Below are 57,671 nucleotides of genomic sequence, written 5' to 3'. Positions count from 1 at the left end.
TTCGATGTGATCAATCAGTGCCTGCTGGCGCACGGTCATACCGGTTACGGTGAGGACCTGCCCTTCGGTCAGCGCCTGCGTGACGTGCTGGGCTTGCAGATCGGCGATGGCACCGCACAGATCATGAAGAACATCATCACCCGCGAAACCCTGAAAAAATGACGCTCCGCCGCTGTGGTGTGCGGGGCTGGCAAACTTGACCGGATACCGGAGCAACGGGGATCTATGAAACATGATGAACGAGACGGAGTAGCGAACAGGTTGTTTTTCCGTCTGTTCCAGACGGGGAACACTCTGCAGCGTCAGGTTCAGAACGAAATGGGCATTAGTACCGTGCAATGGGCGGTGCTCGGAGCGCTGTCACGTCAGGGATATGAGCAGGGCATTTCATTCAACAAGTTGACAGAATATCTCGTGGTTAGTCGTCAGAGCCTGGACGGCGTACTCAAGCGCATGGAGCGTGACAAGCATGTGCTGCGCATACCCCATCCGGACGACGGGCGGGCCCGTCTGGTAGTCATGACCAAGCAGGGTCGTGAGTACTGGGAGCAGCTACAGGAGAAAATCTATGAATTCTATGCGCAAGGCTTGAAAAGCCTGCCCTTCGACGATGCCGTGAGCCTGTTGCATTACCTGAATCGGGTTCAAACAGACCTGGCGGATGTCTCCCTTGAACGCATCGGGCCAGAGGTCGAACAGCTTATAAAACAAGAATGATTTTGCAAATGGGATCGCATTAAATCCCCTGCTGACCGGCCTTTGTTGCCGGTCTTTTTTTTGCGCTGAATTAAATTAAAGTAATGATCTTGACATAATGCGGAGTGAGACTTTAACGTCTGGTTGTGTCCAGAAAAAACCGATACCGCGCTGGCACGTAGGTTGTCAGCGTTTCCCGATTTTTCTGTCGCTCTCCACACAATAATAAAAGGTAAACATCATGTTTGTGCTGTCGCACCTGAAGCGAGCTATTTCTGTCTTTGCATTCGTTGCTACGATTCTGAATTCGACTGGCGCCTATGCCGAGTTAGTCGACGACAGCACGCTCAAATTGCAGCTCCGCAACTTCTATATGAACCGCGATTTCAGGGACAACCCGAGCGGTCAAAGCAAGGCCGAGGATTGGGGGCAGGGGTTCATGCTGCGCCTGAACTCGGGGTTCACCGAGGGCACTGTGGGTTTTGGTGTGGATGCGCTGGGCTTGGTGGGCATCAAGCTGGATTCGGGGGATGGCACCAGCGGCACGGGTGCCTTGCAGCGCAACTCGGCAGGGCAACCCTCCGACAATTTCAGCTCACTGGGTCTGACTGCCAAGGCCCGCGTCTCGCAGTCGCTGGTTACCCTGGGTACGCATGAACCCCTGTTGCCGATTGCCTACCGCAATGACACCCGATTATTGCCGCAGACCTTCGAAGGCGCTCAGCTGGCGTTCAACGAAATTGATGATCTGAGCGTGCTCGCCGGTCAGTTTCGCAGCACCCGTTTGCGTGATTCATCCAGCCGTGAAGATATGGTGATGTTTGCTGACGGCTCAAGCGGCGGCGTGGCGAGCAACCGTTTCAACTACGCCGGGGCGACCTGGCAGCCGAGCCCGACACTTACCGGCACCTGGTTCTACGCCAGGATGCAAGACAACTACAGTCAGCACTACGCCAACATTCTGCATGACTGGAAACTGACCGAGAATCTTACCCTGCGCTCGGATATCCGCTACTTCGACAGCAGTGATCAGGGCGGTACCAATGTCGACAACCAGAACCTGGCGGGTATGTTCACTTTGCTTCGCGGGGGGCATGCGCTAGGCCTGGCCTGGCAGGAACAGGATGGCGACACCGGCATGCCGTTCATTTCGGGCGGTACCGATCCCTGGGCGCTGAACACCGTAACCTACCAGCACTTTCTACGGGCCGAGGAAGATTCCTGGCAAGTACGGTATAGCTACGATTTTGCCGCAGCGGGCATTCCCGGCCTCAAGCTGATGGCGCGCTATGTCAGGGGTGATAACTTCGAGATTGGCGGTCTTGATGCGAAGGAATGGGAGCGTGACGTGGACATCGGGTACACCGTACAGACCGGTCATTTCAAAGGCGTTAGCCTCTTATGGCGCAACGTAGCCTACCGTGGCAGTCACACTACCGACATCGATGAGAACCGGGTTATCCTCGGATACACGTTCAATATCTGGTAGCGATATCGCGCGGACGCCGTCGCGATGGCGTCCGCGTGACGCGCCGAGCTGGCGTAGGTCATATACCCAGTCTTTTCTTCAAACGGGCGAAATTGCCCCGGTCCATTCCCAGCTCCCGTGCAGCTCGCGCCTGATTATTATCGTGACGCGCCAATGCATTTCGAATCACTTCGACCTGGAACCGGTCGGTTGCCTGGCGCAGCGTCAGGTCCGGCTCAATGGCCGCTGTGGTTGAGCCGGACACGGCGGATGGTGACTGAGCGAGTGCAAGCGAGCCGGGGGCGCCGAGATCCAGCAAATCGGCCGTTATGCTCAACAGGCGGCGGGTGTCGCCTGCCTGCGCCTGAACCTTGAGCACCGCACGGCTGATCACGTGCTCCAGCTCGCGTACGTTGCCCGGCCAGGGGTAGGCGAGCAGGGCATCCCTTGCCGACGGGTCGAGCCGTAGGCCACGTAAACCAATGCGTCGCCTGTTCTGTTCGAGAAAGTGCCCTGCTAGCAGCAACACATCCTTCTGCCTGCTGCGCAAACTGGGGACTTCGATCGGGTACACGCTGAGCCGGTGATAGAGGTCGGCGCGGAAACGTCCTTCCGCTACTTCTCTGTGCAAATCCCGGTTGGTCGCTGCAACGATACGCACGTCCGCTTGCAGGTGACTGTCGCTACCGACGCGTTGAATCTCACCGCTCTGCAAGGCGCGCAGCAATTTTGGCTGAACTGTAAGCGGCAGTTCGCCGATCTCGTCGAGGAACAGCGTGCCGCCGTGCGCCAGCTCGAACTTGCCCACCCGGTTTTGCACTGCCCCGGAGAACGCCCCCTTGGTATGCCCGAAGAGTTCGCTCTCAACCAGGTTCTCCGGTAATGCAGCGCAGTTCACGTAGATCAGTGGTGCTTGCGTGCGGGTGGAAAGGGCATGCAGACGTCGGGCAACCAGTTCCTTGCCAACGCCGGTTTCGCCGGTAATCAGCACAGCGAGATCTGATTGGGCAACCATCTCGATTTCCTGCTCAAGCTGTTGCATCGCCTTGCTGCGGCCAATCAGCTCCTGCGGGCTGTGTTCCGACACCAGCGCCTGGGTCATCAGCTGATGACGTTCGGCACGCGTCTGAAGCTGGTTTGTGAGCTCGGCGACATGCACTACTGCTTCTGCCAAGCGTGCGATGAACCGCAGTGTGCTGGGCTCTATTGCATCAAACGCGTCCGGGCTCAGGGCATCGAGGGTCAGTACGCCCCAGGGCGCATGATCCAGACATAGCGCAACGCCCAGGCAGTCATGGACATGTAGATCGCCTGTTACTTCGCTCAGGAGTCCGTCATAGGGGTCGGGCAAACCTGAGTCGGACGGAAAGCGGACCGGCTCATGACTGAGCAGAATCTTTGCCAGCCGTGGGTGGGAGTCGACCATGAAATGACGGCCAAGGGTGTCGGTGCTCAGCCCGTCGACTGCCTGGGGAACAAGCGCGGCCCCGCGCAGTTGCAGCAAAGCTACGGCGTTGCAGGGCAGCGCTTGCCGAATAGCTTCGAGAAATCGCTGAAACCGTCGGGCGGGCGGGTGATGCTGCGCAAGATCGGCAATCACCTGCAGCAACGGGTATGGGATATCTGTTGTCATAAGGACACGCCCGTAGTCTTTTCAACTTGGATGATGCGTTGTTCTATGGACAACACGGCGTGCGAGCCGTGCAAATCTGCGTGGTTTTAGCTGGCACGGTAAGTGCTTTCATCCTTCTCTTTGGACGCAAGAGTCCTGAGCAGCTGCCGCGTCGGCAGGCCGACTGTCAGCGGCACAAGCCGAGCGCTACGGCTCTAACGCTCTTTGGACGCAAGAGTCCTGAGCAGCTGCCGCGTCGGCAGGCCGACTGTCAGCGGCACAAGCCGAGCGCTACGGCTCTAACGCTCTTACAACTAATCAGCCTAGAGAGAGACCATGCTGTCACAACACAGTAAAGACATCATCGCAGCCACCCTCCCGGCGGTGCAGGAGCACGCCAGTACCATCACATCGGTCTTTTATCCGCTCATGTTCGAGCGTTACCCGTCGGTCAAGGACTATTTCAATGAAGCGCACCAGCGTCAGGGCACTCAGCCCCAGGCACTGGCCAATGCCGTAGTCGCTTACGCAGCCAACCTCGACCGTCTGGAAGCACTTGGCGATGCGGTATCGCTGATCGTGCAAAAGCACGTATCGCTGAATATCCAGCCGGACCACTATCCTATCGTCGGCGAGTGTCTATTGGCCGCAATCAAGGAAGTTCTGGGCGAAGCTGCCACCGATGAAGTCTTGCAGGCCTGGGGTGAAGCCTATGGACAGTTGGCAGAGATTTTCATAGTTGCCGAAGAGCAGCGCTATCAGCAGAACGAGCACAAGGCCGGGGGCTGGCGTGGTGAACGCAGCTTCACCGTTGAGCGCAAGGAGAAGGAAAGTGAAGTCATCACTTCGTTCTACCTGGTTCCGACGGATGACGGCCCGCTGATGGAATTCATCCCCGGGCAGTTCACCTGTGTGATCGTGGACGTGAACGGGCGAAGCCTGCGTCGTAACTATTCACTTTCTGATCGGCCCGGTGTTGGCCATTACCGTATCAGCGTCAAGCGCGAAGCCGACGGGCATGTGTCCAACTATCTGCACGAACACATACAGGTTGGCGACACCATCAGGCTGACTGCACCGAGCGGCGACTTCGTACTCAACCAGCAGAAACGGCCGCTGGTACTGCTGACGGGCGGGGTCGGCATCACGCCAGCAGTCAGCATGCTGCAGCCGGCGCTCGAGAGTGGTCGGGAAGTCCATTTCCTGCATGGCGCGCTGAACAGTCGCCATCATGCGTTTCGCGATCATGTAGATGCGCTGGCCGCGCAGCACGACAACCTCAATGTGCACTATGTCTACAGCGATCCGTTGCCGGATGACCAGGCGCACGCTACGGGGTTCTTTGACCTCGACAAGCTAAGCAAGATGCTGCCCAGCGACCCGGATATGGATGTTTATTTCCTCGGGCCCAAGCCGTTCATGCAAACCTGTCGCAAGCTGCTGAACGAATTGGGTGTGCCGGCGGAGAACCAGCGTTATGAGTTCTTTGGCCCGCTGGAGGAGCTGTCTGCCTGAGTGCCTTGAACGCTCAGCTGGCGTCAGTCCGGTCATGAATGCCCGGACTGATGCTCAGCGCTTTATTCTGGCGGCTGTCTCACTTCCACAACCAGCAGGCGAAACCCTCCGCAATAACTCGGAAGAGAGACGACCTGGCCTGGCTCGCTACAGAGCAGTACCGAGCCGACCGGAGAAAATATCGAGATGCGGCCGCCCCCGGCATCACTCTCACCATGGCCTGTCAGCTCCACTTCGAGAAAGCTGTCATTTTCCATATCCAGCAGTTTGAGCTGGCTGCCAATCTGAGCTTTGCGCTGCAAACTACCGGGACGGTCATGATCAAGCTGATCCAGTTTGCCAATGACCATGGCCAGCTCTCTCGGACCAATCATCGACCAGCGAATGCTGTGATTGAATGACGACTGTGGCGATGGGGAAGCGTACTTATGCAACGTCATGTGAACTCCTGGACGCAACAATACCGCGGCTGAAGATGCCGCTTTCAAAACGTTGAGATTAACCGCCGGGTACGGCTGACCGCCCCGGCTCAGGCCAGAAAGGTGAAGGGTGCTTTGTAGGTGATCTGATGACTGTTTCGCATTGGCACTCCGTGGTGCAGATGACGCAGGACGCAACCATAAGCCATTGCAGAATAAATGCAACCACAGTCCGGCAGGCGGTGCAGAAGGAGCGTGCAGCTTTATGGGTCCTGCCCAACGCTGGCCTGTACGTGGCTGTCAGTCGGTTTCGCAAATACCCTTTCGAATAAGGGAATCAGACGATTCCCGCCCCGCTCATTCAGATGGTCGTCGTCATAATAAAGTGGCAGACCGTTTTCATCGCCATAACAGGCGATCTCATCGCAGAGAAAGGGGGTGGGATCAAGGACCTGGGCGTTACATTTTTCGACTGCCTGCCCCAGGGTGTCCAGAGCAAACTGATGCCTTTGCAGATAATCCTGAGTCGTGATGCTTACTCGCGTGGGCTTGCCTAGCTGAGCGGCCCTGCCCATTGTTTTTGGCACGTCCAGTATCAACTCGGGAATAGGGCCCAGAATGAACACGTCCCTGGTTTTGCTGAACTCACATACGGTTTGAACGAAGCTCTCCTTCATTTCGTTTCTATAGGTTTCGTCCCGGGCCGTTCGAAGTTCTGACAGGTATTTACTGGGCGGCTGAATACCGGGGCCAGGCCCTTCGTTCTGCCCGAAAAGCAGGCCTGAGAGCCTGTTTACGATAATCAGCGGGACGTGCGGCTCAATATCAGCGTTCAGCAATAACGCCTGTTCGATAAACGCCTCGCAGGGAAAGTCGGGATCGTTAGCCTTCTTCAGTCCCCGTATCGTCTGGCAGGTGTTGAGCGTCCAGTCCAGTACGTGCAGCTGCTCGGAGGGCAGAGCCTTCTCGACCGAGCGAACGACGGAAGCGGCATGGCTGTCGCCGATGACAATGGCTCCGAGCGTGTCCCCTCCGTAGGTACAGCCGGGGACGTTTCGTCCGTCTACGGCATGGCATTCTTCCATGCGCGGATTCCTGTTCTCGGCTTCGGCGAATATGCCTTCGACCTCGGCAGATAGCCGACCAGGCACGCCGTTCTGCAAATAGATACCGACGCCCGGCGCGGCTGCGAGCGCTGCCGCGCATGCCAGTACGCTTGTGGTCGCCGTCACGGGCATCTTCAACCGTGACCGTGTGGGACCTTCCACCAACCTGAATGACAGCCAGCCCAACAAGAACGTGAGGATCAGACTGCAGAGGATGGCGATGGTATCGCCCTGTAAACCTAGATAAACGAGCGCGACAGCAAGGGGCCAATGCCACAGATACAGGGAATAGGACCAATCGCCTATCCGCTGAATCACTACGTGGCCGGATAGCAACGCCTTTTGTCGTGCGGCGACCAGCACCATCGCGGTCCCTAGTACAGGTAGCAATGCTTTCTAGCCTGGCCAGACCGTAGTGGAATCAAATGCCGCAATCGACAGCACGATGAAGCCGAAGCCCGCACCGTATAGCCATTGGCGGGCCCGCTCAGCGAGCGACAGCCGGTCCGCCAAAAGAAAGACCAGTCCTCCCGCCAGCATTTCCCAGGCGCGGGTGGGAAGCAGGTAGAAGGCCGCGCCTGGGTGGGTGTCGGAAATGAAGACGGATAGCGCCAGCGAAAGGATAACAAGCGCCAATGCCGCGAGGGTGGCTGCCTTTCTGCCAGGAGCAAGCTTCCAGACCAGCATAAGGACAAGTGGCAATATCAGGTAGAACTGCCACTCAACTGACAGCGACCAGGTATGTAGAAACCATTTTTCATGCGAGGCGGTGTCGAAGTACCCCGCTTCAGCCCAGAACTTGAAGTTGGATAGAAACCCCACTGCGGAGGTTGAATGAACCCCGAGGGATCGGTATTCGATAGCTGGCAGGAAAAACCAGCCAATAGCGAGGAGCGCTAAACACAGAACCAGCAAAGCTGGAATAATCCTGACGCCCCTGGCCAGATAAAAACCTATCAACGAAAAGGAATTGCTGGTCTCTGAGCGGGGCTCTTCCAGCCCGCGGATGATGATTCCGGTCATCAGAAAACCCGAAATCACGAAGAAGATATCAACCCCTACGAAGCCGCCAGCAAATCCGGGCACGTGGAAGTGAAACAGTATGACCGAGACGACCGCCCATGCGCGCAGACCGTTGATGTCATCCCTGAATGTTCTGGTCGGCTTCATATGTCCGCCCCGGTTTCCCTGATATAAAAGCGATGCTACCTGAGGCGGCTTGCTAGAACCGTGACGTAGTTCTGCGAAAAGGCGAGAGAGAACGCGTGTAGGGGTTTAGAGGTTTACGCCGTGCAGGGGAGTGCCAATAGCAACGCAATGCAGCGTCTGCGGGAAATTAAATGCGGCGTCAGGGATATTGAATCGAACAATGCGGGAATGGAGCGGGTGAAGGGAATCGAACCCTCGTCGTAAGCTTGGGAAGCTTCTGCTCTACCATTGAGCTACACCCGCGTGCTGCGCATTCTATGCAGTTGTTGGGGGCTCGGCAAATACCTTTGGCAGTTATTTTCGGGTAGGCCCTGTTGCGCCAGGTCAATCGGTTCGCTTGATCTGGCGGATGATGAATCGACTTTCGGGAATGGCCGGCATGCGAGACATGTCAATGGATAGATCCTGAGGCACGACTTCATAGCTCATACCCTTCGTCAGCAGCCTGGTTGCGGACTTCATTAGTTCTATAGTCATCCATTCCCCTGCGCAGCGATGCCCGGATAAGAACTCGCCGCCCCCCTGGGGTAGAAAGTTGTGAGGGCTCTCGTCCCACTGCTCGAAACGTTCAGGTAGAAAACGCGTGGGTTGATCCCAGCTGCGCGGATCATGGTTGGTGCCGTAGATATCCAGAACGACCCAGCTGCCTTTGCTGAAATGCTCACCGTGCCAGTCAAAAGCCTGGGTGGCGTTGCCGGCTATGATCGGGAAAAAAGGATAGAACCGCCGCACCTCCTGGACAAAGGGCTTCAGCCAGCGCTCTTCATCCTGCAGCAGTTTATCGCGGTACTCAGGATGGCGATGTAACGCCAGCGCTATGAAGGTCACATAGCGAGCGACGGCGACTGTGGGTCTGAGCAGGTTGAGCAATTCGACGGCGGCGACCTTTGTGCTCAGTAATTCGCCATTGGACGCTCGATGCCGGGCAAGGATTTCGATAGGTCTATCAGGCTCTTCGGAGGAGGGCACCGCGCGTACCTGATCGATCAGATCCCGTGCCCAGCGTTCGGTGCGGGCGCGCAGCGCCAGACCTTTCCAGTTGCGCGGGCCAATTGCCCCGGCTCCCTCGATCATCGCGGACAGCTCACGGGTTCTATCGCGAACCTCAGCGTCCGGCAACGCTATACCTGCCCATTCGCACACTGCGCGGCAGATTATCTCTTCGGATTCATGATGCAGAGTAATGCCGGGACGTTGCGCCCATACTGACAAACGGTCGCGCCAGTAGCGCTCAAACAGCGAAACAATCTCACCGAGGCTATCCGGGCCCATCAATGACATGAACATCTTCTTGCGATGCTCATGCGCTGCGCCGTCCAAGGTCATCACGCTGCCGGTGTCCTGCAGCGACATCAGCGTCATCGGCGGCATAGCCATCTTGCGGGTGAAGCGTCCCGGCTCGTAGAACATGCGGGCTGCATCTTCACCCATGACGCAGGTGACCGGTCGGAGCATGATGCGCGTGTGGAAGGCATCGGTATTGTGTTGGGCGCAGCGTCTCGAGATAAAGCGGTAACCGTCCTTCAGTAGCGCCAGAGAAACGTCAAAGGTGTCGTCGCGTGGAATGGATTGCATCAGATACCCCTGTCAGCGCCGTCGATAGGGATATGGAAAGGGTGCCGGTTCAAAAGTTCGAGGCCGATACCTTAACGGGCCGAGGCTATCTGCATCAGGCGCTGGTAGCTGTCGTGTCGCAGCGTCTGGTCATAAATTGCGCTGGCCACAATCAGCTCATCAACCTGCGTGCGCTCCAGCAGCTCGTCCAATTGCTGCCCAACGGTTGCTTCGTCACCCACCAAGGTGCCAGCCAGCGTAGAAAGAACGCTGTGTTTTTCGTGCGGTTGCCAGAGGGCTTCCATGTCTTCAACCGGTGGCGGCAAAGGACCGGGGCGACCACGTATCAGGTTCAGAAAGGACTGCTGATGAGAGGTCGAAAGCCTATGCGCCTGCTCCTTGCTGGAGGCAACATAGGCATTGATGCCCAGCATCAAGTGAGGTTTGTCGAGAGTTTCCGACGGCTCGAAATGTTGGCGGTAGGTGCGAAACGCGGCGTGCATGTAGTCGGGTGAGAATTGTCCGGCGAAGGCGAACGGTAAACCCAGTTGTGCTGCCAGCTGCGCGCTGAAAGTGCTGGAGCCCAGCAGCCAGATTGGAACCTTGAGCCCTGCGCCCGGTACTGCTCGCAGGCGCTGGCCCGGCTCGGGTTCGGCGAACAGCTGGCGTAGCTGATCGAGTAATTCGGGAAAGTCACTGCCGTCTCCACGGCCACGTCGCAGCGCCTGGGCGGCTACCTGGTCGCTGCCCGGCGCGCGCCCCAGCCCGAGATCGATCCTGCCGGGGTAGAGTGACTCAAGGGTGCCAAACTGTTCGGCGATCTGCAGCGGAGCGTGGTTAGGCAACATGATGCCGCCGGATCCAATGCGTATGCGCTCGGTACCGGCTGCCAGATAACCCATGACCACTGAGGTGGCAGCACTGGCAATACCCGTCATGTTGTGGTGTTCGGCCACCCAGAAACGGTTATAGCCTTGCTGTTCTGCATATCTGGCCAACGCCAGGCTGTTGTGAAGCGCTTGCCTTGGTCCAGAACCTTCGGGAACAGGACACAGATCCAGGATCGACAACGGCACGACGGGGGAAGGCATACGCTACTCCTGCATTTCAGTGGCGCCGAGCATAGGACTGCCGGACGCTGCCATCAATGCTTGGATCCCTCTGCGGCTCAAGGTTCCGGCGCGCTAGACCAGCTCCACCTCGGTGATCAATACGCCGGCGGGCATCCCGATATAGGCGCCCTGTGCATAGTCGATTCCCAATGCCTGAACCTGCTCCAGCACTTCAGGGCTGTGCACGTATTCCGCCACGGTGTGAACGCCCATTTCCCTGGCCGACTGAACGATGCCTCGGGTGAGGGTCAGCGCATCTTCGCTGTCGTCGAGACGGCTGATCAGGCTGCCGTCAATTTTTATCAGATCGATATTCAGACGCAGCAGGTGTTCAAAGTTGGAGTAGCCCGTGCCGAAATCATCGATCGCGATGCGTGCACCCATGGCTTTCACCTTGTCGATGAACTCCCGAACCTGGCTGTAGTTTTCGATCCCCTGGGATTCCAGAATCTCAAAAATGACCCGGTTAGCCAGTTCGTTCCCGTCCAGTTGTTCGAGGATGAACGAGGTGAGCTCAGCGTCGAGCAGATCCTCACAGCACAGGTTGACCGAAAAATCGTATCGGCAGTTGGCGAAACGCTGGAAGCACTGTTCGATCATTGCCCGGGTGATGAATCGGTACAGGCGAATCTTCTTGGCAATCGGCAGGAATTGTTCAGGGCTGACCGCGTGCCCGTTGAGGTCAATCATCCGCGCGAGGCATTCAAATTTGTCGATGCGCCCGCTGCGGACATCGAGGATCGGCTGAAAGAACGGAACGATGCGGCCTTCGTCGAGAGCGTTCTTCAGGCGATTGGCCCAGATCAGGTTCTGCTCATAGCCTTCACGTACCCGGTTAGCCGGATCATAAACGAAGTGGCTGACGCGGCTGAGACGGGCCAGTTTGAGCGCCATGCTTGCAGAGGGCAGCAACTGTTCGCCGTTCATCCGTGAATTGTCAGGCTGTACCGTGCTGGCCGCGCCGATAGTAGCGTTCAGGGGGATATCATGGCCTTGCCAGGTGATATCCATCAGCGTGATGAACTTGGCCACCTCTTCCAGACGTGGCGGCAGCGAGGCGGGGGCGTGGTGCCCGGGGATAACGATCGCCATCTCATCCCCAGGCATGCTGTACAGCTGACAATTGCGCCAGGCGGCCCGGCTCGTCATGAAACGTTGCAAAGCTTCAGCCAGTTTGATGATGACGTGGTCGCCGCACTCGTGGCCGTAAAAATCATTGACCTGCTTGAACGCATCCAGATTGAGTAGCAGCAGGGCGGCTGAGTCGGTCTTGCGCAGGTCCTCAAGCAACTTTTCCCGGTTCGGCATCCTGGTCAGTGAGTCGGTATACAGATTGCTCAGCTGGCGCAGCGTGCCGGCGATGATATAGAGCACCAGCCCGGCGAGTATCAGGAAAATAATGCCGATGATCGCTGCGATACGCAGATTGCGCTCGCGCATGGGTGTCATGGCGGCATCTATTTCTGCCTTGGGCACGCCGATACCGAACACCATACCCGCGACGGTCTCCGAAAAGAACAGTGCGTAGGGTTCATCGTTCACCGTCAGCGTCATGCGCTGCATCGGAGAGGCGATCAAGGGGCTGGAAAGAATATCCGGCGGCTGGATCTTGTTGGTTTGCTTGTGTAGTTCGCTGCGTGAAATGGCGTCCATCAGCTGTTGTGCGCGGCGTACATCATCGGCGCGGGACAGGCTGGACAGGTTGCGATTGTCGGAGTCGATCAGGAAGGAGAAGGTGCCGGGTGTGACTTCCACGCGGCTGACCATGCGGATGATCTCATCTGCTCGCCAGTCGGTGGATGCCAGGCCAATGACCTGCTGCTGTTCATCGCGTATCGGCGTGCTGAGGCTGACTACAACCTTGTCCGTGCTTGAGTGGTAATAGGCGGGGCTCCAGTAGAATCGAGTTCCCATATCCCAGATACGCTCATTGGGAGGCTCGATCTGCGCATACCAGTCGCGCTCGGCATAGTTGATATCATCGCTTACCACTTCCAGCTGATCCCCGACCTTAAAACCGTAAACGGCGAAAGGCCCCGGCTGGTAGGCGTCAGGAGCAAACCAGATTCCGCCACCGCTCACGCCCTCGACATCATTCAGCGTCTGCGCCAGGGCTTCTTCCAATTCCTGCTTGTTATGCCGGCCGGTCAGGGATTGCTGTTTGCCGAAAAGCTGCCCCATGCGCGCCAGCTCGCGGGTGTTCTGCTCCATCAACCGGTGATGTGCATTGATACGGTCCAGATTGGCATGGAAGGTGTCAGCGATCTGATGCTGGCGCAGTTGCGACATGGTTTTCTGGGCAAAGTCCAGGTTGAGGCTGGACATGAGCCACATGCCGATGATGAAAAGGCCGACCAAAAGCCCGAGAACTATCATGATGGACCGTTTGACCGGAGTCATTCCTTCGACTCTCACGAACGTCTGCCTCGCATGTCCGACTGGACTCGTTGTTGCCCGAGCTGGAGTTGCTCGGGTGTCAGGGATCTGGCGATCCGCTCAAGGTGGGACCGCGCGCGGGTTTCGCCATTGAGCAGGGCTTTGCTGAGCCAGACGTACGCTTCAAGCGCTTCCTGGCCGTCAGGGGTACCCTGGGCGTAGCTCAGACCGAGTGTGTACTGTGCCTCGGCAGATTGTTGGGCAGCGGCTCGCTTGAGCCACTCTCTGGATTTGCTGGCATTGGGTTGTGCACCGGAGCTGTACTGCTCGGCCAGGGCCAGCTGGGCTGCCAGATGGTTCTGCGCTGCAGCTTGCTCAAGGTGTTGTAGTGCCCTGGCCTGGTCAGGTTCCGTGCCCTTGCCTTGTAGGTAAGCCTGGCCGGCGCGGAAACGCGCTTCGGCCAGGCCCTGGCTTGCGGCCTGTTCAACCAGCTCAAGCGCGCGCGCCTCGTCGCGTACCGCGCCTTCACCCTTGGTATAAAGATCAGCCAGCAATAGCTGGCCGGGACCATACCCCTGCTCGGCGGACAACTTTGACCAATGAACAGCAGCATCGGCTTCATTACTGATACGTGCCAGCGAGGCGATATGATGCTGCGACTTGGCATCGCCGGCACGGGCAGCCGACAGGCAGGCGCCGTGCGCCTCCTGATAGTTACGGATGGCGAACAGCAGGTAGCAGTTATTGGCGTGTTTGCGGCTATCCTTGTCGAGCGTAGAGCCGGGTTTGGATGTTGACGCGGGCTTTGCGGCGGGCGCTGCGGTGGTGGCTGGTGCAGGTGCTGGCGCGGGCTGAGTGGCAGCTGCCACCTGCGGCCTGGATGCAGCGGATTCAGCCCCGGCCTGTTTGCGTTCCGTTTCAGATGTGGCAGATGGCGGTGCTTCGGCGGCGCGCGCTACCGTTTCAGTGGTGCTTGTAGAGGCTGTACGTGTTTCGGCAATAGGGGCGCGCGCAGCGGCCGAATTGTCGGATGCCCCGGCGGGTTGCTCGGTGGCCTTGCTGACCTGCATGCCGGCCTCGTTGACGGGCGGCTTGGCTGCGGCTCGACTGCTCGAACCGTCCCTGGCGTCAGGCTGTTTTGCTTCCGGCTGCGGATCCGTCACTTTGGATATTGCCGAAACGAGACCGACCATAAAAGGCGGGAACGGGCTATAGGACTGGGCCGGACTGTACTTGGCGAGGGCTTTATTTACGCGCCGCTCGAACGCGTTGACCTGGGCGTAGCAGGAGTGGCTGTATAGCTCCTTCAGCTGGGCCAGGTTTTCGACAGTAGGAGCCATATCGGCGTAGCGTTCACCGACCTCGTCACAACGCTTGTCCCGTTCCCTGGCGACGCGTTGGCGGTGCGGAATATATCGAAGATCAATAGGACGTTCCGCCAGATAATCCGTAAGCGGATCGATCCTTGGCTGAGCCAGCAGTTTGTCTACTTCCTGCGTACGAGCCTCTTCCGAGGCGTTCATTCCATCGATGAAGTCCGTCAGGTTCTGTTTCTGTTCTGCAATAACTTCGGCCGGCTTGGACAACGGTGTCTGTTGCCCGGGCGTGGTTACGCAGCCTGCAACGCTCAGCGTCACGCAGGCGAGTACTGTTTTGGGTATTAAGCGCATCTACTTTCTCTATTCCAGTCGGCGTATGCCGTTTTGGTCGCTACCTTGCCGAGAATGTGATTTTGATGTCATGAGCCAACATTATCACTGCTAGGACGCGGTTTTAGTCGGTTGGTTCATATTCCGTAAGCTCGACACTGTTCTCAACTGGAACGCTTCTTGCGTAAGGGTCTGTCACACCCTTTTCAGCGTCAATTAATTGTTCAGGAAGCGCTAGCGCATGGCAGTGGATCGTTCCCAGATGATGAGCAACATGCGAACCGGATTGGCTGGGCTGCGCCATGGCAGCCTCGGCGTGCCAATCCTGTTGCTGGTCATGCTCGGCATGATGATGCTGCCGGTGCCGCCGTTTCTTCTGGACGTGTTTTTTACCTTCAACATCGCGCTGTCGCTGGTGGTGTTGCTGGTCTGCGCCTATGCGCTTCGCCCGTTGGACTTTGCCGTCTTCCCGACCATTCTGCTGGTCTCCACGCTTTTGCGCCTGGCGCTGAACGTAGCCTCGACCCGGGTTGTACTTCTCTACGGACACGAAGGTGGAGATGCAGCGGGCAAGGTGATTCAGGCCTTCGGCGAAGTAGTGATCGGTGGTAACTATGTGGTTGGTCTGGTGGTTTTCGCCATCCTGATGATTATCAACTTCGTGGTCGTCACCAAAGGCGCTGGTCGCATTTCGGAGGTGAGCGCACGCTTTACCCTGGATGCCATGCCGGGCAAGCAAATGGCCATCGATGCGGACTTGAATGCCGGCATCATCGATCAGGAGCAGGCCAAGCTACGCCGCAGTGAAGTAGCCCAGGAAGCTGACTTCTACGGCTCGATGGATGGTGCCAGCAAATTTGTCCGTGGCGACGCCGTAGCCGGTTTGATGATTCTGTTCATCAACGTCATCGGCGGGTTGGCCATCGGCATGGCCCAGCACGGATTGTCGTTCGCTGACGCTGGGCGCATCTACGTGCTTCTGACCATCGGTGATGGCCTGGTTGCGCAGATTCCTTCGCTGTTGCTGTCCACTGCCGCGGCAATCATGGTGACCCGCGTTTCGACTTCAGAGGACATGGGCGCGCAGGTGCAGCGTCAAATGTTTGCCTCGCCCAAGGCGCTGGGGATTGCCGCAGCGATTCTGGTGCTCATGGGCTTGATCCCAGGCATGCCGCATGTGTCCTTTCTGAGTCTGGGCGCGCTGGCTGCTGCCGGTGCGTACTGGATTGCGCAGAAGCAGAAAGCCAAGCTTGAAGAGGTTGCCGAAACAGAGCGCAAGGAATCCCAGGTGCCGGCAACGCAGCGCCCTGAGACCCGCGAACTCGGCTGGGAAGACGTGACGCCGGTTGACATGGTCGGTCTTGAGGTCGGCTATCGCCTTATTCCGCTGGTGGACCGCAACCAGGGTGGGCAGTTGCTGGCGCGCATCAAGGGTGTACGCAAGAAGCTGTCGCAGGATCTGGGTTTCCTCATGCCCTCGGTACACATCCGAGACAACCTCGATCTCGCTCCGAATGCCTACCGCGTGACGCTGATGGGCGTCGGGGTGGCAGAAGCCGAGGTCTATCCGGACAAGGAGCTGGCGATCAATCCGGGTCAGGTATTCGGTGAGATCAAGGGGATCGCGGGCAAGGATCCGGCCTTTGGCCTGGAGGCGGTGTGGATTGAGGTCATGCAGCGCGATCAGGCCCAGTCACTGGGGTACACGGTGGTCGATGCCAGCACCGTGGTTGCTACCCACCTTAACCAGATCCTGCACAAGCATGCCCACGAGATGATTGGTCACGAAGAGGTTCAGCAACTGCTGCAGGTGCTGGCCAAGGCTTCGCCGAAGCTGGCCGAAGAGCTGGTGCCCGGGATGATCTCGCTGTCTGGTCTGCTCAAGGTGCTGCAGGGTCTGCTGGAAGAACAGGTGCCGGTACGTGACATCCGGACCATCGCTGAAGCCATCGCCAACCAGTCGGGGCGGAGTCAAGATACTGGCGCCCTGATCGGCGCTGTGCGGGTCGCATTATCCCGCTCCATCGTGCAAAGCATTGTAGGGCTTGACGCCGAGCTCCCTGTGATCACGCTTGAGCCCAGGTTGGAACAGATATTGCTACAGAGTGTTCAGAAGGCGGGGCAAGGCGCGGAAGAAGGCGTCATGCTCGAGCCGGGCATGGCCGAGAAGCTGCAGCGGTCACTGGCAGATGCGGTACAGCGGCAGGAGGTTCAGGGCAAGCCAGCCATCGTTCTGGTAGCCGGACCGATCCGCGGGATGATGGCCAAGTTCGTTCGCTATGCGGCGCCAGCGGCCAATGTACTGTCCTACCAGGAAATACCGGACAGCAAGCAGGTCACCATCGTTGCGACGGTGGGCCAACAATGAATAGTCAGTACCAGGACAGGTGAGGTCAGCCATGAAAGTAAAACGTTTCTTTGCCGCTGATATGCGTCAGGCGATGAAGTTGGTGCGCGACGAAATGGGCGCGGACGCCTCCATCATCGCTAACCGCCGGGTCGCCGGCGGCGTGGAACTGACAGCGGCGCTGGACTATGAGGCGCCTCGCGTGACCCCACCCACACCTGGCCTGGATCAGGAACTGAAGAAAACCCAGGAGCGCATCGTCAAGGCGCGTGCCCAGCTGGCCGAAGGCGGGCAGTCTGCAGACGGCCCCCAGGTCAACCGCCAGTTATTCGGCGAAGCCATGCGTCAGGCTGTTGAGCAGGGCTCGCCCGTTGCGCAGCAGCTGCTGGCACGGCTGCAGAACGAACACGCCGCTGAGGCCCCACCGCAAGCCCGTGTGAGCACAGCTCCACAAGCAGAGGTTGGGGAAAGCGGTATCGGTGCAATGCGCGCCGAACTGGCAGGCCTGCGTGAAATGCTCGAGACCCAGCTGGGCAACATGGCCTGGGGGCAGATCAATCAGCAAAATCCCCATCAGGCCAGCTTGTGGCGTCGGCTTACCCAGCTCGGCCTGCCGGCAGGGCTGAGCAAGCAATTGATGGCTAAAGTGGCTGATGTGACCGATATCCGTCAGGCCTGGCGCATGCTGCTGGCGCATCTGTCTCATAGCATTCCGGTCATCCGGGACGAACTGATCGATCAGAACGGTGTGATTGCGCTGGTTGGCCCGACAGGCGCCGGCAAGACCACCAGTCTCGGCAAGCTGGCAGCACGGTATGTGCTCAAACACGGCAGTCAGCATGTTGCGCTGGTCACCATGGATACCTTCCGGATTGGCGCGCATGAACAGTTGCGTACGCTTGGACGTATTCTGAATGTACCGGTGCGGGTGGTTGATGAGCAGAACAGTCTGACTGATGTGCTCAAGGAGTTTGCCGGCAAGCGCATGGTGCTGGTCGATACAGCCGGCATGCAAGGTCAGGATCCGCAACTGCGTAGTCAATTGAACGAGCTGGCGGCGCAGGGGCAACGGGTGCGGACCTTGCTGGTGCTGGCCGCGACGAGCCAGTACCAGGTGTTGAAGTCCGCCTACCATCATTACAAGTCCTGCGGATTGTCCGGTTGTATCCTGACCAAGATCGATGAGGCTGCCACGCTGGGTGAGTCCCTGGGTCTGGCTATGGAACAAGCTTTGCCGGTAGCCTATATGGCAGATGGCCAGCGCATTCCGGACGACATCTGTCAAGCGGTCGGACACAAGCTGGTCAGTCGCGCGGTGAACATGGCCAGCCATGCTGGCGAAGCGCCTGCTGACGAGGCGATGGGTAATGTCTTTGCAGGTATACTGCATGCAGGTTAAGAGCCGGTGATTAGCGCACTTCGCCTCACGGCGGCATGCAGCAAGCGAACCAGGCCGGCGTTCCGTCAGTGAGCCGCCCTGTAGCAGACACGGTGCGATTTTTACAAATTTGCTAACACGAATTCTTATTACAAGGTAATCCACACAGATGGGCAGCAATCATCCGGTTCAGGTTATCGCGGTCACCGGCGGCAAGGGCGGGATCGGCAAAACCAACGTATCCGTCAACCTCAGCATGGCGCTGGCGGCGTTGGGGCGTCGGGTCGTACTGCTCGATGCCGACCTTGGCCTCGCCAACGTGGACGTGCTCCTGGGTATCAAGCCCAAGGCCACGCTTGCGGACGTGCTTGATGGCAAATGTGACCTGCGGGATGTGCTGATTGACGGCCCCGGCGGCATCCGCATCGTTCCCGCCGCATCAGGTGCGGCGCGCATGGTCAACCTGAACCAGCAGCAACACGCCGGGCTTATTCAGGCCTTCAGTGACATCGGCGACAACATTGACGTGTTGATAGTCGACACCGCTGCCGGAATAGGCGACTCGGTCGTGAGCTTCGTGCGCGCCGCCCAGGAAGTGTTGGTGGTTGTGTGCGACGAGCCGACCTCGATTACTGACGCCTATGCGCTGATCAAGCTGCTCAATCGCGACCATGGCATGACCCGTTTTCGGGTGCTGGCCAACATGGTCAATACGCCGCAGGAAGGCCGCACTGTCTTCGCCAAACTGACCAAGGTGACCGATCGGTTCCTGGACGTGGCGCTGCAATATGTCGGCGCGGTGCCCTATGACGAATCCGTACGCAAAGCGGTGCAGAAACAGCGCGCGGTATTTGACGCCTTCCCGCGAAGCAAGGCCTCGCTGGCCATTCGCGGCATTGCGCAGAAGGTTGATGCCTGGCCGTTGCCGGTTAACCCGCGTGGTCACCTGGAGTTCTTTGTGGAACGTCTGGTCCAGCAATCGGGGGCAGATTCATGATCGCGTCCGCCAGTGGAGCCTATATGTACAACCGTACCCAACGTGCAGCGGGTCAGCAGGATCTGCTGGTCGAACAGTTTGCTCCCCTCGTCAAACGCATTGCCTATCACTTGCTCGGGCGCTTGCCATCCAGCGTGCAGGTAGAAGATCTGATGCAGGCGGGCATGATCGGCCTGCTCGAAGCTTCACGCAAATTCGACCATTCAAAGGGCGCCAGTTTCGAAACCTACGCCGGCATCCGCATTCGTGGCGCCATGCTGGATGAGGTTCGTAAAGGCGACTGGGCGCCCCGATCGGTTCACCGCAATACGCGCATGGTCAGTGATGCCATCCGCGCAGTGGAGGCCAGGCTCGGACGTGACGCTAAAGATCATGAGGTTGCGGCCGAATTAGAGATGAGCCTTGAGGATTACTACGCGATTCTTGGCGACACCGCAGGCAGCAAGCTGTTCAGCTTCGAGGATCTGCTCGAATCCGGTGCGGCGGCGGATGTGCACGCCGAGGGTGAGCCCCAGGGCGAATTGCATGACGAGCGCTTTCGCGGCGCACTGGTCGAGGCCATCGAAGGCCTCCCGGAGCGCGAGCGGCTGGTGCTTTCCCTGTACTACGACGAAGAGCTGAATCTCAAGGAGATTGGCGCGGTGCTGGGCGTGAGCGAATCGAGGGTGAGTCAGCTGCATACCCAGTGCGCCGCCAGGTTGCGCGCACGCCTGGTCGCCTGGAAGAACGAATAATAGATAGCCGGATCTCTGGTCCGGCTATCGCAGCCGTGGCTGTGTCGCCTGCCGGCGGGTCAGCTTAGGGTGCGCGCTTTACTTGCTGAGCGCTTCTCGCTCAGGGACATGAATTCAGCAGAGTGCGAACCTGCACTTTTTTCTGGTTTGTACGGAGGTTTACTTGGACAAGAATATGAAAATTCTCATCGTCGACGATTTTTCGACGATGAGGCGCATTATCAAGAACCTGCTGCGTGACCTCGGGTTCACCAACACCGCTGAAGCCGATGACGGCAATACTGCTTTGCCAATGCTCCAGAGCGGCAATTTCGATTTCCTCGTCACTGACTGGAACATGCCCGGTATGAGCGGTATTGACCTGCTCAGGGCGGTTCGCGCTGACGACCGTCTGAAGCATCTTCCGGTGCTCATGGTCACAGCCGAGGCCAAGCGCGACCAGATCATCGAGGCCGCCCAGGCAGGTGTGAGCGGTTATGTGGTCAAGCCATTCACTGCCCAGGCGCTCAAGGAAAAGATCGAAAAGATTTTCGAGCGCGTTCAGCCGAAATAACCAACCGGGGTACCAGATGATGGCGTTAAGCAAGGATCCCGGCCAGGCGACTGCTCAACAGTTTGAGCAATCCCTCAAGGAGCATGCACTACAGCTCGTTGAGTATCTAGAAAATGGGCAATTCAGCGAAGCGGTGCTGGTGGTGCACGCGATCAATCAGGCCCGAGACCGCGGGCTGTATCACGAGGTAGGCCAGCTTACCCGGGCGTTACACAACGCCATCGTGAATTTTCAGATCGACACCTCCCACGCGCTGGGCGACAGCGGCGAAGCCTCGAAGATTTCCGATGCCTCGGACCGTCTCGACTATGTCGTGCAGCTCACCGACAAGGCTGCCAATCGCACCATGGATCTGGTGGAAAGCAGCACCCCCCATGTCGCCGAGATTGGCGAAGAGGCGGCGGCGTTGCGCCTCGAATGGGCGCGTCTGCAGCGCCGGCAAATGACCGCCGATGAATTTCGCGACCTGTCTCGACGCATCGGAGAATTCCTCACGCGCACCGAGCAGTCTGCGACAACCGTCTCGACCCATCTGAACGACATCATGATCGCTCAGGATTACCAGGATCTGACTGGCCAGGTCATCAAGCGTGTAACGACGCTGGTTCACGATGTAGAGGAAAGCCTGGTGAGTCTGGTGCGTATGGCCGGGAAGGTCGATCGCCTTGCCGGAATCGAGCACGGCGATGGCGTACAGCCGAAAAAAGCCCCAGAAAAGGGTGAAGGTCCGCAGATTCATGCCGATATAAGGGAAGACGTAGTGTCTGGGCAAGACGAAGTCGATGATTTGCTGTCCAGTCTTGGTTTTTAAGGGAGCGAGTGCATGAGTGTTGACGCGGATGAGGAAATTCTTCAGGACTTTCTGGTGGAAGCCGGAGAGATCCTGGAGCAGTTGTCCGAGCAGTTGGTAGAACTGGAAAACCGTCCGGACGACGCCGATCTGCTCAATGCGATCTTTCGCGGCTTTCACACCGTAAAAGGCGGTGCCGGATTCCTGCAACTGGACGCACTGGTTGGCTGCTGTCATATCGCGGAAAACGTGTTCGACATCCTGCGTAAGGGCGAACGTTCGGTGACCTCCGAACTGATGGACGTCGTGCTGCAGGCGCTTGATGCGGTCAACAGCATGTTCGCTCAGGTGCGCGAAGGCGAGACGCCCACGCCCGCTGAGCCTGCATTGCTTGAAGCGCTGGCCTTGCTGGCGAAACCAGCGGCGAGCGAAAACCATGAGCCTGTCACCTCGAACCAGACAGTAGAAGCGACCACCGTGGACACTCCGGAAGCAGCCGGCGGCGAAGGTGATATCACCGACGACGAGTTCGAGAAACTTCTGGACGCGCTACAGGCAGAGCCCTCTGCCGAGGCCGTTGAATCCGCTTTGCCTGTGTCTGCCGGCAGTGCGGGTAGCGGCGATAGCGATAGCGATGAAATAACCGACGAAGAGTTTGAAGCCCTGCTTGATCAACTGCACGGAGCAGGTAAACCGCCTGTTGCGGCCGTAGCGGCGGCTGCCAGCGCATCGATACCGGACACTGGCGCGTCTGATGACGTCATCACTGACGACGAATTCGAAGCTTTGTTGGATCAGTTGCACGGCACCGGCAAAGGTCCGGGCGCGACAGACGCGGCGCAAGCTGTTTCCAGGGACGAACCTGCCGCAGACTCGGCAGGTATCGATCATATTACCGATGATGAATTCGAAGCGCTGCTGGATCAACTGCATGGCACCGGCAAGGCGCCGGGCAAGTCTGACGTTGACTCAGCTTCTGACACCACCGCTGCCGCTGCGGCCAGACCCGATGCCCGGCCAGCTGCTGCACCTGCACCCGCCCGCCAGCCCGAGCCCGTCGCGGCAAAAGCACCGGCCGCTGCTGATGCACATCCCGCAGAAACCACGGTGCGCGTGGACACAGCGCGCCTCGACGAAATCATGAATCTGGTCGGCGAGCTGGTGCTGGTGCGCAACCGCCTGGTGCGTCTTGGGGCGAGCACTGGCGGCGAGGAGCTGAGCAAGGCTGTGGGCAATCTTGATGTGGTGACGGCCGATCTGCAGTCATCCGTGATGAAGACCCGCATGCAGCCAATCAAGAAGGTGTTTGGCCGCTTTCCGCGTGTCGTGCGCGATCTTGCACGTGCTCTCAAGAAAGAAATCACGCTCGAGCTGATCGGGGAGGAAACTGACCTCGACAAGAACCTGGTCGAGGCGCTGGCCGATCCGCTGGTTCACCTGGTACGCAACTCGGTAGACCATGGCGTTGAGATGCCAGACGAGCGCGAAGCCGCTGGCAAATCGCGGATGGGCAAAGTGGTGCTCGCTGCGGAGCAGGAAGGCGATCATATATTGCTGACCATTACCGACGATGGTCGCGGAATGGATCCGGAAGTACTTCGGCGCAAGGCGGTCGAGAAGGGCATGATGGAACGCGAAGCCGCCGAGCGGTTGAGCGAAAGTGAGTGTTTCGACCTCATTCTGGCCCCCGGCTTTTCCACCAAGACCGAGATCTCGGATGTGTCCGGGCGCGGCGTTGGCATGGATGTGGTCAAGACCAAGATTTCCCAGCTCAACGGCAGTATCACGATCCAGTCGACCAAGGGGCAGGGCACCCGCATCGCGATCAAGGTGCCGCTGACGCTGGCAATCATGCCGACACTGATGGTCATGCTGGCGAACCAGTCCTTCGCATTGCCGCTGGTCAGCGTGAATGAAATTTTCAATCTGGATCTGTCCCGCACCAATGTGGTGGATGGTCAGGAAGTGATCATCGTCCGCGACAAGGCCCTGCCTCTGTTTTACCTCAAGCGCTGGCTGATGCCTGGCGCTGCAGATACCACCGAACGTTCAGCTGCCAGCGTAGTGATCGTCTCGGTCGGTACCCAGCGCGTCGGTTTCGTTGTGGATCAATTGGTCGGGCAGGAAGAGGTGGTTATCAAGCCTCTTGGTCGCATGTTGCAGGGAACCGCCGGCATGTCTGGCGCAACGATTACCGGTGATGGCCGCATTGCGCTCATTCTCGATATACCCAGCCTGCTCAAGCGCTACGCGCGCCGCGCATAGCACGGCGCAGGTACTCAGGGAGAGTCAATATGGCGGTGAAAGTACTGGTTGTCGACGATTCGGGATTCTTCCGGCGCCGGGTAGCCGAAATCCTCGGCGGCGATCCGCAGATTCAGGTAGTCGGTACCGCCTCGAACGGGCAAGAAGCAATCGACCAGACGCTTGCGCTGCATCCCGACGTGATCACCATGGACTACGAAATGCCGGTGATGGACGGCATTACGGCGGTCAAACAGATCATGCAGCGTTGTCCCACCGCGGTCCTGATGTTTTCCTCGCTGACCTACGAAGGCGCGCGGGTGAGCCTGGACGCCTTGGACGCCGGTGCGGCGGATTACCTGCCAAAGAATTTCGAGGACATTTCCCGCAATCCGGACAAGGTGCGTCAACTGCTCTGTGAGCGGGTGCATGTCCTAGCGCGTACCAATCGCCGTTCACTGGGATTGAGCGCGCCCGCGCCTGCCGTGGCCCCGGTTCAGTCTTCTGTCGCTCCCCGCACCGAGCCGCTTCGCCAGCCGGTTGCTCCGGCGCGCAGCACGGCTGCGCCAGCTGTCAGCCCGGCGCCGCGCCGTAAAAGCTACCGGCTTGTCACCATCGGCACCTCGACAGGCGGACCGGTTGCGCTGCAAAAGGTGCTCACTCAGCTGCCGGCCAACTTTCCGGCACCCTTGCTGCTGGTTCAGCATATGCCGGCAGCCTTTACCAAGGCTTTTGCAGAGCGGCTCGACAAGCTTTGTCGTATCAGTGTCCGCGAAGCCCAGGATGGCGACATGCTGCGCCCCGGTCTGGCATTGCTGGCCCCCGGTGGCAAACAGATGATGGTGGATAGTCGCGGCACGGTGCGCATCCTGCCCGGGGACGAGCGTCTCAACTACAAGCCCTGCGTGGATATCACCTTTGGTTCGGCGGCCAAGGCATTTCAGGACAAGGTGTTGGCAGTAGTGCTGACCGGCATGGGGGCCGACGGTCGCGAGGGCGCTCGCATGCTCAAGCAGGCTGGCAGTTCGGTCTGGGCGCAGGACGAAGCGAGCAGTGTGATCTATGGCATGCCGATGGCTATAGCCAAGGCCGGTCTGGCCGACAGCATCTATAGCCTGGACGATATCGGTCGTTATCTCGCTGAGATTGGCTGATGGATATTCTGAGTATTATCGGCGTTATTCTGGCTTTCGTTGCCATCCTTGGTGGTAATTATCTCGAGGGCGGCCACATCGCGGCCCTGCTTAACGGGCCGGCGGCGATGATTGTCATCGGCGGCACGCTGGCTGCCGCACTCATCCAGACGCCACTTCCTGTCTTCAAGCGCGCACTTGGCATTCTCGGCTGGATATTCGTACCGCCCCGCAGCCGTCACCGTGAGGGCATCGGACAGGTAGTCAACTGGAGCACAACGGCGCGCAAGGAAGGATTGCTCGGGCTGGAAGCAATGGCCGAGCTGGAGCCCGACGCGTTCGCCCGCAAGGGGCTGCAGTTGCTGGCCGATGGTTGCGAGCCGGAAACATTGCGCGCCATTCTCGAGGTGGATCTGCTCACGCGCGAAAACCACGACATGGCCGCCGCCAAGGTGTACGAGAGTATGGGCGGATATTCACCGACCATCGGCATCATTGGCGCGGTGATGGGGCTGATCCACGTCATGGGGAATCTGGCCGATCCCTCGTTGCTGGGTAGCGGCATAGCGGTGGCTTTCGTGGCGACCATTTACGGTGTGGCGCTGGCCAACCTGTTTCTGTTGCCGGTGGCCAACAAGCTCAAATCCGTCGTGCTGCAGGAATCCAGCTACCGCGAGATGCTGCTGGAGGGCCTTTCGTCCATAGCCGAAGGCGAGAATCCCCGTTCTATCGAGCTGAAGCTCGAAGGCTTCCTGGACTGATATGCGCCGGCGTCGCACACGTGAAAGTGAAAACCACGAGCGCTGGCTGGTTTCCTATTCGGATTTCATAACCCTGTTGTTCGCGTTTTTCGTGGTCATGTATTCCATCTCGTCGGTCAATGAAGGGAAATACAAAGTGCTTGCCGATACGCTCGGCGGCGCCTTCAATCAGCCGCAGCAGGTCATCAATCCCATCCAGATAGGCGAGACCACGCCGCGCAGCCTGAGCCCGATTGAAGGGATGGGGGAGCATGATGGCGGCAGCGACGCGGTTAACGATTCGGAGAGTGACAGCCTCGCGGATATCGCCAAGGCGATGCAAGCAGCCTTTGGCGATCTGATCAGTGCCGGCGATATCGAGGTGCGCGGCAATGAATTATGGATTGAGATCGAGTTGAGCTCGGGTCTGTTGTTTCCCAGCGGTGATGCCTTGCCGCTGGACGACGCCTTTCATCTGACCGAAAAGATAGCCGGAATTCTGGCGCCCTATGACAACCCGGTTCATGTGGAAGGCTTTACCGACAACGTGCCGATACGCTCGCGTCTGTACCCGACCAACTGGGAATTGTCTGCCGCACGCGCGGCGAGTGTGGTCAGAATGCTCGCCCACGGCGGGATCGATCCGGGTCGTATGGCTGCAGTGGGCTATGGAGAATTCCGGCCGGTGGCCGATAACACTACCGTAGCGGGACGCCGGGCGAATCGTAGGGTGGTTCTACTGGTATCACGGTATACCGAACAGCCCGACACGGCGTCGCAGCAGGATCGACATGGCGTGGATGCCATGCGCTCTGCTCGCAGCCGCACCCTGGCTGTTTCCGAATAAGCGAGCGGTTCTGGCACGGGTTCTGCTAACTACACTGTAACTGAGCAATTTCTGAGTTGATGTCCCGAAAGACGTCAATTTGTCGTCGTAGTCAGGGCCCGCACGGGTCAGGACCTGGAGGGTGAATGAGAGTCTGGGCCGTAGCCAATCAGAAGGGTGGGGTGGGCAAAACCACGACCGCGGTAGCCCTGGCTGGTCTGCTGGCGGATCAGGGCCAGCGCGTGCTGGTCGTCGATCTCGATCCCCATGGTTCGATGACCAGCTACTTTGGACACGATCCGGATAGCCTGACCAGTAGCGTGTTCAATCTGTTTCAGCACAAGGGCCAAGTGCCTGACGGACTCGCCGAAGCCTTGCTGCTCGATACAACACACGAAAACATTCGTCTGCTGCCATCCAGTACCGCATTGGCAACACTGGAGCGCCAGTCCGCCGCGCAGGGTGGATTCGGTCTGGTCCTGTCGCGGGCGCTGGCACAACTGTGGAACGACTTCGAGTATGTGCTGATTGATAGCCCGCCGCTGCTCGGCGTGTCCATGATCAACGCACTGGCGGCCTGCGAGCAGTTGGTTATCCCGGTGCAGACGGAATTTCTCGCACTCAAAGGGCTCGAGCGCATGGTCACTACCCTTGAGATGGTCAATCGATCACGTAAACAGGGGCTGCCTTATACCATCGTTCCAACCCTGTTCGATCGGCGCACCCAGGCTTCACTGAGTACCCTGCGTCTGTTGCGGCGCGATTATCAGGATCATTTGTGGCAGGCGTTCATTCCGATCGATACCAAATTGCGCGACGCGAGCGTGGCGGGAGTGGTGCCGTCGCGGCACGACGCCAATTCGCGCGGCGTGTTGGCTTATCGCGCCTTGCTGCGGTATCTGCTGGCGCAGGCCGTGCCGCGCCGCGAGCAGGTAGCCTAATGTTAAATCTACTCCCGCCGATAAACCGGGCATGTCGATGAATAGAACTACGCCCCTACAGGAATATATTCCCCAGCAGACCATCCAGTGTTACCTGGATGCGCTGTTGCAGGAGGCTGCTGTCGAGTTGGCGCTGGCTGAACAGCCGGAAATTGAAATACCCGCTCAGGCCGAGGCGCAGGTGGCGGTGTCCGAGCCGCACGTCGTTCCGGTCCAGACACCGGCAGCGGAACAGGCCGCAGCAAGGGTTCAACACGTCGCTTCGCGGAACGCCCACACCGAGCTGTCGGCTGAATGGCAGACGGTCGAACAGGAGCTTTCGCCGCAGGAAGCTGAGCCCAGCGAACGAGCGGCGTGGCGGGACCAGCCCTTCGAGGCCCTGCTGTTTGACGTGGGCGGTCTGACCCTCGCAGTGCCTCTGGTATCGCTTGGGACCATTCACTCTCTGGAAAGCGACATTACGCCATTGTTTGGCCAGCCTGACTGGTTCCTCGGTCTGTTGCCCACCTCGGCAGGCAACCTGAAGGTACTGGACACGGCGCGCTGGGTCATGCCGGAGCGATACTCGCCGGCGCTACGGGACGACCTGCGTTTCGTGATCTCCGTTCAGGGATATGACTGGGGCATGGCGGTGCACGGTGTCAGCCGGTCCATCAAGTTGAATCCGGACCAGATCAAGTGGCGCTCGCAACAGGGTAAGCGGCCCTGGCTGGCCGGAACCGTTATCGAACATATGTGTGCTTTGCTGGATGTATCAGCGCTGGCCTCGTTGCTGATCAGCCATGCGCCCGGCGAGTCAGCAACGCGGCTCGCGATGAAACGGAAACAGACCTAGGATTATCATTCGCCCTGCGCAGGGACAACGCACAGGGCCCTTTTATAAATCGGGAATTGATAGATGAATAACCACACCGCACAAAGCGCCGAAGATCCGATTCTGCAGTGGGTGACCTTTCACCTGGACAGCGAGACCTATGGCATCAATGTCATGCAGGTACAGGAAGTGCTGCGCTATACCGAGATTGCTCCGGTGCCAGGCGCGCCTTCATATGTGCTGGGTATCATCAACCTGCGCGGTAACGTAGTGACCGTGATCGATACGCGTCAGCGCTTCGGTCTGAGCCCTGCGCCGATCACTGATGCTACCCGGGTAGTGATTATCGAGGCGGACAAGCAGGTCATTGGCATTCTGGTAGACAGCGTCGCTGAAGTGGTTTACCTGAAGCAGTCCGAGATCGAGACCGCACCCAATGTCGGTACCGACGAGTCCGCCAAGTTCATTCAGGGTGTATGCAACAAGAATAACGAGCTGCTGATCCTGGTCGATCTGGAAAAGATGATGACCGAGGATGAGTGGGCCGAGCTGCAGGGTTTTTGATCGACATGGCTGAGTCAGGATGGGTGCTGTTACTGGGGTTAGGCCTGGGGCTGCTTATTGCAGCCCTGGCTGCGCTGACCCTTGCGTATCGCCGCCTGGCCCGGCGCCTCGATGAGCAGGACGCTGCACAGCGACAGCGAATCGAGCAGTTGCTCAAGGATATCAGCGGGTACCAGCAGGGCACGATCGGCATGGGAGAGGAGCTGTTCGCGTTGCGCGACCAGCTCAAGCGCATCGAAGACAAGCAGCAACGCTTCGAGCAACAGGACCCGCAAACCATGCCCTATAACCAGGCTGCGCGCCTGGTCGGGATGGGAGCGAGTATTGAAGACGTTACCCAATCCTGCGGTTTGTCCAAAGCTGAAGCCGAACTGGTGGCGCGGCTGCATGCGGCCAGACAGGAACGGCACTGAGGCCGGTCTGCAGGCTGGCTTTTCTGTAAATCAGTAGTCCTCCTCCGGCGGAACAAATCCCACCGGCGCCTTGCCTTTCAGATACCAGGCGAAAGCAATGATCTCGGCGATGGTCCGGTAAAGCTCTTCCGGGATCTCGTCCCCCAGCTCCATTCGCGCGAGCATCTTTGCCAGGTCCGCGTTCTCATATATCGGTACTTCATATTCCATGGCCAGCTGCACAATCTGCTCGGCCAGATCGCCTTCGCCCTTGGCCGTCAGCGTCGGGGCCTGCTCGCCGTCGTACACCAGTGCAATGGCCTGTTTGGAATCCGTCATCAGGTTACCTCGTCTACCCAGTTCTGCTGTACGGCCTGCCTCGGTGGTGGTGGCGTGCCCTGGTGCCAGGACAACTCCCCGACCGAGAGCCCCTTGGCTAATAACCGATCACGTAGCCGCCCCAGTTCGCTATCGAGCAGGTTCAGTGTCGCCGGGCGCTCTGCCCAGAACTCGCTGCTGACCTTGCCTTTGTACAGTCGGGCAATGGCCTGCATCGGGCCTAAGGATTCAAGCTCAAATGCCAGACGGACTTCCCAACGGGGTATTGGCTCCGGCGACTTTTTCGAGGGGGCCGCGTCGTCGCGCTGGACCCGTACCTGTATGTGGTTGAACTGCTGGCCGTCCCGTAGCGGAATTTCCAGTTGCCATACAGTCTGGCTGCTGCCGTCGGCAAAGCTCTGGCTCTGACCAAGGCTCTGTAACTGATGATGCTGAATGCGCGAGAGCAGGGCCGCGGTGAGACGCAGCAAGCTGCCCAGTTCCGGCGTTTCGCTCATGTTCTGCAATACCCGCGAGGGCAATGGGAAGGCGCCGGGGCGGATGCCGGGGATCTTCTGCCACGGGCCCGGCGGTAATGCGAGCAACGCGCGGCTCTCAGCCGGCAGTTGGTGTTGCAGGTTCAGCAGAAGGTTGGTCAGCGACGCCTTGAGATCGGCACCCGGCAAGGGCTCGACACCCGGTGGCGTGGCCAGTCCGGCAAGCAGAGCAAGCACCTTGTTCAGCGGTGGCAGTTGTACCGCGGGTGTCTGTCCGGGCATTGGCTCGGTGCCACCCGGGCGGGTCTTGAGGGCGTTGGCCAGCATCGCCAGATTGTTTTCCAGAAACAGGCCGCTCTGTTTCACTGCCTGCGCTACGCCGGCTTCGGTACTCAGTTGCGTAGCGGTGGTGACGTGCATCAGCACCTGGCGTATCGCCGGCTGCAACCGCTCGGGGGCGGCGCCGGCGATGCGCTCGAGCTGCGCCATCAAGGGTTCTGCCGACGCCTGTCGTTGCAGGCTGTCGCGCAGCCCCAACGAGACGGCTAATTGACGCAGCTGCTCGCTGGGCGCGGCGACGCGCAGCTCGCCCGAAGCGCCGACCGTGGCCTGTAACAGCGTGCCGGGCTCCACCGGTTTGCTGCTCACCAATGACAGGGTTGACCCGGCCCCCGCGCCCTGTACGATGCGCGCGAGCAGGGCGAATCGCTGCTGAGCGCCGTCTTCGACGGCTCTCTGCGTCAATACTCTGGCTTGCAGGCTGGCGTCCGGTGGGAACTGGGTCGGATCCAGGCGGATGAGCGGCGTATTCAGCGCTGCACTGGTTACAGCGGCCGCCTGAACCGAGGCGAGTACCCGAGTCTGGTTGACGGCCTGTATCAGTAGCTGAGTGCCGCTGGGGATCGGTTCGCGGCTCGTTACCTTGAGCTCTCTGGGCGGAAAGCCCTCGGACCGGGCGACGCGCAGCAACAGCTCGAACTGGCCGGCACGCGCTGTGCTGCTGATGACCTCGGCTCTGGCTGTTCCGCCGGCATCCAGCATCTGTGCGTCAATAGGCCGCAGCAGCTGCAGCGCGATACTTGCGCCGGGTCCGGGGCGGCTGGCAGGCCCGGCAGCATGCGGGCTGGCAATGGAGGGCAGACGGAAGTCGGATGTCATGGCGCCACAACTTGATATAAATCAGGGCCCTTCACCGAAAGGCTGTATGTATAATGGCCCCCCGAAAAGAACCGGCCAGAAGGCGCCATTCAGGCGCCTGATCAGTATAGCGGCTGAATGCCTGCGAACATGAATCTGGCTGGGGTCTGTTGACGTTTCATCGCGGCTCGCGATGAAACGTCAACAGACCTTGGGGTTCCCCGGCTGCGCCAACCTGGAGAGACAGTGAAATCACTGCCTATTGAAATACACACGCTGACCTGTGAGCGCGACCAGCGGGAGCTGTTTTCTGACCTGTCCTTTTCGCTGCAGGGTGGCCAGGTGTTGCAGGTGGCCGGTCCGAATGGTTCGGGCAAAACCAGTCTGTTACGCATTCTGGCAGGATTGCTGCCAGCCGTCTGCGGCGATGTGCGCTACGGCGGCGCCTCTGTTTTCGCCGGTAGCGGACGCGAGCAATGGCGCCATAGCCGGCTTTTCATCGGTCACGCGCCGGCAGTCAAGGCGAATCTTACCGCCGAAGAAAATCTCAGCTGGCTATGCGCACTCAGTGAGCCGGCTGATCGTCAGCGCATCAGCGACGCGCTCGGCAAGGTCGGTTTGCGTGGTTTCGAGGACGTGCCCTGCCATACGCTTTCGGCGGGTCAGCAGCGGCGCGTTGCCCTGGCCAGGTTGTATCTCGAAGCGCATCCGGTATGGATTCTTGACGAACCCTTTACCGCCATTGACAAGGCTGGCGTTGCGGCACTTGAGCAGCATGTGATGCAGCACGCAGAGCGGGGCGGCACGGTGATCCTGACAACGCATCACAGTCTCGACCACATCGACGGGCTGCGTCGTCTTGACCTCGGGCAGGTGGCCTGATGCGCCAGATCGTCTGGTTATTGTTTTGTCGCGAGTGGCGTCTGGCCTGGCGTCGTCCGGGTGATTTGCTCAATCCCCTGGTGTTCTTCGCCATTGTTATCAGCTTGTTCCCGCTGGCGGTCGGCCCTGAGCCGAACATGTTGCGCACCATGGCGCCCGGGGTGATCTGGGTGGCTGCTCTGCTGGCCACTCTGTTATCGCTGGATGGAATGTTTCGCAGTGATCATGAGGACGGCTCGCTTGAGCAGTGGGTGCTGTCGCCACATCCCCTGTCGCTGATGGTGCTGGTCAAGGTGCTGCATCACTGGCTGGTCAGCGGCCTGGCAATGGTGCTTCTGGCACCGCTGTTTGGCTTGATGCTGGCGCTGCCAGTGTCGGTGTTACCGGTGCTATGCCTCAGTCTGCTACTCGGCACACCCGTGCTGAGCCTGCTCGGCGCTGTTGGCGCGGCATTGACGGTTGGTCTGAAGGGCGGCGGTGTATTACTCGCGCTTTTGATCCTGCCGCTGTACATTCCGGTGCTTATTCTGGGTACCGGGGCGATCGAGGCATCACTACAGGGAATGCCTGTAGCAGGTTACGCATTGTGGCTGGGTTGCCTGGCCGTGTTGTCTCTGAGTCTGGCACCGGTGGCGATTGCCGCCGGATTGCGCATCGGGGTGAGCGAATGATTGATGGAATAGGTCAAGCATGAACTGGAGTTTTTTCCATAAGCTGGGTTCGCCCAAGTGGTTCTTCGACATCAGCGGCCGCTGGTTGCCATGGTTTGCTGGCGCCGGCGCGTTACTGCTGCTGGCCGGAAGCGCGTGGGGCCTGTTCTTTGCTCCGCAGGATTATCAGCAGGGCAACAGCTTTCGTATCATTTATATACATGTCCCGGCGGCTTTCGTCGCGCAGTCGTGTTACATCATGCTCGCCGTGGCGGGCATAGTCGGACTTGTCTGGCGCATGAAACTGGCGCATGTAGCACTCAAATGCGCTGCGCCGATTGGCGCCTGGATGACCTTCGTCGCGCTGGTCACCGGGGCTATCTGGGGCAAGCCGACCTGGGGTACCTACTGGGTCTGGGATGCGCGCCTGACGTCCATGCTGATTTTGCTGTTTTTATACTTCGGGATCATCGCGCTGGGGCAGGCCATCAGTAACCGTGAGACCTCGGCCAAGGCCACGGCGGTGCTGGCGATCGTTGGCGTGGTGAACATTCCGATCATCAAATACTCGGTTGACTGGTGGAACACCCTGCATCAGCCAGCCACGTTCAAGATCACCGAGAAGCCGGCAATGCCGATGGAAATGTGGTTGCCGCTGCTGCTGATGGTGCTGGGCTTTTACGCTCTCTTCACGGTCAGCCTGCTGATGCGCATGCGCGTCGAGATCCTGCGCCGCGAGAACCGCACGCGCTGGGCCCAGGAAGCACTGGAGAAGATGTTGTGAATGCCGTAACCGAATTTCTCGCCATGGGCGGACACGGGGCCTACGTCTGGTCTTCGTATGCCATCACCCTGGTGGTCTTGTCGCTGAACGTGTTGCAGCCCTGGCTGGCGCGTCGGCGTTTGGTAAATGAAGAGGCGCGTCGTCGGCGCCGGGAGATGAACTGATGCATCCGCAACGCAAGAAACGTCTGAGCCTTATCCTGCTGGCACTGGTCGGCATCGGGATTGCAGTGGCCCTGGCGCTCAGTGCCCTGCAGCAGAACATCAACCTGTTCTACACCCCGTCCGAGATCGCCTCGGGCCATGCGCCCATCGATACCCGCATCCGCGCAGGCGGCATGGTGGTAGACGGCAGTCTGGAACGCTCGCGGGACAGCCTCGATGTGCGTTTCAAGGTGGGCGATGGCGCCGAGGAAGTCCTGGTCGCCTATAGCGGCATCCTTCCGGATTTATTCCGCGAAGGGCAGGGCATCGTCGCGCTGGGCAAGCTTGATGAGAACCGCATGCTGGTCGCTGATGAAGTGCTGGCCAAGCATGACGAGGAATACATGCCGCCCGAAGTGGCCCAGGCAATGGACAAGGTCAATCAGATGAAGCTCGATGCCAGTTCTGCTGATACATCGGAGGCCAAATGATTCCCGAACTTGGTCAGATCGCGCTGATCATCGCGCTGGTCCTGTCGATTCTGCAGGCCACCGTGCCGCTGTATGGCGCCTGGCGTGGCGACAGTCTGGCTATGAGTTTTGGTCAGCCGGCGGCCATGGCGCAGGGGCTTTTTGTACTGTTTGCCTTCCTGTGCCTGGTGCAGTCTTTTCTGGCCAATGACTTCAGCGTGTCCTACGTCGCGCTTAATTCCAACTCGGCCTTGCCCTGGTATTACCAGATCAGCGCGGTCTGGGGCGGGCATGAAGGTTCGCTGCTGTTATGGGCACTCATACTGTCCGGCTGGACCTTTGCCGTAGCGATTTTCTCACGCGACCTGCCTGAGGAGATGCTTGCCCGGGTGTTGGCAGTAATGGGCATGATCAGCGTTGGCTTCATGCTGTTCATGCTGATGACCTCCAATCCTTTCGATCGGCAGTTGCCATTCCATCCGGCGGACGGTAACGACCTGAACCCGCTGTTGCAGGATTTCGGTCTTATCGTGCATCCGCCCATGCTGTACATGGGCTATGTTGGCTTTTCCGTGGCCTTCGCCTTCGCTATTGCCGCGCTCCTTGGCGGTCGGCTTGATGCGGCCTGGGCCCGCTGGTCTCGGCCCTGGACGATTGTCGCCTGGGCATTCCTCGGTCTCGGCATCATCCTCGGCTCCTGGTGGGCCTATTATGAGCTTGGCTGGGGCGGCTGGTGGTTCTGGGATCCGGTCGAGAACGCCTCCTTCATGCCCTGGTTGGTCGGCACGGCGCTGATCCACTCGCTGGCAGTTACCGAAAAACGCGGCGTGTTCAAGAGCTGGACCGTCCTCCTGGCGATTGCCGCGTTCTCGCTGAGCCTGCTGGGGACCTTCCTGGTGCGTTCCGGTGTGCTGACTTCAGTGCATGCCTTCGCCAACGATCCAGAGCGAGGGGTGTTTATCCTTGGCTTTCTGATGGTCGTCGTCGGTGGCTCGTTGGTGCTTTATGCCCTGCGCGCGCCGGTGGTGAAAAGTCAGATCGGATTTGCGCTCTGGTCACGGGAAACCTTCCTGCTGATCAATAACGTGGTTCTTGTGGTCACCGCGCTGATGGTATTGCTCGGTACGCTGTATCCGCTGGTTCTGGATGGTTTGACCGGCACGCTGGTATCGGTCGGGCCGCCTTACTTCAATGCCCTGTTCCTGCCGCTGATGAGCTTGCTGATGCTCGCCATGGGCGTGGGGATGATCAGTCGCTGGAAGGACACGCCGGTCAAGTGGTTGTTCGGTCAGTTGAAATGGGTGATGGTGCTGTCGGCAATCGGCGCCATCGGCCTGGCGGTGTGGATCGGCGACCACCATCTGGCAGTCGGCAGCATGCTGTTCCTGGTGTTCTGGGTAGTCGGCGTGAGCATTCGCGATGTGCTGCACAAGACTCGCAACAAGGGTCTGGTCAAGGGCATGCGCGCATTGCCACGCAGCTTTTGGGGCATGACCGCGGCGCACATTGGCATGGCCGTTTGTGCGGTGGGTATAGTGGGTGCAAGCCTGTTCGACAGTCAGCGCGACCTGCGTATGGCGACGGGGGACTCCCTCGAGCTGGGTGGGTATCGGTTTGTTTATCAGGGTGCGTCGCATCTGGAAGGGCCTAATTGGGAGTCCGACCGAGCCACCGTTGAGGTGTATCACGGGGACCGTCAGATTACCGTTCTGCATCCTGAAAAGCGGTTGTATACGGTGCAGAACCAGATGATGACCGAGGCGTCGATCCATGCAGGTTTTACCCGCGATCTGTTCGTCGCCATGGGGGAGCCGCTTGATGACGGGGCCTGGGCTATGCGCGTGCATATCAAACCCTTTGTGCGCTGGATCTGGCTAGGCGGGCTGATGATGGCCTTCGGCGGCCTGCTCGCTGCAGCGGACAAGCGTTACCGGTTGCGCGTCAAGCGTCGGGAAACCACCGCGCAAACCATCGCCCCGGAGACAGTCTGATGCGCAGGATTCTTCTGATCATTCCATTGGTGCTGTTTTTCGGGTTGGCTGGCTTCTTCCTCATGACGCTGATGGACAAGCAGCGCGAGAACGAGGAGCTGGCCGCCTCGGGGTTGCAGCCATCAACTTCACTGACATTGCCGTCAGCGCTGATTGGCAAGCCGTTCCCTGCTTTCAATCTGCCGAGTGTCGAAGACCCCACCAAAGCGATTTCGACAGAGGATCTCATCGGCAAACCGGCGCTGGTCAACGTATGGGGTACCTGGTGTGTAGCGTGCCGCGTTGAACACCCGGTGCTTAACAAGTTGTCTGCGCAGGGCGTGGTGATTCACGGCGTCAATTACAAGGATGACAATGCCGCCGCGCAGAAGTGGCTGAAGGAATTTCACGACCCTTATCAGCTGAACATCAGCGATGCGGAAGGACGTCTCGGGCTTGATCTGGGGGTATATGGCGCGCCGGAAACCTTCCTGATCGACGCCGAGGGCGTGATTCGTTACAAATTCATCGGCGTGGTGGACGAACGCGTCTGGGAGCGTGAACTGCAACCACGATATCAGGCTCTGGTTGACGGGGTGCAGCCATGAAGCGCGGTCTGTGGATCTCGCTGCTGTTGATGCTGATGATGAGCGTCAGTCAGGCGGCAGTCGATACCTTCGAGTTTGACAGCGAGGAGCAGCGCCAGCGTTTTTATGACCTGAGCGGTGAGCTGCGCTGCCCTAAATGCCAGAACCAGAATATTGCCGACTCTGATGCGCCGGTCGCGACCGACCTGCGCCGTGAACTCTATCGCCTGCTGGATGAAGGGCAGAGCAATGAAGAGATCATCGGGTTCATGGTTGACCGTTACGGCGATTTCGTACGGTACAAGCCTGCTCTGAATGCCCAGACCATCGTGCTCTGGTTCGGTCCCGCCCTGTTTTTGTTGATCGGCCTTGCCACCCTGGTAATCATGCTGCGCCGGAGACAGCGCGCGCTGCGTGAAACAGAAACGGGACACTTGACTGCTGAAGAACAGCAACGCCTGCACGCTCTGCTGGAGAAGAAGAGTTCTGATGACTGATCTATGGATTTTTGGCGCCCTGTTGCTAGCCCTGGGTGTTATAGCTGTACTCTGGCCAATCTGGCGGCATCGCCGCACTACTACGGTTGACCGCACCACACTGAACGTGGCGCTGTATGAGGAGCGGCTGGCCGAACTGGACGCTCAGGTGGCCGCGGGTGAGATCACGCCTGAACAGCGCGAAGTCACTGCCGAGGAGGCCAGTCGGCTACTGCTGGAAGACACCGCGCGTGCCGATGGACGACAAGGCGTGAAGCGGCGGGGCAGTCCCGTATTGCTGATTATCGCCGCCGGTTTGCTGCCATTGATCGTCACTGGTCTGTACATGAGCTGGGGCAACCCGGCGGGTCTGGCGCTCTACCGGGAACTGCAGGAAAGTCCGGATCCCTCCAGTCTGGAGCAGATGATCGACCGGATGGAACGTGTCACCGAGGTTCAGCCGGAAAATGGCGAAGCCTGGTTCATGCTCGGCCGCGGTTATATGTCCGCGCAACAGCCCGATCGCGCAATCGGTGCCTTCGAGAACAGCCTCAAACGCATCGGCGAGCGGCCTGAAGTGCTCGCGCAACTGGCGCAGGCGCGTTTCTTCGCCGCTGGAAACCAGTTGGATACAGAAGCCGCAGCAGCACTGGACAAGGCGCTGGAGCTGAATCCTGACGAGCCGACCGCCCTCGGCTTGCTGGGCATCGCCGCGTTCGAAGCCGGCGAATACACCGGCGCTATTCAATACTGGGAACGCCTGCTGGCCGGTATGCCACCCGGTGGTCCGGGTGCGCAAGCCATCCAGGGCGGTATCGACCGCGCACGTGAGCGGCTGGGATTGGAGCCGAGCGAGGCGAACCCCGAGCAGGCCGTCGCGGATGAGTCCGCCGTCATACGCGTGCGGCTTGAACTCAGTGATGAAGTTACCGCCGAACTGGATGAAAGCGCCGTCATCTTCCTCTTCGCCCGCGATCCGGAAGGCCCGCCGATGCCGCTTGTTGCGCGCCGTTTCACGCTCAATGAGTTGCCAGCCGATGTAATCCTCAGTTCATCGGACGCCATGTTGCCCGAAGTGACACTGAGCGAAGGTCAAACCCTCGAGCTTATCGCCCGCGTCTCACCGGAAGGCGACGCCATGCAGGGTTCGCATCAGGAAACGCTTGGTGGGGTGAAGGTAGGGGCTGAGGATCAAGTGTTGCTGCGGGTGGATACTGCGGTTCAGTGAGTCTGTGTTCGATTGATGGGCGGGGCGTCCTGCAGACGCTCGCGGCGAGGGCGCCCCTCCCACCAGGCCCGAACTCCCTGCGATTGCGCTAAACAGGCCTGACATTGAGTCAACATTCCTCAAGCTGAACACGCATCGCTCATCCGTGGGAGCCCCGCGCTCGGGGCGACGGTACACGCCCTTGTATGGTTTCCCTACAGGTCCGAACTCCCCGCGATTGCGCTAAACAGGCCTGACATTGAGTCAACATTCCTCAAGATGAATACGCATCGCTCGCCTGTGGGAGGCTCGCCCTCGGGGCGATGGCATGCCGTGAACTCGGCGTCTAGCCATTTTCACTTAACTGGGTCCAGATCACAGATTGATAGTTTTCCAAGATGTTCAATAGTTGTGTCAGCCACAGGACGGGCAACAATTGAACATTTCGAAGGGACATTCCCGCGATCTACGAAGAGGCAGAACATCCGAGCCCGGGCGACTTTATCTGGTCACAGCTGCTACCGCGAACAGACAGCCCGTTTTTAACGATTTCGCAAGTGCGCGCACATTGGTCAACATCTTCCAGGCAGAGTCGCGCCTCAAGCAGGTACATACCTGGGCTTTTGTCGTCATGCCAGATCATTTTCACTGGATATTGCAGTTGAATGACGAGCCGCTCTCGCATGTGATAGGCAGAGTGAAAGGGCTTTCAGCGAGGAGGCTCGGTCGAGCCCTCTGGCAGGATGGGTTTCATGATCGAGCGCTGCGCAAGGAACAAGATTTGAAGGCAATGGCGCGCTACGTAGTAGCTAACCCGATACGCGCTGGGATAGTCGATTCGGTAGGTGATTATCCACATTGGGACGCGGTGTGGTTGTGAGCGGGGCGTCTTGCGGACGCTCGCGGCGAGGGCGCCCCTCCCACCAAACTCAATCCGACACGTTTCCAGTATGAAGCCATTTGAATAGCAGCGCCCACCTGTGGGAGGCCCGCCCTCGGGGCGACGCTGGTCGCAAGAGCAGCCGGTTCGTTCCCCGCTCACACCGCATACCAAAACCGCCGTCACAAGGACGGCGGCTGGTATTACACGGTAGAGCCAGGATCAAACCCCGAACACCCACCCCATCAGCAGATACCCAATCACTGTAACGATCGCCACACCTGCCAGGTTCAGCGCGAAACCGGCGCGGATCATCTCGCCTATCTTGATGTGGCCGCTACCGAACACGATGGCGTTGGGTGGGGTGGCGACGGGCATCATGAATGCGCAGCTGGCGGCGATGGCGGCGGGCACGGCGAACAGGATGGGCGACACGCCCTGGCCGACGGCGAGCGCGCCTAGCAGCGGCAGGAAGGCTGCGGCGGTGGCGGTGTTGCTGGTCACCTCGGTGAGGAAAATGATGACCATGGTGATCAGGATCACCATAGCGATGATCGGCAATACGCTCATGATCGACATGCTTTCGGCAATCCAGACTGCCAGGCCGGAGGAGGTGATCACCGAGGCCAGCGCCAGGCCGCCACCAAACAGCAGCAGGACGCCCCAGGGCATCTTCTGAGCGCTGTCCCAGTCCATCAAGAACACGCGGTTTCTGGTGTCGACCGGAATCAGAAACATCACCAGTGCCGCAGCGATGGCGATCACGGTGTCGTTGAGCCAGGGGATCAGCGTCTCGGACAGCACCGGCTGGAATATCCACGACAGAGCGGTAAGCAGGAATACCACGGCAACCAGCTTCTCGCCCTTTCTCATCGGCCCCAGCTCCGCCAGTTGTTCCTTGAGCAGGGTGGAGCTGTTGGCGGATTCGCTATCCAGACCGAAATCCTTGCGCGTCAGCATCCACCAGACCACCAGCAACATAGTGAATGAAACAGGTACACCGATCAGCATCCATTGGGCGAAGCCCACCTGAATGTCATGGGTCTCCGCCAGATAAGCCGCAAGTAACGCATTCGGCGGCGTACCGATCAGCGTGGCGATGCCGCCCACGCTGGCTGCATAGGCGATGGCCAGCAGCAGGTTCGAGGCGTACCGGCGAATCGGCTCGGAACCTTCGTTGCCCATCATGGAAATAACTGACAAACCGATCGGCAGCATCATGATGGTTGTGGCAGTGTTGCTCACCCACATGCTCAAAAAGGCTGTGGCGATCATGAACCCGGCTACCTGACGCTTGGGCTGCCCGCCCACGGCGATCAGCGTGACCAGCGCGATACGCTTGTGCAAATTCCAGCGCTGCATGGCCAGCCCCAGTACGAACCCGCCCATGAACAGGAAAATGATCGGGTTGGCGTAGGGCGCAGTCGCCTGGCTGACGGTGCCCAGACCGAGCGCAGGGATCAGGCAGATAGGTAATAAAGATGTAGCGGGGATAGCGATCGCCTCGGTCGACCACCAGGTCGCAAGCAGCAGCATGAGCCCCAGCGCGTGCCAGGCTTCGATGCTCATCCCGGTCGGCGCTGGCAGCACCAGTGTCATGACCAGCAGCAGCGGTCCGAGAAACAGGCCGATGACGCGTGACAGCGGAAGGCCCTGACTTGGGGTTCCTTGATGAATTTCAGACATATAACGATCCCATCGGGTAAGTAATCAGACGTCAGGCAGCGAGCGGGCCAGCATCGTGCCGACCAGACCTACCATTGAAAGTAGCAGCAACATGCCTGCCGCGCCGATCATGGTGCTGAGCAGACCGAACAGCCCGGTAGCCAAAAGGATGCCGCCGATGACGGTATTACCCACTGCCACATAATCCGTGCGCCGATTGCCTTCGGCCATATCCAGTACATAGGTCTTGCGTCCGACCCGCACGCCGCTGTGCGCTATACCGAGCACGAAGAACGCCACCGGGAACAGCCAGGCATGCAAAGCCTCGGGCAAAGCTGCCCAGAAGTGCAGCGCCAGCACGACAGGCCCCAACAAACTGGCGATAGCGGCAGCGAGAATCAGCACGCGCCTGCTCGAGTGGTCGGCCATGCGGCCCCAGACCATGGCGCTCAGACTGTTGGCCAGGCCATTGGCGACCAGGAAGGCACCGAGCATGCCGATACCCGATTCGATATCCTGCCCGAGCAGCACGTAGTAGGGCGCAGAGAGAGCGGAGCAGAGCAGCAACGCACGGGTGACAACAAAGCGTCGAAAAACGGTATCGGTGCGCAGCAGACTCATGCGCGCGAAGGCTTCGCGGATAGCATTTTCACCGCCTTCGGTCGCCCCTGGCTGTTCGTCAATATGCCGATAGACCCACGCTGCGATGATCCACAACAAGGCGGCAGCACTTAATAAACCGGCATAAAAGAGCACGTCGTCTTCAGTCGGCGGCCAGAGCATGCAGTACACGCCAAAGGCCAGGGCAGCCCAACCGGACAGGCTGCTCGCCAGACCATTGAGCCGGCCGCGCCGGGTCCTGGGCACTGTTTTGCCAATCACATCCTTTCCGGCGACCGAACAGAGGCCGCGCGCCAGGCTGAATAACACCAGACAGGCGATGATCAGACCGCCGGCCAACGCCCCTTCAAACAACCAGGCCACCGCGCCAAGCGCAAGCAGCATCGCGGCCTGCAGCAGACTGCCAATTATCCATATGCCACGGCGCATGGCGTAACGGCGAACGCGCGCGGCGATAAACAACTGCGGCAACATTGAGCCGGATTCCCGAATGGGCACCAGCCAGGCAACCAGGGCGACCGGCGCACCCACCACGCCCATCAGCCAGGCAAGTGTCGTCTTCGGGTTGATGAGCGTATCGCCCAGGCTGGTCAGGGTATTGGCTGCCACCTGCAGGAAGAAGTTCTGCGGCACACCGTTGCAGGCGCTGTCCGGTATATCCTTGCAAACCCGGACATCGTCCTCATTCATCAGCTTGCTGTAGATACTGTCCAGATCCGGCTGCACGGCCATGTCAGCGTCCATAACACAATTCAAGGGCCGCGAATTGTGCCGGAGTGGGCATTTTTACGCTACCGCAAGACAGCATTATTGCTCTCCTTCCTTCGCGAAGTAGCAAATGCACGTCTGTGCTGGCTGAATACGCCTGGTCTGAGCCCGAAATCCGCGCTTTTTGACAGGCTCCGGGCGCTGGGGCTTCTCTTCCGCGTGTGTAGTGGGTAAAAATGCCCCTTTGTTGACGGCGATGGAGACGGCAACTCTTCGCAACTGCTGCGCAAGGATAAGCAACTCAATGCGATTGAAATGCATCAGGCTGGCGGGCTTCAAATCCTTTGTCGATCCCACCACTGTTTACTTCCCGACCAATATGGGCGCCGTTGTCGGCCCGAACGGTTGCGGCAAGTCGAACATCATCGACGCGGTGCGCTGGGTCATGGGCGAAAGTTCGGCCAAGAACCTGCGCGGCGAGTCCATGACTGATGTCATTTTCAATGGCTCCAATAGCCGCAAGCCGGTGGGCCAGGCGTCCATTGAGCTGGTATTCGACAACAGTGCCGGCACGCTCAAGGGTGAGTACGCGGCCTACAACGAGATATCCATCCGCCGTAAGGTCACCCGCGAAGCGCAGAATCACTATTATCTGAACGGTACCAAGTGCCGCCGCCGCGATATTACCGACATCTTTCTCGGCACCGGACTCGGGCCGCGCAGTTATTCGATCATCGAGCAGGGGATGATTTCCAAGCTGATCGAAGCCAAGCCTGATGAGCTGCGCCTGTTCATCGAGGAGGCTGCCGGCATTTCCAAATACAAGGAACGCCGACGCGAAACCGAAAACCGCATCCGCCGCACGCATGAGAATCTGGCACGCCTGACGGACCTGCGCGAGGAGCTGGAGCGCCAGCTGGGACACCTCCAGCGCCAGGCGCAATCGGCGGTCAAATACAAGGAGTACAAGGCCAGCGAGCGCCAATTGAAGGCGCAACTGCAAGCCCTGCGCTGGCAGACGCTTGATGGGCTGGTTACCGAGCGGGAGCATCGAGTTCGCGAACTGGAAATCGCGCTGGAAGCGCTGATAGCCGAACAGCGCAATGCTGACAGTCAGATGGAAAAACAGCGAGACCAGCATCTGGATCTCACTGAATCCTTCAACCGTGTCCAGGCGCGCTACTACAGCGTGGGCGCGGACATCAGTCGCATCGAGCAGACGCTGCAATTCAATCGTGACCGGCAGAGCCAGCTGCAGGCAGACATCGACCGCACCGAGCAGGCCTGGCAGGAGGCGCAGAGCCATCTCACGCAGGATCAGGCGTTACTGGCCGATCTCGAGAGTGAGCTGGGCGAGATCGAGCCGGAGCTTGAAATGTCTGCCGCCGCGGACGAGGAAACTGCCGAACAACTGCAACGTGCCGAGCACGCCATGCAGGAATGGCAGTCTGTCTGGGACCAGTTCAATCAGCAGTCAGCTTCGCCACGCCAGCAAGCCGAGGTGGAACAGTCGCGTATTCGCCACCTTGAGCAGGCAACCGAGCGACTTGCCGAACGTATTCAGCGCCTGGAAGAGGAGCGATCCACCCTGACTGCGGGTCCGCTCGACGAGGAGTTGGCCGCCTTGAACGAACAGCTGGCCGAGCTGGAACTGCGCAGCGAAACCGATCAGCAGCAGCTGGAAGAGCTTGCCGAAACGCTGGGTCAGGAACGTGATGCGCTTACCGCGCTGAGCCAGGAAGCGGACATTCGTCGCGGAGAAATGCAGCGTCAGAACGGCCGCTTGGCCTCCCTCGAAGCGCTACAACAAGCGGCACTGGAACATGGTTCAGGGGTGCGGGACTGGCTGCAACTGCACGGCCTGTCAGACCTGCCTCAGCTGGCCGCGCAACTTCAAGTGGAGACTGGCTGGGACGTTGCTGTCGAGACGGTGCTGGGCGAGGATCTTCAGGCGGTCAGCCTGGAGGACGTCAGTACGTTAACCGACCTGTGCGCCGGGTTTGAACAAGGTAGCCTGCGGCTGCTCGATGCCAGCCGTTCTGACAGCAAATCCGCTTCAGGGGCAGATTCATTACTGGCAAAAGTCAGTTCGCCAGTGGATCTCTCGCCCTGGCTCGCAGGCGTCAAAGTCTGCGACTCCCTCGAACAGGCGTTGGCGCAGCGGTCGCGGCTGGCCAGCCATGTGTCCCTGATTACGCCTGGTGGAGAGTGGGTAGGGCCGAACTGGTTGCGTATCAAGCGAGGCAGTGCCGGCGAAACGGGTGTGCTTGCGCGCCAGCAGGAAATGGAACATCTGCACGCCACGGTCGAAGAACAGCAGGCGCTGTTAGTCGAAGGCGAAGAACGCATCGCCTTGCTCCAGGAGCACGTCCGCCAGCTGGAACAGCAGCGCGAAACGCTGCAGCAGGGCATGGCTCGCAGCTCTCGCGAGCAAGGCGAAATCAAGGCGCAATGTTCCGCGCGGCAGGTGCGATTGGAACAGGTCATTGCCCGGCGTCAGCGTATCGATGAAGACCTGGATGATCTCCGTTTGCAACGCAGCGACGAGCTGGAGCAGATCGGCGAAGCACGCATGACTCTGGAAGCGGCGCTCGAGCGGATGGCCAGCGACGCGGAGCAGCGCGAGACGCTCTTGCAACGCCGGGATCAGGTGCGCGAAGCCTTGGACCAGGCGCGCCAGCAAACGCGTCAGCACAAGGACCGCTCGCACCAGCTGGAGCTGCGGGTGCAATCGCTACGGGCCCAGCGCGAATCCACCTCGCAGGGGCTCGAGCGGCTGAGTATCCAGGTCGAACGCCTGGCCGAACGCAAGGAAGAATTGCGCCTGACCTATGAGGAAAATCAGGCGCCGGAGGATGACCAGCGCATCGAGCTTGAGTCACTGCTCGAGCAGCGCCTCCAGGCGGAACAGGACCTGGGCACAGCGCGTCAGGCGCTGGAAGAGATCGATCAGCAGATACGCGAGCAGGATCGCCGTCGTAGTCAGGCCGAACAGCAGGCTCAGGTGGTGCGGGGACAGCTGGATGAGCAACGTCTGACTGCGCGCGATCTGCAGACGCGCCGGCAAGGCTTGCAAGAGCAATTGCTGGAGGCAGGCTATGATCTTAACGGCGTGATTGCGACCTTACCCGAGGAGGCAACTGAAGCCGACTGGGAGCAGCAGCTCGCTCAGCTCGACACACGCATCCAGAGGCTGGGGCCGATCAACCTCGCCGCTATCGACGAGTATGAACAGCAGTCCGAGCGTAAACGCTATCTGGATGCGCAGAACGCCGATCTGGAGGAGGCGCTTGATACGCTGGAGCAAGTCATCCGCAAGATCGACCGGGAAACACGCAGCCGTTTCAAGGAAACCTTCGACAAGGTGAATAACGGGTTGCAGACGTTGTTTCCCAAGGTTTTCGGCGGCGGCAACGCCTATCTCGAATTGACCGGCGATGATCTGCTCGATACCGGGGTGGCTATCATGGCGCGGCCGCCCGGCAAGAAGAACAGCACCATTCATTTGCTTTCAGGCGGGGAAAAAGCGCTGACGGCGATTGCGCTGGTGTTCTCGATCTTTCAGCTCAATCCCGCACCCTTCTGCATGCTGGATGAGGTGGACGCGCCGCTTGATGATGCCAACGTGGGACGCTACGCCCGGATCGTCAAGGAAATGTCAGCGCGGGTGCAGTTCATCTATATCACTCACAACAAGATTGCCATGGAGATGGCTGATCAGCTGCTGGGCGTAACTATGCATGAACCTGGCTGCTCGAGACTGGTCACAGTGGATGTCGAGGAGGCTGCGGCGCTCGCGGCGGTGTAAAGTTCTGCGGGCTCATGTTAGGGTTTGTCGATGATTTGCGAGTCTGAATTTTGACTCTTGCGTGGCGGGCAGATGACGACTGCCGGTGAGTTGCCGGTCGGTCCCGCAGACAGGCTTTTTATCCATCTCAGGCTACGGCAATAACACGTCGGTGTGCTGAGCGCTGTAATTTTTCGGATGCTTCGGAGTGCCGGCTGGTTGAGTTGAACCATGTGGTCTGCAATGAATGCTTAACAGCTACCCAGGCTTCGCTTATATTCGGCACGACATTTCTAGTCGGCCTACATGAAAGAATTGGCATAACAGGAACAGGAATTCATGGATTTCGGTTTACGTGAGTGGCTTATCATTATCGGCGTACTGGTCATTGCCGGTATCTTGTTTGACGGATGGCGGCGCATGGGCGGCCGCTCGCGTATACGTATCAAGCTTGAACGCAATCTGACTGACGACTCGGATGCGCCGCCGGCGGATGACTTGCTCGGCCCCCCGCGCGTCATTGGTCGCAAGAGTCGCTCGGAACCTTCGTTTGGCCGCGATCTGTCCGACCTGGACGATCTGGGTGATGATGCGTCAGTGCAATCACCGGAGCAGGCCGGGTTGGATCTGGGCGGTATGAATCTCGACGACATACCCGAACCCCCCAGCATGCAGGACACTCGTGGCACCTCGCGCCCGCGCAATGTCACGCCGCGCGCGCCGGATATGCCGCGCCGCGAGCCGCGCATGACCGAGCAGGATGAGCAGCCCGCACGCACGGAGCCGGAGCTCAGCGCCGAGTCCGCCGCTGCGAAGGAAGAGCTTCCGCCGGTCGAGGAAGTGTTCGTGATCAATGTGATAGCGCGCGATGAGCTCGGTTTCCCGGGTTCGGCGTTGCTACAGAATATTCTGGAAAGCGGGCTTCGCCATGGCGAGATGAATATCTTCCACCGCCACGAAAGCATGAGCGGCAATGGCGACGTACTGTTCTCCATGGCTAATGCGCTGAAACCTGGCGTATTTGATCTCGACGAGATGGACAGCACCTATGTGCGCGCCGTCAGCTTCTTCATGGGGTTACCGGGGCCGCGACATCCCAAGCAAGCACTTGATCTGATGATCGCTGCCGCCCGCAAGCTTGCCCACGAGCTGGGCGGTGACCTCAAGGATGAACAGCGCAGTGTCCTGACCGCGCAAACCATCGAGCATTACCGCCAGCGCATCGCTGAATACGAGCGCAAGCGTTTCAGTCAGCGCCGGTCGTATTAAACAAGGCTAGTTCGAAGTGCATTGACTGGCCTGGCGTCCCTGGTTGCTTGAGCGACTCTTCCTAGGCTCTTCGCCGGCGACGCTGGCATATTAAAATTTAGCACCGCCACCAACTGCCGATCCGTTCGTGGGAGGGGCGACCTCGCCGCGAATGGCGTCCGCAGGACGCCCCCGGTATTTAAGCCAGTTCTGCATCGGCTGGCCTGCCTCCTGCGGGTTGCGAGTGATCGGGGTGCTGAATCGTCGCCGCCATAGCGACCTCAGAAGTGCTGTGAACTTAGGCCGTACTTCTTACCCACGCCCCAAGACTGCCGTCTCCATCCGGTTCCTTGCTACAATCTCCGCTTGTTCCGCCTCCGATGATTTGACCAGCCATGACCGTAACTCCTGATCCGGCGCTGCGCGCGCAACAACTGCGTGAGCAGATCAACGAGCATAACCATCGCTATTACGTGCTCGACGAGCCTTCCATTCCGGACGCGGAATACGATCGCCTGTTCAACGAGCTCAAAGCGTTGGAGGAGGCCAATCCGGAATTGATTCTGCCCGACTCGCCGACCCAGCGCGTCGGCGGGGCGCCTTCCGAGGCGTTTGGCACTGTCCAGCACGAAGTGCCCATGCTCAGCCTGGGCAACGCCTTCGAGGAAGGTGACATGCTGGATTTCGATCGCAGCGTGCGGCGCGGCCTGGATATGCCGTCGGACGATCTGTTCGGAGCGCAGATCGAATATTGCTGTGAGCCCAAGCTCGATGGCCTGGCGGTCAGTCTGCTGTACGAGGAGGGTTATCTGGTCCGTGGGGCCACCCGGGGCGACGGGAGCAAGGGTGAGGACATAACCACCAACGTGCGAACCATACGCAACATCCCGCTCAAGCTGCGCGGCGACAACTGGCCAAGAGTGCTGGAGGTGCGCGGCGAAGTCTACATGAGCAAGGCGGGTTTTGAAGCCTTGAACGAACGCGCCCGCAATGAAGGTTCAAAGACCTTTGCCAACCCCCGCAACGCCGCCGCGGGTTCGCTACGCCAGCTCGATTCGAGCATCACCGCCCGGCGGCCGCTGGAATTCTGCTGCTACGGTGTTGGCCGGTTTGAGGGCGAGCTGCCGCGTACCCAGACCGGTATCCTCGAAGCGGTAAAATCATGGGGGCTGGCGATCAGCCCTGAACTGAAGCTCGCCAGCGGCATTCAGGCCTGTCTTGATTACTATCATGACATCGGTTCGCGCCGAAACGACCTCAGCTACGAGATCGACGGCGTGGTGTTCAAGGTCAATGATCTGGGCTATCAGCGTGAGCTGGGCTTTCGCGCGCGCCAGCCGCGCTGGGCGATAGCGCACAAGTTTCCGGCCAGTGAAGAACTGACCGAGGTGCTGGCGGTGGAGTTTCAGGTTGGCCGTACCGGCGCCATCACCCCTGTGGCCCGCCTCAAGCCGGTGCAGGTGGCAGGCGTTACCGTGTCCAACGCCACCCTGCACAATATGGATGAAGTCGCCCGGCTGGGTGTGATGATTGGCGATACGGTGATCATTCGCCGCGCCGGGGATGTGATTCCGCAGGTCATGCAGGTGGTCAGCGACCGCCGCCCGACAGATGCCCAGCCCATCGCGGTGCCGGAAAGCTGTCCGGTGTGTGGTTCGGCTGTGGAGCGCACCCAGCTGGTCAAGCGTAGTCGCGGCCGCGAGACCTATACCGAAGGGTCGGTGTATCGCTGCGTGGGGCGTATGATCTGTCAGGCGCAGCTGAAGCAGGCGATCATCCATTTTGTCTCGCGCCGGGCAATGGACATCGACGGGCTGGGCGAGAAGATCATCGAGCAACTGGTCGACGCTGGTCATGTGGCATCACCGGCTGACCTCTACGCACTCACCTACGAGCAGGTCATCGCATTAGAGGGCTTCGCCGAGATATCGACCACTAACCTGCTGACTGCCATCAATGACAGTAAGCGACCGGGTCTGGCCCGCTTCGTTTACGCATTGGGCATTCCTGATGTGGGGGAGGAAACTGCCAAGCTTCTGGCGCGCGCGCTGGGTAGTCTCGACCGGATTCGTCGAGCGCTACCGGAGGTGCTGATTTATCTACCGGATATCGGTAATGAGGTTGCCCACGAAATCCATTCCTTCTTCACCGACGAGCATAACCTCAAGGTGCTCGAGCAGCTTCGCGAGCGCGGGGTGAAAATACAGGATGAAGGTGATATTTCCCCTGAATACGCGGCGCATGTCAGTCTTGCCGAGTTCATCGCGCGTCTGGAAATTCCCTATATAGCCCGCACCGGTTCGGAGCGGCTGGCGAAAAGCTTCAACAACCTGGAAGAGATCGTTCGGGCCGATTGGCTGGAGCTTAAGCGGGTCGATCGTATGAATGACAAGGCAATCAATAGCTTGCTGAGTTATTTTAAAGACGAATCTAATCGCGCAAGGATGCTCGAGATCGAACAGCAACTCCGCGATTTCGGCATGCATTGGGAAAGCCCGAAGGCCAGCGTCGATAACTTGCCATTGGCCGGCCAGACCTGGGTATTGACCGGCACGCTGGAGACCTTCTCGCGTGATGTGGCCAAGGATCATCTGGAAAGCCTTGGCGCCAAGGTGGCAGGCAGCGTCTCAGCCAAGACCCATTGCGTCGTCGCCGGCCCGGGGGCGGGTAGCAAGCTGGCCAAGGCGCAGCAACTTGGTGTGAAGGTGCTGGATGAGCAAGGGCTGTTGGATGTGCTGGCGGAGCGGGGCATTCACGCTTGAGCGATATGATCATCCTCGCGCCCATGGAAGGGCTGGTCGATGCCCCCATGCGCGACATTCTCACACGCATCGGCGGTATTGATCGTTGCGTCAGCGAATTTATCCGTGTGACCGAGGGGCCGCTCAACAAAGGAACCATTCTGCGCATCGTGCCCGAAGCCCTGAGCGGCTGGGCTACGCGGGCAGGCGTACCCGTGCATCCGCAATTGCTCGGTTCCGACCCCCATTGGCTGGGATTCAACGCGGCGATGCTGGCGGATATGGGCGCCCCGGCGGTCGACCTGAATTTCGGTTGCCCAGCCAAGACAGTCAATCGTCACGGTGGCGGGGCAGGGTTGTTACGCGATCCCGAAGTGCTGGCCAGGATTGTTACCGCAGTACGTGCTGCTGTGCCTGCCGGCATACCGGTCACCGCCAAGATGCGCCTGGGTTACAGCGATACAAGTCTGGCGCTTGACTGCGCTCAGGCACTGGCAGACTCGGGGGCGGCGGAAATTGCGGTGCATGCCCGGACCAAGGTTGATGGCTACAAGCCGCCAGCCCATTGGGAATGGCTGGCACGCATCCGGGAGACCGTGGATGTACCGGTGGTGGCTAACGGTGATGTCTGGAGCCCGGAAGATTACCAGAGGATCCGCGACATCAGCGGCTGCGACGCCGTGATGATCGGTCGCGGTCTGGTGGTGTGCCCGGATCTGGCGGCCCAAATCCGCCAACAATTAGCTGGAAAGGACATCGCCTGCATGAGCTGGCACTCTTTACAGCCATGGTTCGCGGATTTCTTCCGCCAGACCCGGGAACGGGTGGCGCCACGGCATGCGCCGGGACGCTTCAAACAGTGGCTGGCCATGCTGACGCAACAGTTTCCTGAAGCCCGCGGGCTGTTCGATCAGTTACGTCGCGAAACCAGCGCGGATGTGGTTTCGGCTACCCTTGGCCGCCTTGCAGGTGATGGGCAATTCGGTCCTTGACTGCGCGCCGCCTTTCCTTGAGTTCCTGAACCGCATCATCTTCGGCATTACCAGCGGAGATGGACTCTCCGGCAAGCACCTGGTTATCCAGGTCGTTGTATTCATCCAGCAACTGATCGAGCTTGCTATCCTGCTCCCGGCGTTTCTGAATGTCTTCTCTGCTTACTTGTAAGTCCTGATAGAGATCGTGGGACGCAACCATGAATATCTCCGTTCGCTCTCGGGTGGATTCAACGAATGCCCAGTGATCGTACACCAGGCATGTTCGTCGCTTGTTGAGCTCTATGTCGTTGGAGGCATTGCTGTGGAAAAAATTCCAACGCTTCCTTCAATCGAGACGGGCGGAGCGGGCAGTCGGATATCAGACCGCGCGTTATGGTCAGGTTATGGCCTGTCTTTCAGCTTCCATAGCTATCGCTAATGGGTACGCATCGGCTCTATTAATGCAAATATTTCGGAATCGACTTCCGCAGTGCGAACCTGATAGTCTCCTGATTGGACCTTTTTCACCCTGTGCGGGAGCGCAACGTGCCTCATAACAATAGCTTGTATGCTTCAAGTGGCCGCGCGTGATTTACCGTTTTGATTCTGTTGCTGGCCTACCCATCCGCCGCGATCTGTCAGTCAACGACATTCAGATGAGCGTGTTGATGGGTCTGTCCTTCGCGATCTTTCATACCATCGCCGGCATGGGGCTGAAGCCCTATCGCGAGGCCAGGGAAACACTCGCCAGCTGGGGTGAGAGACAGGGCAGCCGGGTTGATCCGGTAGTTGTTGCCGCTGTGATTGTCCCGGCATCTTTTATCTAACAGGAGCTACACCATGACTGACGCAGTTATCGTATCCACGGCCCGCACCGCGCTGGGCAAGTCCTACCGCGGCGCACTGAACAACACTCACAGTGTCGACATGGCCGGTTACGTCATCGAGCACGCAGTCAAGCGCGCCGGTATCGATCCGTCCATCGTTGAAGACGTCATTCTCGGTGCGACTTTCCATGAAGGCGCACAGGGCAAGAACATGGCGCGTCTGGCCGCTATCCGCGGCGGTCTGCCGGTGACCACCGCCGGTATGTCGATCAACCGTTTCTGCAGCTCCGGTCTGCAGTCCATCGCCATCGCTGCTCAGCGTGTCGTCAGCGAGAAGATCCCTGCAATTGTTGCCGGTGGTGTGGAATCGATCAGCCTGTGCCAGAACGACAAGCTGAACATGTACAAAGGCGTTAACGAGTGGATCAAGCAGAACAAGCCTGAGCTGTATCTGTCCATGATCGAAACCGCCGACATCGTTGCTGCTCGCTACAACGTGAGCCGTGAATCCCAGGACGAGTACTCGCTGATCAGCCAGCAGCGCACCGCTGCCGGTCAGGAAAGCGGCAAGTTCGACGACGAGATCGTTCCTTACCAGACCACCATGCTGGTCAAGGACAAGGAAACCGGTGAAGTCAGCGAGAAGCAGGTCAACCTGACTCAGGACGAGTGCAACCGTCCGAACACTACACTGGAAGGCCTCGCAGGCCTGCAGCCGGTTCGTGGCCCTGAGCATTTCGTTACTGCCGGCAACGCCAGCCAGCTGTCCGACGGTGCGTCCGTATGCGTCGTCATGAACGGTACGACTGCCGAGCAGCAGAACATCGAGCCGATGGGTATCTTCCGCGGCTTCAGCGTTGCAGGTTGCGAGCCTGACGAAATGGGTATTGGACCGGTTTACGCCATTCCCCAGCTGCTCAAGCGCAATGGCCTGACCATGGACGACATCGGTCTGTGGGAACTGAACGAAGCCTTCGCTTCACAGGTTGTTTACTGCCGCGACAAACTGGGCATCCCGATGGAAAACCTGAACGTCAACGGCGGTTCCATCGCTATCGGCCACCCCTATGGTGTAACCGGTTCGCGTCTGACTGGCCACGCGCTGATCGAAGGCAAGCGTCGCGGCGCCAAGTTTGTGGTAGTCACCATGTGTATCGGTGGCGGCCAGGGCGCAGCTGGTCTGTTCGAGGTTATCTAACAGCAGCGGCAAGCGTTAAGCGGCAAGCTGTAAGCGAAACCCGGGCCGTGCTCGGGTTTTGTTTTATAGGGGTTGGCTTGCCGCTTGAAGCTTGAGCTCAGATTCCGGAGGAATTTATCGTGTCCCAGAAGATCATCAACACCGACGATCTGTCCTTCCTGCTCTACGAGCTGCTGGATATCGAACGTCTGACCCAGTATCCCCGCTATACCGATCACAGCCGCGACACCTTCGATGCCGCCATCGAGCTGGCCCTGAAAGTGGGTGCAGAAACCTTCGCGCCCCATAACCACCTGTGTGATGCCGACGAGCCGCGTTTTGAAAACGGCAAGGTTGTCATCCGCCCCGAGGTTGCCGAAGCGCTGGAAGTATTGCGCGAAACCGGTCTGATGGCCGCATCGCAAGATTACGAGCGCGGCGGTATGCAGTTGCCCGCAGCGGTCGCACAGATGTGCATCGGCCTGATCAAGGGCGCGAACGTCAGCACCCAGGCTTATGCCGGCCTGACCATCGCCGCCAGCAACCTGATCATGGCTCACGGCAGCGACGAGTATAAGCGCCGCTTCGCCGAGCCGATGATGGCAGGCCGCTTCTTCGGCACCATGTGTCTGACCGAGCCGCAGGCCGGTTCGTCTTTGGCGGACATCAAGACCCGCGCCATACCCGCCGAAGACGGCAGCTACCGGATCACCGGCAACAAGATTTTCATTTCCGCCGGCGACCATGAGCTGAGCGAAAACATCGTGCACCTGGTGCTGGCGAAGCTGCCCGATGCGCCGCCCGGCGTGAAAGGCATCTCGCTATTCATCGTGCCGAAGATTCTGGTCAACGAGGACGGTAGCTTAGGTGAGCGCAACGACGTGCATCTGGCGGGTCTGATCCACAAGATGGGGTATCGCGGCACTACATCCACCATGCTCAACTTCGGCGAGAAGGACGGGGCGGTGGGTTATCTGGTGGGCGAGCCACACCAGGGGCTGGCGCAGATGTTCCATATGATGAACGAGGCACGCATCGGCGTTGGCCTGGGTTCCGTCATGCTGGGTTATACCGGTTACTTGCATGCGCTGGAATACGCCCGTGAGCGTCGCCAGGGCCGCCCGCTCAAGGAGCGTGATCCGGAAAGCCCGATGATCCCGCTGATCGAGCACGCGGATATACGCCGCATGCTGCTTGCGCAAAAAGCCTTCGTAGAAGGTGGGTTGTCGCTGTGCCTGTTCGCCTCGACGCTGGTTGACGAGAAAAAGCACGCCGAAGACGCCGCCAAGCGCGAAGAGGCCGCCGGTCTGCTGGATCTGCTCACGCCTATCGTCAAGTCCTGGCCGTCGCAGTTCTGCCTGGAAGCCAACAGTCTGGCGATTCAGGTTCATGGCGGCTATGGCTACACACGTGAATACCCGGTTGAGCAGTTTTACCGTGACAACCGCCTGAATCCGATTCATGAAGGTGCTCACGGTATCCAGGGTCAGGATCTGCTTGGCCGCAAGGTCAACATGCAGGACGGCAAGTACTACCAGGCGCTGGTCTCGCGCATGCGCGCAACCATCAGCGAATGCCAGGGCGAATCAGAGCTGCAGTCATCCTGCACGCTACTGGATGAAGCCCTGACCACGCTGGAAGAGATCACCACTATTCTGCGCGCGCTGCGCAAGGACGATCCGGACCGCGCGCTGGCCAATGCCTACCTGTATCTGGAGGCGTTTGGTCACGTGGTAGTTGGTTGGATGTGGTTGCGTCAGGCCCAGGCTGCACTACGTGGCCTGAAGCAGGGCGGTGAGCGCCCGCAGGCGTTTTATCAGGGCAAGCTGAACACGTGCGAGTACTTCCTGCGTTATGAGTTGCCTAAAACCTTGTCGCTGGCTGAGGTATTACGCAGCGCAGACCGCACTACGCTGGATATGCCGGGAGAATGCTTCTAACGGTAGCTTGACTGTCGGCGCTGCGTAGATACGCAGCGTCGGCGCTTTCGAGATTCCTTCCATACTTTCAGCCAGACTATTCAGAGAACTTTTCTGAATGTCAGGTTGTATCGAACCGGTCCGGTCAACGGATGATCTGCGCGTTTTCCCAGTGGCGCTACGCCATGAAAAAACAGTCGGCTCGGACCACCCCAGACCAGCACGTCCCCATGCTCGATTTTCACGCGTGCCGGCTGGTGCGAACGGGTCGGGCCACCAAAAAGAAAGCTGATCGGCGCGCCCAATGACACCGAAACAATAGGTGCGGTCAGGTCCTGCTCGTCCTTGTCCTGATGCAGCGCCATGCGTGCGCCTGTTTCGTAACGGTTTATCAGACAGCTCTGCGCGCTGAACTGGGGGTAGCCTGCGGTCGCCGCTGCATCGATTGCTAATTGTTCGAACGACTCCGGCAGCGCTGGCCACGGCTGATTGCTTTGCGGGTCGACAGGGCTGTAGCGGTAACCACGCTTGTCTGTCACCCAGCCGAGCTCGCCGCAACTGGTCATGGCGACGGACATGCTGTAGCCACCGGGTGTGACCTGATGACGAAAGGGCGCGGCCTCAGCAATATGTTGTAGGTCGTTCAGTAGCTGCGTGGATATATCGGTTGCGAAGCCGCGCAGTAAATATGCACCTTCGGCAATGGGTTCAGGCGGGCCGGGTTCATGTTCAAACAGATCGAGCGTGCCAGCCATGTCAGACCTCTGCAGCGAGGCGCTTCTCAAGCTCGATCAGGCTGCGCTTGCGTTCAACCCCCCAGCGATACCCTGATATGCCGCCATCACTGCGCAACACGCGATGGCAGGGGACCACAATTGCCAACGGATTAGCCGCGCAGGCACCGGCGACTGCCCGCATTGCTGTGGGCTTGCCGCAACGCCGTGCGAGCTCGCTGTAGGTGATTGTCTGGCCCGCGGCGACTTCGCTGAGTACGTCCCATACCTGTTGTTGGAAACGGGTGCCGAAGGGCGCTAAAGGTCGCGGCAAAGCGGGGGCCGACTGTCCCGGATTGTCGACGTAAGCCAGAAGGGCGGCCAATTCTGATTTCAGAGCGGCGTCCTGCTGTTCAATTTCGCTCGCGGGAAAGCGTCGCTGCAGATCGTCAACGAGCATTTGCGCGTCATCCCCGAGCAAAATTGCGCAGATGCCACTCTCGCAAACGCCATAGAGCAAACTGCCGAACTCACAGCGACCGGTGGTGTATTGAATGGATAAAGGACGAATAACCATGACCAGATCCTGAAATGGAATGCTGAGTTGATATTCGACCCTAAAGGCAGGCAATTCAAGGCACCTGGTCGGGGTAACGCCTACGCACATTTCCTGTGTGCGCCCCTGGGGGTGTAGCGCACCCGCGCTACGCCGAAGCCATGCGATAGCAGCGCACCCCGAAACCGACGCTGTTGGTACGCTCAAATGCGGCTCAACTTGTCGGCGCGCCGGCGCACGCCAACCCCAGGAGAACCCCACCCGCTGCGCCAACCCGGGGGTGTAGCGCGCCTGCGCTACGCCGAAGCCATGCGATAACACCGCACCCCGAAACCGACGCTGCTGGCACGCCCAAATGCGGTCCACCTTGTCGGCGCGTCCGAACGCGGCCCGAGCCGCACACCAACCCCAGGAGAACCTCACCCGCTGCGCCACCCTGGGGGTGTAGCGCGCCTGCGCTACGCCAGATTCTCGTTAGCGCCAAACCCACAGGCGGAACGCCTTGCTAACCGCAAAATCAGACCTTCATCCCCGGCAGATTGAGCGATGCAGTATTTCCGCCATCCACGGCCAGTGCCTGACCCGTCACATAACTGGCATCGTCACTGGCAAGGAAAGCGATTGCAGAGGCGATTTCATCCGGCCGGCCATAGCGGCGCAGCTCACAGCGTGCACCCAGCTTGGCTTCCTTGTTGTTGGCGCGTGCGTAGTCAAACACCGGTGCGGTCATCCCTGTCTCAACAAGACCCGGGCACACCGCATTGACGCGGATGTTCCACTGTCCCAGATCGCAGGCGCTGGTCATGGTGAAGTTGATGACACCTGCCTTGGAGGCGCTGTAGGCATTGCCACCCGCGCCGGAGCGAATCCCCGCAACAGAGGCCGTGTTGACGATGGCTCCGCCGTTCTGCTCCTGCATCTGGCGGCTTACATATTTGGTGAAGAGCATCACGCCATATAGATTCACGGCGATGATCTTCTGCCAGGTTTCAAGGCTCTGGTCGGGCGCAATGCTGTAGTCGCCACCGGCGATGCCGGCGTTGTTGCAGAGCACGTCGATGCGACCGTATCTGGCCAGCGTGTCAGCAACGCATTGCTCGACCTCCGCCTCGACTGATACATCAAGAGCGCGTGTCTCGACCTGGGTGCCCTCGGGCAGTTCGGCAAGAGTCTGCTGCAGTCCCTCTTCATTGCGGTCGACCAGCATGAGGCTGGCGCCTTCGCTGGCCAGACGCTTGGCGGTGGCACGGCCGATGCCGCTTCCGGCTCCGGTGATCAAGGCAATCTTATTGTTGTAGCGTTGCATGGTGACTCCTGTAGTAAGGGCAAGATTTCAGAAGGGGGAACGCTTCAGTGGTCGATGCTTGGGTCAATGCCGAGCTCGCGTCCCGCCTGCGGATCGATCCCGAGATTTCGGGCAACGGCGTCGTTATCTATCTGCCAGCTGGCGATATCCCGCTCGAAACGCAGCGGCGAAATAGCGATACGCCCGGCGCGCAACGCACCGACGTCGCTATCCATACCGGTAATGCGCTCGGTCTGGCGCTGGAAGCCGAGCCAGAAGT

52 protein-coding genes and 1 tRNA gene (2 of these 53 only partly in view) are annotated in these 57,671 nt (G+C 59.4%); 35 read left to right on the top strand and 18 right to left on the bottom strand.

Annotation, left to right across the window (positions count from 1 at the left end; translation table 11 throughout):
• The 3 genes from aliB to HG264_RS07410 form a co-directional block, all read left to right on the top strand.
• Positions 1-162: the 3' end of a cyclohexanecarboxyl-CoA dehydrogenase gene (gene aliB / locus HG264_RS07420; protein WP_169407065.1), read on the top strand. It extends 978 nt beyond the left edge of the window; 162 of the gene's 1,140 nt are visible here — the last part of the coding sequence; its start codon lies beyond the left edge, outside the window; it ends in the stop codon at positions 160-162.
• 63 nt (positions 163-225) lie between these two features.
• Positions 226-717 carry a MarR family winged helix-turn-helix transcriptional regulator gene (locus HG264_RS07415; protein ID WP_169407064.1) on the top strand — a complete coding sequence of 164 codons (492 nt, stop codon included), beginning with the start codon at positions 226-228 and terminating at the stop codon, positions 715-717.
• 220 nt (positions 718-937) lie between these two features.
• The gene (locus HG264_RS07410) at positions 938-2,185 is read left to right on the top strand and encodes an OprD family porin (protein WP_169407063.1); all 1,248 of its coding nucleotides are present in this window, start codon (positions 938-940) and stop codon (positions 2,183-2,185) included.
• A gap of 58 nt (positions 2,186-2,243) precedes the next feature.
• Here HG264_RS07410 and norR read toward each other — a convergent pair whose 3' ends face one another.
• A complete protein-coding gene (gene norR, locus HG264_RS07405) occupies positions 2,244-3,797 on the bottom strand; it encodes a nitric oxide reductase transcriptional regulator NorR (RefSeq protein WP_169407062.1) in 1,554 nt (517 codons plus the stop codon).
• Positions 3,798-4,112: 315 nt separating this feature from the next.
• Here norR and hmpA point away from each other — a divergent pair, with 315 nt between their 5' ends.
• Positions 4,113-5,291 (top strand): NO-inducible flavohemoprotein, encoded by a 1,179-nt coding sequence (gene hmpA / locus HG264_RS07400; RefSeq protein WP_169407061.1) that lies wholly within the window; start codon positions 4,113-4,115, stop codon positions 5,289-5,291.
• A 62-nt stretch (positions 5,292-5,353) separates the two neighbouring features.
• Here the strand turns inward: hmpA and HG264_RS07395 are convergent, their stop codons facing one another.
• The 8 genes from HG264_RS07395 to HG264_RS07360 all read right to left on the bottom strand — a co-directional run bounded on the left by HG264_RS07395 (position 5,354) and on the right by HG264_RS07360 (position 14,737).
• Complete coding sequence (locus tag HG264_RS07395; protein ID WP_169407060.1) at positions 5,354-5,731, bottom strand: GreA/GreB family elongation factor; 378 nt, start codon at positions 5,729-5,731, stop codon at positions 5,354-5,356.
• A gap of 242 nt (positions 5,732-5,973) precedes the next feature.
• Complete coding sequence (locus tag HG264_RS07390; protein WP_169407059.1) at positions 5,974-7,206, bottom strand: acyltransferase family protein; 1,233 nt, start codon at positions 7,204-7,206, stop codon at positions 5,974-5,976.
• A gap of 6 nt (positions 7,207-7,212) precedes the next feature.
• Entirely contained in the window at positions 7,213-7,986 is a 774-nt protein-coding gene (locus tag HG264_RS07385) for an acyltransferase (protein WP_169407058.1), read from the bottom strand.
• A 208-nt stretch (positions 7,987-8,194) separates the two neighbouring features.
• Positions 8,195-8,268, bottom strand: a tRNA-Gly gene (locus HG264_RS07380).
• Between the two features lie 81 nt (positions 8,269-8,349).
• Positions 8,350-9,600 (bottom strand): cytochrome P450, encoded by a 1,251-nt coding sequence (locus HG264_RS07375; protein WP_169407057.1) that lies wholly within the window; start codon positions 9,598-9,600, stop codon positions 8,350-8,352.
• A 71-nt stretch (positions 9,601-9,671) separates the two neighbouring features.
• Positions 9,672-10,670, bottom strand: coding sequence for an LLM class flavin-dependent oxidoreductase (locus tag HG264_RS07370; RefSeq protein ID WP_169407056.1), 999 nt, complete (start codon positions 10,668-10,670; stop codon positions 9,672-9,674).
• Positions 10,671-10,763: 93 nt separating this feature from the next.
• A complete protein-coding gene (locus HG264_RS07365; RefSeq protein WP_169407055.1) occupies positions 10,764-13,106 on the bottom strand; it encodes an EAL domain-containing protein in 2,343 nt (780 codons plus the stop codon).
• A complete protein-coding gene (locus HG264_RS07360; RefSeq protein ID WP_169407054.1) occupies positions 13,103-14,737 on the bottom strand; it encodes a tetratricopeptide repeat protein in 1,635 nt (544 codons plus the stop codon). Before HG264_RS07360 ends, HG264_RS07365 begins: the two co-directional genes overlap by 4 nt.
• Positions 14,738-14,963: 226 nt before the next feature.
• Here HG264_RS07360 and flhA point away from each other — a divergent pair, with 226 nt between their 5' ends.
• The 14 genes from flhA to HG264_RS07290 all read left to right on the top strand — a co-directional run bounded on the left by flhA (position 14,964) and on the right by HG264_RS07290 (position 29,190).
• Positions 14,964-17,084 carry a flagellar biosynthesis protein FlhA gene (gene flhA, locus HG264_RS07355; RefSeq protein WP_169409049.1) on the top strand — a complete coding sequence of 707 codons (2,121 nt, stop codon included), beginning with the start codon at positions 14,964-14,966 and terminating at the stop codon, positions 17,082-17,084.
• A gap of 31 nt (positions 17,085-17,115) precedes the next feature.
• The gene (gene flhF / locus HG264_RS07350) at positions 17,116-18,462 is read left to right on the top strand and encodes a flagellar biosynthesis protein FlhF (protein ID WP_169407053.1); all 1,347 of its coding nucleotides are present in this window, start codon (positions 17,116-17,118) and stop codon (positions 18,460-18,462) included.
• A 148-nt stretch (positions 18,463-18,610) separates the two neighbouring features.
• Positions 18,611-19,438, top strand: coding sequence for a flagellar synthesis regulator FleN (gene fleN, locus HG264_RS07345; protein WP_169407052.1), 828 nt, complete (start codon positions 18,611-18,613; stop codon positions 19,436-19,438).
• Positions 19,438-20,172, top strand: a complete 735-nt coding sequence (locus tag HG264_RS07340; protein ID WP_169409048.1) for an RNA polymerase sigma factor FliA — start codon at positions 19,438-19,440, stop codon at positions 20,170-20,172. The genes fleN and HG264_RS07340 overlap by 1 nt, the downstream gene beginning before the upstream one ends.
• Before the next feature lie 175 nt (positions 20,173-20,347).
• Complete coding sequence (locus HG264_RS07335; protein WP_178101012.1) at positions 20,348-20,725, top strand: chemotaxis response regulator CheY; 378 nt, start codon at positions 20,348-20,350, stop codon at positions 20,723-20,725.
• Between the two features lie 19 nt (positions 20,726-20,744).
• Complete coding sequence (locus HG264_RS07330) at positions 20,745-21,536, top strand: protein phosphatase CheZ (RefSeq protein ID WP_169409047.1); 792 nt, start codon at positions 20,745-20,747, stop codon at positions 21,534-21,536.
• A gap of 12 nt (positions 21,537-21,548) precedes the next feature.
• Positions 21,549-23,780 (top strand): chemotaxis protein CheA, encoded by a 2,232-nt coding sequence (locus HG264_RS07325; protein WP_169407051.1) that lies wholly within the window; start codon positions 21,549-21,551, stop codon positions 23,778-23,780.
• A gap of 29 nt (positions 23,781-23,809) precedes the next feature.
• Positions 23,810-24,913, top strand: a complete 1,104-nt coding sequence (locus tag HG264_RS07320; RefSeq protein ID WP_169407050.1) for a chemotaxis response regulator protein-glutamate methylesterase — start codon at positions 23,810-23,812, stop codon at positions 24,911-24,913.
• Entirely contained in the window at positions 24,913-25,653 is a 741-nt protein-coding gene (locus HG264_RS07315) for a flagellar motor protein (protein WP_169407049.1), read from the top strand. Before HG264_RS07320 ends, HG264_RS07315 begins: the two co-directional genes overlap by 1 nt.
• A 1-nt stretch (position 25,654) precedes the next feature.
• On the top strand, positions 25,655-26,479 hold the full coding sequence (motD, locus tag HG264_RS07310; protein ID WP_169407048.1) for a flagellar motor protein MotD: 825 nt from the start codon (positions 25,655-25,657) through the stop codon (positions 26,477-26,479).
• Between the two features lie 125 nt (positions 26,480-26,604).
• Complete coding sequence (locus tag HG264_RS07305; protein WP_169407047.1) at positions 26,605-27,399, top strand: ParA family protein; 795 nt, start codon at positions 26,605-26,607, stop codon at positions 27,397-27,399.
• Positions 27,400-27,436: 37 nt separating this feature from the next.
• Positions 27,437-28,234 (top strand): CheW domain-containing protein, encoded by a 798-nt coding sequence (locus HG264_RS07300; RefSeq protein ID WP_169407046.1) that lies wholly within the window; start codon positions 27,437-27,439, stop codon positions 28,232-28,234.
• 63 nt (positions 28,235-28,297) lie between these two features.
• Positions 28,298-28,777, top strand: coding sequence for a chemotaxis protein CheW (locus tag HG264_RS07295; RefSeq protein ID WP_150299169.1), 480 nt, complete (start codon positions 28,298-28,300; stop codon positions 28,775-28,777).
• 5 nt (positions 28,778-28,782) lie between these two features.
• Positions 28,783-29,190 (top strand): DUF2802 domain-containing protein, encoded by a 408-nt coding sequence (locus HG264_RS07290; protein ID WP_169407045.1) that lies wholly within the window; start codon positions 28,783-28,785, stop codon positions 29,188-29,190.
• Between the two features lie 30 nt (positions 29,191-29,220).
• Here HG264_RS07290 and HG264_RS07285 read toward each other — a convergent pair whose 3' ends face one another.
• Positions 29,221-29,508 (bottom strand): EscU/YscU/HrcU family type III secretion system export apparatus switch protein, encoded by a 288-nt coding sequence (locus tag HG264_RS07285; RefSeq protein ID WP_169407044.1) that lies wholly within the window; start codon positions 29,506-29,508, stop codon positions 29,221-29,223.
• Complete coding sequence (locus HG264_RS07280; RefSeq protein ID WP_169407043.1) at positions 29,508-31,142, bottom strand: flagellar hook-length control protein FliK; 1,635 nt, start codon at positions 31,140-31,142, stop codon at positions 29,508-29,510. The genes HG264_RS07285 and HG264_RS07280 overlap by 1 nt, the downstream gene beginning before the upstream one ends.
• Positions 31,143-31,346: 204 nt before the next feature.
• Between HG264_RS07280 and ccmA the strand changes: the two genes are divergently transcribed.
• The 10 genes from ccmA to HG264_RS07230 all read left to right on the top strand — a co-directional run bounded on the left by ccmA (position 31,347) and on the right by HG264_RS07230 (position 39,170).
• Positions 31,347-32,003 (top strand): cytochrome c biogenesis heme-transporting ATPase CcmA, encoded by a 657-nt coding sequence (gene ccmA, locus HG264_RS07275; protein WP_372240225.1) that lies wholly within the window; start codon positions 31,347-31,349, stop codon positions 32,001-32,003.
• Positions 32,003-32,674 (top strand): heme exporter protein CcmB, encoded by a 672-nt coding sequence (gene ccmB / locus HG264_RS07270; protein WP_169407041.1) that lies wholly within the window; start codon positions 32,003-32,005, stop codon positions 32,672-32,674. Before ccmA ends, ccmB begins: the two co-directional genes overlap by 1 nt.
• A gap of 19 nt (positions 32,675-32,693) precedes the next feature.
• Positions 32,694-33,437 (top strand): heme ABC transporter permease, encoded by a 744-nt coding sequence (locus tag HG264_RS07265; RefSeq protein ID WP_169407040.1) that lies wholly within the window; start codon positions 32,694-32,696, stop codon positions 33,435-33,437.
• A complete protein-coding gene (gene ccmD, locus HG264_RS07260) occupies positions 33,434-33,601 on the top strand; it encodes a heme exporter protein CcmD (RefSeq protein WP_372240207.1) in 168 nt (55 codons plus the stop codon). The genes HG264_RS07265 and ccmD overlap by 4 nt, the downstream gene beginning before the upstream one ends.
• Positions 33,601-34,071: a cytochrome c maturation protein CcmE gene (gene ccmE / locus HG264_RS07255; protein WP_169407039.1), complete on the top strand. Its 471-nt coding sequence runs from the start codon at positions 33,601-33,603 to the stop codon at positions 34,069-34,071. The genes ccmD and ccmE overlap by 1 nt, the downstream gene beginning before the upstream one ends.
• Positions 34,068-36,041, top strand: a complete 1,974-nt coding sequence (locus HG264_RS07250) for a heme lyase CcmF/NrfE family subunit (RefSeq protein ID WP_169407038.1) — start codon at positions 34,068-34,070, stop codon at positions 36,039-36,041. Before ccmE ends, HG264_RS07250 begins: the two co-directional genes overlap by 4 nt.
• Positions 36,041-36,628, top strand: coding sequence for a DsbE family thiol:disulfide interchange protein (locus HG264_RS07245; protein ID WP_169407037.1), 588 nt, complete (start codon positions 36,041-36,043; stop codon positions 36,626-36,628). Before HG264_RS07250 ends, HG264_RS07245 begins: the two co-directional genes overlap by 1 nt.
• Positions 36,625-37,104, top strand: coding sequence for a cytochrome c-type biogenesis protein (locus HG264_RS07240; protein ID WP_169407036.1), 480 nt, complete (start codon positions 36,625-36,627; stop codon positions 37,102-37,104). Before HG264_RS07245 ends, HG264_RS07240 begins: the two co-directional genes overlap by 4 nt.
• The gene (ccmI, locus tag HG264_RS07235; RefSeq protein ID WP_169407035.1) at positions 37,097-38,311 is read left to right on the top strand and encodes a c-type cytochrome biogenesis protein CcmI; all 1,215 of its coding nucleotides are present in this window, start codon (positions 37,097-37,099) and stop codon (positions 38,309-38,311) included. Before HG264_RS07240 ends, ccmI begins: the two co-directional genes overlap by 8 nt.
• 415 nt (positions 38,312-38,726) lie before the next feature.
• Positions 38,727-39,170 carry a transposase gene (locus HG264_RS07230; protein WP_256663806.1) on the top strand — a complete coding sequence of 148 codons (444 nt, stop codon included), beginning with the start codon at positions 38,727-38,729 and terminating at the stop codon, positions 39,168-39,170.
• Positions 39,171-39,392: 222 nt separating this feature from the next.
• Here HG264_RS07230 and HG264_RS07225 read toward each other — a convergent pair whose 3' ends face one another.
• Entirely contained in the window at positions 39,393-40,856 is a 1,464-nt protein-coding gene (locus HG264_RS07225) for a DASS family sodium-coupled anion symporter (protein WP_169407034.1), read from the bottom strand.
• Positions 40,857-40,880: 24 nt separating this feature from the next.
• A complete protein-coding gene (locus HG264_RS07220; protein ID WP_256663805.1) occupies positions 40,881-42,200 on the bottom strand; it encodes an MFS transporter in 1,320 nt (439 codons plus the stop codon).
• Positions 42,201-42,468: 268 nt separating this feature from the next.
• Between HG264_RS07220 and smc the strand changes: the two genes are divergently transcribed.
• The 4 genes from smc to HG264_RS07200 all read left to right on the top strand — a co-directional run bounded on the left by smc (position 42,469) and on the right by HG264_RS07200 (position 50,932).
• Positions 42,469-45,972: a chromosome segregation protein SMC gene (gene smc, locus HG264_RS07215; RefSeq protein ID WP_169407032.1), complete on the top strand. Its 3,504-nt coding sequence runs from the start codon at positions 42,469-42,471 to the stop codon at positions 45,970-45,972.
• Between the two features lie 318 nt (positions 45,973-46,290).
• The gene (gene zipA, locus HG264_RS07210; protein ID WP_169407031.1) at positions 46,291-47,220 is read left to right on the top strand and encodes a cell division protein ZipA; all 930 of its coding nucleotides are present in this window, start codon (positions 46,291-46,293) and stop codon (positions 47,218-47,220) included.
• Positions 47,221-47,594: 374 nt separating this feature from the next.
• Positions 47,595-49,961 (top strand): NAD-dependent DNA ligase LigA, encoded by a 2,367-nt coding sequence (gene ligA, locus HG264_RS07205; protein ID WP_169407030.1) that lies wholly within the window; start codon positions 47,595-47,597, stop codon positions 49,959-49,961.
• A gap of 5 nt (positions 49,962-49,966) precedes the next feature.
• A complete protein-coding gene (locus tag HG264_RS07200; RefSeq protein WP_169409044.1) occupies positions 49,967-50,932 on the top strand; it encodes a tRNA-dihydrouridine synthase in 966 nt (321 codons plus the stop codon).
• Here HG264_RS07200 and HG264_RS07195 read toward each other — a convergent pair.
• The gene (locus HG264_RS07195) at positions 50,889-51,134 is read right to left on the bottom strand and encodes a DUF465 domain-containing protein (RefSeq protein WP_169407029.1); all 246 of its coding nucleotides are present in this window, start codon (positions 51,132-51,134) and stop codon (positions 50,889-50,891) included. The two genes, HG264_RS07200 and HG264_RS07195, sit on opposite strands and share 44 nt — an antisense overlap.
• Positions 51,135-51,501: 367 nt before the next feature.
• Between HG264_RS07195 and HG264_RS07190 the strand changes: the two genes are divergently transcribed.
• The 3 genes from HG264_RS07190 to HG264_RS07180 all read left to right on the top strand — a co-directional run bounded on the left by HG264_RS07190 (position 51,502) and on the right by HG264_RS07180 (position 54,858).
• The gene (locus tag HG264_RS07190) at positions 51,502-51,741 is read left to right on the top strand and encodes a hypothetical protein (protein ID WP_169407028.1); all 240 of its coding nucleotides are present in this window, start codon (positions 51,502-51,504) and stop codon (positions 51,739-51,741) included.
• Positions 51,742-51,754: 13 nt separating this feature from the next.
• Complete coding sequence (locus HG264_RS07185) at positions 51,755-52,939, top strand: acetyl-CoA C-acyltransferase (RefSeq protein ID WP_169407027.1); 1,185 nt, start codon at positions 51,755-51,757, stop codon at positions 52,937-52,939.
• A 119-nt stretch (positions 52,940-53,058) separates the two neighbouring features.
• Positions 53,059-54,858 (top strand): acyl-CoA dehydrogenase, encoded by a 1,800-nt coding sequence (locus tag HG264_RS07180; RefSeq protein ID WP_169407026.1) that lies wholly within the window; start codon positions 53,059-53,061, stop codon positions 54,856-54,858.
• Positions 54,859-54,938: 80 nt separating this feature from the next.
• On the opposite strand, the gene alkB is transcribed toward HG264_RS07180, so the two are convergent.
• The 4 genes from alkB to surE form a co-directional block, all read right to left on the bottom strand.
• Complete coding sequence (alkB, locus tag HG264_RS07175; RefSeq protein ID WP_169407025.1) at positions 54,939-55,592, bottom strand: DNA oxidative demethylase AlkB; 654 nt, start codon at positions 55,590-55,592, stop codon at positions 54,939-54,941.
• A gap of 1 nt (position 55,593) precedes the next feature.
• Entirely contained in the window at positions 55,594-56,127 is a 534-nt protein-coding gene (locus HG264_RS07170) for a methylated-DNA--[protein]-cysteine S-methyltransferase (RefSeq protein WP_169407024.1), read from the bottom strand.
• Positions 56,128-56,623: 496 nt separating this feature from the next.
• On the bottom strand, positions 56,624-57,412 hold the full coding sequence (locus HG264_RS07165; protein ID WP_169407023.1) for an SDR family NAD(P)-dependent oxidoreductase: 789 nt from the start codon (positions 57,410-57,412) through the stop codon (positions 56,624-56,626).
• A gap of 44 nt (positions 57,413-57,456) precedes the next feature.
• Positions 57,457-57,671, bottom strand: the 3' end of a protein-coding gene (gene surE / locus HG264_RS07160) for a 5'/3'-nucleotidase SurE (protein WP_169407022.1). The gene runs 616 nt beyond the window's last position; 215 of the gene's 831 nt are visible here — the last part of the coding sequence; its start codon lies off the right edge, out of view; its stop codon occupies positions 57,457-57,459.

The sequence above is a fragment of the Pseudomonas sp. gcc21 genome (assembly GCF_012844345.1).
Classification (GTDB): domain Bacteria; phylum Pseudomonadota; class Gammaproteobacteria; order Pseudomonadales; family Pseudomonadaceae; genus Halopseudomonas.
This window is presented reverse-complemented; position numbering and strand designations above follow the sequence as displayed.

Excerpts from the sequence above, each read along its gene's own strand:
- HG264_RS07415 (WP_169407064.1), top strand. The coding sequence starts at position 226 with ATGAAACATGATGAACGAGACGGAGTAGCGAACAGGTTGTTTTTCCGT.
- HG264_RS07410 (WP_169407063.1), top strand. The coding sequence starts at position 938 with ATGTTTGTGCTGTCGCACCTGAAGCGAGCTATTTCTGTCTTTGCATTC.
- norR (WP_169407062.1), bottom strand. The coding sequence starts at position 3,797 with ATGACAACAGATATCCCATACCCGTTGCTGCAGGTGATTGCCGATCTT.
- hmpA (WP_169407061.1), top strand. The coding sequence starts at position 4,113 with ATGCTGTCACAACACAGTAAAGACATCATCGCAGCCACCCTCCCGGCG.
- HG264_RS07395 (WP_169407060.1), bottom strand. The coding sequence starts at position 5,731 with ATGACGTTGCATAAGTACGCTTCCCCATCGCCACAGTCGTCATTCAAT.
- HG264_RS07385 (WP_169407058.1), bottom strand. The coding sequence starts at position 7,986 with ATGAAGCCGACCAGAACATTCAGGGATGACATCAACGGTCTGCGCGCA.
- HG264_RS07375 (WP_169407057.1), bottom strand. The coding sequence starts at position 9,600 with ATGCAATCCATTCCACGCGACGACACCTTTGACGTTTCTCTGGCGCTA.
- HG264_RS07370 (WP_169407056.1), bottom strand. The coding sequence starts at position 10,670 with ATGCCTTCCCCCGTCGTGCCGTTGTCGATCCTGGATCTGTGTCCTGTT.
- HG264_RS07360 (WP_169407054.1), bottom strand. The coding sequence starts at position 14,737 with ATGCGCTTAATACCCAAAACAGTACTCGCCTGCGTGACGCTGAGCGTT.
- flhF (WP_169407053.1), top strand. The coding sequence starts at position 17,116 with ATGAAAGTAAAACGTTTCTTTGCCGCTGATATGCGTCAGGCGATGAAG.
- fleN (WP_169407052.1), top strand. The coding sequence starts at position 18,611 with ATGGGCAGCAATCATCCGGTTCAGGTTATCGCGGTCACCGGCGGCAAG.
- HG264_RS07335 (WP_178101012.1), top strand. The coding sequence starts at position 20,348 with ATGAAAATTCTCATCGTCGACGATTTTTCGACGATGAGGCGCATTATC.
- HG264_RS07330 (WP_169409047.1), top strand. The coding sequence starts at position 20,745 with ATGGCGTTAAGCAAGGATCCCGGCCAGGCGACTGCTCAACAGTTTGAG.
- HG264_RS07325 (WP_169407051.1), top strand. The coding sequence starts at position 21,549 with ATGAGTGTTGACGCGGATGAGGAAATTCTTCAGGACTTTCTGGTGGAA.
- HG264_RS07320 (WP_169407050.1), top strand. The coding sequence starts at position 23,810 with ATGGCGGTGAAAGTACTGGTTGTCGACGATTCGGGATTCTTCCGGCGC.
- HG264_RS07315 (WP_169407049.1), top strand. The coding sequence starts at position 24,913 with ATGGATATTCTGAGTATTATCGGCGTTATTCTGGCTTTCGTTGCCATC.
- motD (WP_169407048.1), top strand. The coding sequence starts at position 25,655 with ATGCGCCGGCGTCGCACACGTGAAAGTGAAAACCACGAGCGCTGGCTG.
- HG264_RS07305 (WP_169407047.1), top strand. The coding sequence starts at position 26,605 with ATGAGAGTCTGGGCCGTAGCCAATCAGAAGGGTGGGGTGGGCAAAACC.
- HG264_RS07300 (WP_169407046.1), top strand. The coding sequence starts at position 27,437 with ATGAATAGAACTACGCCCCTACAGGAATATATTCCCCAGCAGACCATC.
- HG264_RS07295 (WP_150299169.1), top strand. The coding sequence starts at position 28,298 with ATGAATAACCACACCGCACAAAGCGCCGAAGATCCGATTCTGCAGTGG.
- HG264_RS07290 (WP_169407045.1), top strand. The coding sequence starts at position 28,783 with ATGGCTGAGTCAGGATGGGTGCTGTTACTGGGGTTAGGCCTGGGGCTG.
- HG264_RS07285 (WP_169407044.1), bottom strand. The coding sequence starts at position 29,508 with ATGACGGATTCCAAACAGGCCATTGCACTGGTGTACGACGGCGAGCAG.
- HG264_RS07280 (WP_169407043.1), bottom strand. The coding sequence starts at position 31,142 with ATGACATCCGACTTCCGTCTGCCCTCCATTGCCAGCCCGCATGCTGCC.
- ccmB (WP_169407041.1), top strand. The coding sequence starts at position 32,003 with ATGCGCCAGATCGTCTGGTTATTGTTTTGTCGCGAGTGGCGTCTGGCC.
- HG264_RS07265 (WP_169407040.1), top strand. The coding sequence starts at position 32,694 with ATGAACTGGAGTTTTTTCCATAAGCTGGGTTCGCCCAAGTGGTTCTTC.
- ccmE (WP_169407039.1), top strand. The coding sequence starts at position 33,601 with ATGCATCCGCAACGCAAGAAACGTCTGAGCCTTATCCTGCTGGCACTG.
- HG264_RS07250 (WP_169407038.1), top strand. The coding sequence starts at position 34,068 with ATGATTCCCGAACTTGGTCAGATCGCGCTGATCATCGCGCTGGTCCTG.
- HG264_RS07245 (WP_169407037.1), top strand. The coding sequence starts at position 36,041 with ATGCGCAGGATTCTTCTGATCATTCCATTGGTGCTGTTTTTCGGGTTG.
- HG264_RS07240 (WP_169407036.1), top strand. The coding sequence starts at position 36,625 with ATGAAGCGCGGTCTGTGGATCTCGCTGCTGTTGATGCTGATGATGAGC.
- ccmI (WP_169407035.1), top strand. The coding sequence starts at position 37,097 with ATGACTGATCTATGGATTTTTGGCGCCCTGTTGCTAGCCCTGGGTGTT.
- HG264_RS07225 (WP_169407034.1), bottom strand. The coding sequence starts at position 40,856 with ATGTCTGAAATTCATCAAGGAACCCCAAGTCAGGGCCTTCCGCTGTCA.
- HG264_RS07220 (WP_256663805.1), bottom strand. The coding sequence starts at position 42,200 with ATGGACGCTGACATGGCCGTGCAGCCGGATCTGGACAGTATCTACAGC.
- smc (WP_169407032.1), top strand. The coding sequence starts at position 42,469 with ATGCGATTGAAATGCATCAGGCTGGCGGGCTTCAAATCCTTTGTCGAT.
- zipA (WP_169407031.1), top strand. The coding sequence starts at position 46,291 with ATGGATTTCGGTTTACGTGAGTGGCTTATCATTATCGGCGTACTGGTC.
- ligA (WP_169407030.1), top strand. The coding sequence starts at position 47,595 with ATGACCGTAACTCCTGATCCGGCGCTGCGCGCGCAACAACTGCGTGAG.
- HG264_RS07200 (WP_169409044.1), top strand. The coding sequence starts at position 49,967 with ATGATCATCCTCGCGCCCATGGAAGGGCTGGTCGATGCCCCCATGCGC.
- HG264_RS07195 (WP_169407029.1), bottom strand. The coding sequence starts at position 51,134 with ATGGTTGCGTCCCACGATCTCTATCAGGACTTACAAGTAAGCAGAGAA.
- HG264_RS07185 (WP_169407027.1), top strand. The coding sequence starts at position 51,755 with ATGACTGACGCAGTTATCGTATCCACGGCCCGCACCGCGCTGGGCAAG.
- alkB (WP_169407025.1), bottom strand. The coding sequence starts at position 55,592 with ATGGCTGGCACGCTCGATCTGTTTGAACATGAACCCGGCCCGCCTGAA.
- HG264_RS07170 (WP_169407024.1), bottom strand. The coding sequence starts at position 56,127 with ATGGTTATTCGTCCTTTATCCATTCAATACACCACCGGTCGCTGTGAG.
- HG264_RS07165 (WP_169407023.1), bottom strand. The coding sequence starts at position 57,412 with ATGCAACGCTACAACAATAAGATTGCCTTGATCACCGGAGCCGGAAGC.